The following is a 57671-nucleotide window of genomic DNA, read 5'->3' as shown; positions in this document are numbered from 1 at the left end:
CCGTATGCCTATTTGCGGATTGCAGAAATTCACATGGAATCAAAAGACTGGACGCAGGCAGAAAGGGTCATCCGCAGCGGCATCGAAAATTGCGCAACAACCGATGTGCTGCACCAGTATTTGGGGCATATTGCCATGGAGCAGGAACAGTACAAAGAGGCGGAAACCCAATACCGCACGTCGCTCGAGCTGGATCAATCTGATTTATTTACGGTGACGCATATTGCCCATTCGCTACTTAAGCAGAAGCGGGTCGAAGAAACGGGCAAGTTAATCAGGCAGTACGCAGAATCGGGCGATACGGATTACTTTATTCGGACCGCCATGATGCTGTGGCAGGAGTCAGTGGATGACGCTGGTAAAGCGCTGGCAATCGATTTGCTGGAAAACGGCATGAACCGGGAAGCGTTAAATCTTCACGAGATGGCTGAACAGTACGCGGAGTTTGGCGAAGCACCGCAGTTCCGCGGACGTTTGCTGGATTTCTTCAAAAAATTGCGGACCAAGGCGGCAGATCCGTTATTGCTGTGTTACGAAGCGGGCCTTTACGAACTGGAAGACCATCACCGCTTTGCGCGGAGTTTGTATACGAAAGCAGTGGACATGGCCGATTTGCAGGTGGCTCATTACCAGTTAGGGCTGCTAGCTGAACAAACCGAAAAATGGGACGAAGCACTTGTTCATTACACGAAAAGTGCGGAGAGGGACGCCGGATTTACAGCTGCTCACGAGGGGCTGATGCGAACCTATTTGGCATTAGAAAACAAACACAAAGCGGTTACAGCAGCGTTGCACGTTTTGGAAAACGAACCGCTGCCGCTCGATTTGGTGGAGCTGTTCGAGCTGGTGGACAACGAAACACAAATGGCTGCAGTGGAAAGTGTTCTGCAGAAAGTATCGGTGCACGTGCCGGAAGAGTGGCTCTTGTCCGCGCAGGCTCATATGGCAGAGAAAAAAGGCGATGTGGCAGAAGCCGAGTCGTTATTCTTGCGGGCGGAAGCAGTTAATGGCGCGCTGCCTTCCCGTTATCAGCATATGCAGTTTTGTGTGCGGCAAGGCGACAAAAAGCGGGCACTCGGCATACTGGAAGCATTGATTGCCGAGCATCCGGACGAAGAAGGATTTTACGGAGAATACGTCCGGTTGTTGGCGGAGATGCGCAAAACCAACGATCTCCACAAACGTTTGAAAAAACGGCTGACAGGTGAACAGCTGGCAATGGCGGAAACCTACAGTGCCGACCACTTAGTCGAATGGGCAGACGCGGAAGACGAACAACCAAAAGGCTTTTTTGGCAGGCTGCGCGACAAATCGCGGAGCATCATCATGTTCTCCAACACCATTGCCCTGTACCGGGATGCAGCCAAAAACTTCAAAGACAGTGAAGTGCCGGTGCTGCACCTAGCGGAATTTTACATGAACCGCGGAATGGCGGAAGAAGCCGCTCGGGCATTAACGCCATTCGTTAAAGAGACAGGGAATGTGGGTGCGGCCAAACTGTTGCTGCAAGCGACCATGCAAAGCGCCAACACCAAACAATCTGAAAAACTGCTCCAAAAAGCTTGGTCCATGGCTCAAGATTTCCAAAAACAGCAGCCTCTTGATTTTGAAATTCAGTTGTGGCAAGGCGACATGGCCGCAATTTTCGAAGACATCGAGCAAGCGGAAGCGTATTACGAGCAGGCGATTGCGTCCAATCCCTACCATAGCGAAAGCTACGTTCACCTGATGCACTTGCTGGCGGAGCACCGGCCGGAAAAAGCCAAGCGCTTTGAAAGCCGCTTGCCGGAAGAATTGCTCGTCAACGAATGGATCCTGCTGTCGCTCGCGATGATGGACATTACAATGGGCGACAGCGCTGCTGCGACCACGCGTTTGCTTGCGCTGCAAGCCGAAGAACCCCGTTACTTGCCGGCTGATTACGAACTTGCTCGCGCCGCCATGAAATCCGGTCAATCCCGGCGTGCCAAAGAACTTCTCAGCCAACTGTTCCATAAAGAAGGTGGCGAGTTGTTTATTGAATCGGCAGTGGAAGAAGAACTATTTGAAGAGATTTTGGAAGAAGTTTTGGCTGTAGGTGTTTAGGTTGCCTTTAGTAAAAGAACGCCCTCAATGAATTTCAATGAGGGCGTTCTTTTAGTTTGCGCAGCCGGTTTTCGTTGATTCTGGTAAAAAGGTTGAAACTTGTCCGGTGTTTCTTCATAATTGGATGGGTATAAATTCATAAACGGATGAAAAAGCAGTATGTCAGGAGTTGCAGGAAAATGAAATTATTAGTAAAAACAATTGGAATTACCTTTGGGATATTGGTTTTGCTGGCAGCAGCCGGCTATTATTTTGTCACACAGCATTCATCAACAGATGGTGAAATAACCGAAGTGGCAGAAGAAATCAAAGGCCGTGATAAACAAAAAGTCGTGGCAGAAAAAAGTGAAACAAACAATGTAGATGTTGATATGGAAGAAGGGCAGCTGCAAATCTACCTTCATCAAATGACGCATCAAAAAGTTGCCGCTGCTAAAAAAATAGGTGCGGTCGAGATGACGCCTGAGAACATCGATAATTTGCTGACGATTGTCAGTGCCAACAAAGAGTACTACGAACACGGTGAGTTTTACGAAACTGCGTTAACGGCCTGGAAGCAAGGTGATTTCTCCAATGCCGTTGATGTTCACAACACCATCTGGGATTGGCAAAATGGCACGGTCGGCCGGGCAACTGGATTGATGAGTGCTGAACAGGAACGTGTTTTTGTGCAGGAGAATTTCAGGTGAGAATGTTTTCATAAGAAAGAGGGGTTTCCTATTGCTGCAACAGGGAATCCCTCTTTCTTAGATTTTTTATCTTTTAGCCGGTTTGTAATTATTGTACTCAGGTACCACCGAACGATCGACATACAGATGGAAAAACCATTCACCGCCTGAAATAACCAATGCAGAAAGCAGTGCTGGTGTGGCCATTTCGAAATTCTGGCCCGTCAATAGCCAGCCAATCAGCCAGATGGTTAGGAATGCCGTCACAAAATCAACTAGGGTCGCAATGGTATTGCGCGAGGACTGATTTTCAGGACGTCCAGCGTTCAAAAAAATCATAATGTCGCCCATTGCATAGGACAATGCGGTCAGCGCGAGGCTGATCAGCAGCGTATCGGTAAACGCTACATCAAAGCCTAGGGTCAAGACAACTAAAAGAACAGCGGTGACCATTACAAATTTAATGCCAAGTGCAAGTATATGTCTCAATGGCTTTCCTCCTTCAATTAAGTTCTGTTACGTGGAACTTACCCGTTTATCGGCAGGAGTATGCCAGAAGTTGAAAATAACAGAAAAAGCCGCCTCTTCAAGATAGAAGAGGCGGCTCTATACTAATTAGCGTACATTCATTTCATTTGGGTGAGCGCCTTTTCGGCGGTCTTTGTTTAAGCCATCGATGTCATTCATTTCAGCCTCTGTCAGTTCGAAATCAAACACATCAAAATTTTCTTCGATGCGTGACGGCGTGACAGATTTCGGGATGACAATCGTGTCGTTCTGCAAATGCCAGCGCAATACAACTTGAGCCGGTGACTTGCCTTTAGCATCCGCGATTTTCTGGATGGTTTCATCCTTCAATACTTCGCCGCCCTGGTCAAGAGGGCTCCATGCTTCCACAAAAATATCATGCTTCGCGCAGAATTCTTTTAATTCGTTTTGTGCCAAGTAGGGATGGCATTCCACTTGGTTTAAAACGGGTGGTATTTCACATTCAGCGAGCAAACGCTCTAAATGCTCAACTTCAAAGTTGCAAACACCGATCGATTTTACACGGCCGTCTTTGTATAATTTTTCTAATGCTTTATAGGTATCGACATAGTTATCAAATTCTGGAGTTGGCCAGTGAATCAAGTACAAGTCAACATAATCGAGGCCAAGGCGCTCGAGGCTCTCGTCAAATGCACGCAAGGTATTTTCATAGCCTTGGTCAGCATTCCAAACTTTCGTTGTGATAAACAAGTCTTCGCGCGGCACGGAAGTTTCTTTCAGCGCTTTGCCGACGCCTTTTTCATTCTTGTAAATCATTGCAGTATCAATAGACGTGTAGCCCGTTTCGAGTGCTTTCGCAACTGCTTTAGTCGCCTCATCGTCTTCGACCTGCCATACACCAAAGCCTAATTGCGGCATTTTTTTCCCACTATTTAATGTAACAAAATCCATTTAGCATTTCTCCTTTTGTTGAAAATTTGGTTAGGTTAAGTGTTTACCCATTAGTTCGGAACTCTAAGCATTTATTTTAAGAAGATATTGAGCTTGAAGTGGAACTAATTATCGAAATATAATTCGCTAAGCTAAACTGCGATCCACTACAGCAGAAATGCGATTCACTACGTACAAACTACGATCCACAGCAGCAGAAACACGATCCACAACCTCAAAAATACGCTTCACAAGCGGCCAAGCGCAGTCTAGCGCTTGCCGGCTTTGGGTAACCAAGTGCTCTTCAGCCTCATCGAACTGAAAAAACTATTTTTTAGAACGTGCGTTCCTATATTGAGTGTGTTAAGCTTTTCGTGAATACAATTAATAGAATATTATAATTTTTATTGAAAAATTTAGTTGATTCTTCGGAAGGGGTTGGAAAAGGATGTTCAAAAATATGAAGCAAATCGAACAGCAGGCTATGCAGCGGTATTTGCAATTCGAAAAAGAGCACCGAACAGAGACGACTACAGAAAAGATGCTGACGCGCTCGAGCCTCATCAATCACCACGACAATTTGGCAATGGAGCGCATCATCAACAAAAGCGATTTGTTTCCGATTGCGCATTTGCAGGCGGGGCTAAATGTCAACAAAGCGGTGTGCCGCATTTCGATCCGCAGCCGTTCGGGGCAACTCGAAAGCTACGGCACCGGATTTCTCGTAGCGCCCAATTTGCTGTTGACGAACAACCATGTACTGGAAACAAAAGAAGCGGCGATGTACGCGGTAGCGGAGTTTAATTACGAGGACGATGTCCAGTTCAAACCGCTTGAAATTATCAGCTTCCGGCTGGATCCCGAAGCCCTTTTCCTGACCGATGAGGCGCTTGACTTTACGCTCGTAGCAGTAGAGGAAGATAATCTCCACGCGATTCCGCTCACCGGTTTTGGTTATTTGCCGCTGCTGCCAAAGCCGGGGAAAGTTCTCGAAGGCGAATACGTGACCATCATCCAACATCCAAATGGCGGTCCAAAAGCCATCACCATTCGCGAAAATGAAGTCAAGTTTATCTCTTCCGATTTTGTTCAATACCTTAGTGACACCGAACCAGGTTCCTCCGGATCACCCGTGTTCAATGATCAATGGGTGGTCGTTGCGCTGCATCATGCGGGTGTGCCGGATCCAGAAGACAATGCCCGCTGGATTGCCAATCAAGGCATTCGCATCAGCTCGATTATTCATCACCTCAGCGAAAAGCGCAGCAGTCTAGAAGGTGTTCGCTCGCGCAGGCTGCTGGATGGGCTGCTGGATGTGGCCATGCCGGGATCGGCCAAGGAACCGATGAAAGTGGGCGCATTGGAAGCTGATTGGTACGCAGGAGTTTCCGGCTACGATCCGGCATTTCTCGGTGCTGGATTTGGAGTGGAACTGCCTCTTTTAAGTGAGGTACAGCTGGAAGATGCAGCCAAAACTTCTGAAGGCAAGGCGGTTCTGGATTATAGCCATTTTTCCATTGCCATGAGCAAGTCACGCCGCCTTGCTTTTTTCACGGCTGTCAATATCGATGGCTCGCAACTCGTTGACGTCAAACGGGGCAATGACCGCTGGTATTTTGATCCGCGCATTGACGAAGACTATCAAATCGGACCGGAATTTTATCAATCAAATGATATCGACCGGGGACATTTGGTGCGCCGGCGTGATCCAAACTGGGGAATTGATGCGGTAAAAGCCAATGAACACACATTTCATTTTACCAATTGCGCACCGCAGCATAAAGATTTTAACCAGAAAGCGTGGCTCGATTTGGAGGATTATTTGCTGGACAATGCGCGCGAATCCGGCATGAAAGTTTCGGTGTTCACGGGCCCCGTTTTTCGGGAGGACGATGTCGCTTACCGCGACGCACAGATTCCGGATCAATTCTGGAAAGTGGCGGTGATGATCAAGGACGGCATATCGCTGTCAGCAACTGCCTATTTGCAGACACAGGAGAATTTAATCGGTGGAAATCTGGAATTTATCTACGGGCAGTTTGAAACGTATCAGGTTCCCATCGCACAAATTGAACAATTGACCGGTCTCGATTTTGGCAAGATTCGGGAAGCCGATCCCCTGGCGATGGGAACTGTGGCTCATGTTCGGCGCCGGGAGGACATTCGTTTATGAAAAGGATTGTGGAACTCGAAGGCGTGTCTCGGAGAAGAGATGACAAGTTGGTGTTAGATAGCGTCGACTGGCAGATTCAACCAGGCGAGCATTGGGTGCTGTACGGATTGAATGGCGCCGGCAAAACCTCGCTGCTGGATTTAATCAACGCCTATTTTTTCCCGACGGAAGGAAAGGTGACGGTGCTGGGATTGGAGTTTGGCAAAACCTATTTGGCAGAAAAACTGCGCAGCCAAATTGGGTTTGTCTCAGCATCTGTGCAGCAAAAGCTGCCGATTTATGACAATGCTTACGAAGTTGTATTGAGCGGAGCATTTGCTTCTCTCGGCCTCTATCAGGAAACGACCGAAGCCATCGACCAAAAAGGGATCGATATTCTGCGGGAACTCGGCTGCCTGGACTACGCCAACCGGGATTACCATACGCTGTCGCAAGGCGAAAAACAGCGCGTGCTGATTGGGCGCGCATTGATGGCCGATCCGGAGCTGCTCATCCTCGACGAGCCGACAGCTGGCCTCGACTTTATCGCCCGCGAAGAATTGCTCGAGTCGATTGCGGCTATTGCCAAAAACCCAGAGGGGCCGACCATCATTTACGTTACCCATCATATAGAAGAAATTATGCCGGAATTTACTAAAACCCTGCTGCTGAAAGCGGGCAAAGTTTTCGCTTCCGGCGACACCGTTGACCTGATTACCAGCGAGCGGCTATCTGACTTTTTTGATGTTCCGGTAAATGTTTTCTGGAGCAACGAACGTCCGTCGCTGTCAAAAGTCCGAAAGCCAGTAGATGGCTAAGGGCGGGGTCCCAAGAGAACCTGGCTTGGGACCGAAAGTTCGTAGTGGAAAGCGCAGGCTAGCGCTTTCCTAGGGATTGGGCATTCAAGCGGTTTTTCGGGCTTTGGAAAGTATTTTCCTCGCTATAGAAAGTGTACTAATTTAAATGGAAAAATATCCTCCAAAAAAGACATAACCCTTAAGTGCCAAGACAAAATCTTGTGCTTGAGGGTTTATTTTGATAAAAATCCCATCTAAATAGTCAGAACTATCTGCGAACTGTGATAAACTGTCGATAGACATCCCAGATTCTCACATGCTTTAAAATCATCCAAATGGGAGGACTTGTTATGGCACAAGGCATTCACAAGATTTTAGAGGAACGAGGAATTCAGGTACCAGAGGCACATCAGGAAATGCTCGCGCAGCAAATGCAAGCGGTGCAACAATTGCGCAACACCGTGGACAATTCACAGCTGAAGGATTTTGACATGGCGCTGACGCACGTACCAGGAGGTGAGCGGCCATGAATGAAGAACTAGCAGCTCAATCTATCGGAGAATTGGCACCTAAGTTGCGCGACAAGCAGGTGTCGCCTGTTGAACTGACCGAAGCAGTGCTATCGAACATCGATGCTTATAATGGCGAGATTAATGCTTTTATTCGCGTGCAAAAGGAACAGGCGCTGGAATCGGCGAGGCAGGCGGAGCAAGAAATCCAAAGCGGCAACTACCGTGGCTTCCTGCACGGCATCCCGATGGCGCTGAAAGATATTTTGTATTTTAAGGATGAGCCAGCAACGATGGGATCGAAAATCCATGAAGGGTTTATTGCGGACTTTGACGCAACGGTAGTGTCGAAACTCAAGCTGTCAGGTGTGACGTTTCATGGCAAACTCAACATGCACGAATATGCGTGGGGCGCGACAACGACCAATCCGCATTACGGCGCCTGCAAAAATCCATGGGACCTCAGCAAAATTCCGGGCGGTTCAAGCGGCGGTTCGGGAGCAGCAGTCGCTTCAGACATGACAATTGCCTCGCTCGGCACAGACACTGGCGGGTCGATCCGGATTCCGGCATCAAGCTGCGGCATTATCGGGTTGAAGCCGACGCATGGCCGCATCAGCAAATACGGCTGTTTTCCATTGTCATGGAGCCTCGATCACATCGGCCCGATGACAAAAACCGTTTTTGACGCTGCGCTCCTGCTCGAAGTGCTCGGCGGATACGACCCGAAAGACCCGACTTCAGTCGACCGGCCGACTCAAAACTATTCGGGGCAGTTGAACGAAGACATCAAAGGCATGGTAATCGGCATCGAAGAAGATTATTTCTTCAAAAATGTCGACAGCTGTGTCAATGAAGCCGTCCAAAATGCGCTGCAGCAGTTGGAAAAGCTTGGTGCACGAATTGAGCCGGTCCGGATTCCATCCCTGGCACAAGCAGAATTTGCGGAACTCGTTACGATCACGACTGAAGCGAGCGCCATCCATCATGACAATCTCGTCAAACAGCCGGAAAAATTCGGTGAAGACGTTCGCTTCCTGTTGGAAGTTGGTGAACTCATGTCCGGTGTTGATTACGTGCAGTCCCAGCAAATCCGCCGCAAGCTGAATCTTGAATTTGCTGCGGCTTTTGAAAAAGTGGATGTTCTTATCTCGCCTACCTTGCCATTCTTGTCGCCGCCAATTGGTGCCAGCACTGTTGATATTAATGGACAAGCGCTGAGCTTCTTGGACGAAGTCATCCGCTTTACAGGACCGGGTAATCTCACCGGGTTGCCGGCGCTAAGCATTCCATGCGGTGTCCGTGATGGATTGCCGATTGGCCTTCAAATCATGGGTCCCGCTTTCCAAGAGGAAAAAGTTCTCAACGTTGCGTATGCGCTTGAAAAGCTTGAGCTGATGAAAGGCCAGACGCCGAGTTTGAAGCTTATCGGATAACTCGTTGCGGGTGGCAGACGATTCACTGGATGCGAAATACGACCCATAGCGGATAGAATACGTTCCGCAACAGGAAAATTACGATTTTAAGTGGAAAGCGCAGACTTGCGCTTTCCCGGGTTTGGATATTTAATCAGTTTTTGTTCTGTAAAGTAATTTGATCCTTATAGAAAGTATTTGGGCCCAAACAGAAAGTATTTGCAGCCATATAGAAAGTATTTTCCCGAAAACAGAAAGTATATCCATTTAACTGGAAAAAAATCGCCCATTCTACACCAAATAAAACCCGAAAGGATGAAAAAAGTGGCAAACACACATAAATTTCCGGAAGACCGCGTGCATTACACGTGGGACAAAGATCCGCAGCCGGTCCTGACGATTGACAGCGGAGACCAAGTCGATTTTTCCACACGCGAAGTGGCCGACAATCAATTCAATAAAGATTCCAAAACTGAAGATATTGCCGGGCTCGATTGGGCAAAAGTTTATCCGCTCGCGGGGCCTGTCGAAATTCGGGGAGCCGAACCGGGAGACACGCTGGAAGTGGAAATTCTGGACTTAACTCCAGGAAGCTGGGGCTGGATGGCAATTTTGCCGGGACTTGGCTTATTGCCGGAAGAATTTCCGGATGCATACTTAAGAACCTTTGATCTAAGTGATGGTGAGTTTATCCAGTTTAGCACCAACATCAAAGTGCCAATCACGCCGTTTCTTGGTACAATGGGCGTCGGTCCAGCAAACGCTGAGGGACAGGCCATTATGCCGCCCGGAACATTTGGTGGCAATATGGATACGCGGCAATTGACCATTGGCACGAAACTGTATTTGCCGGTGCAAATTGCGGGTGCCATGTTTAGCTGCGGGGATGCCCATGCAGCACAAGGCGACGGCGAAGTTTGTGTTACTGCGCTTGAATGCCCGATGCAGGCGTCGTTGAAATTCCGCATCATCAAAGGCAAGACGATTCCAGCGCCTCAGTTCCAAACCGCTGGCGCCTTGACGCCAAAAGTCGATCATAAAGGTTTTTACGGCACAACTGGAGTTGGACCCGATTTGATGGAAGCTTCGCGCGACGCCATCCGCGCTATGGTAGACCATATTTCCAAAAACTATGGACTCGAGCCTAAAGATGCTTACTTGTTATGCAGCTTATGCGTAGACCTAAAAATCTCGGAAATCGTTGACGCCGGCCAGTACATAGTCAGTGCCGTACTGCCGCTTGCAGTATTTCAAGAAGATGAATAATGGAAACAGCGCTGCCAAATCTGGCAGCTTTTTTTGTGTTCATTAATTTATTTGGTAAGTTATCTTAATTATCTGTATTATTTGCAAATAGAATGATAAAATAACAGCAAGTTCATAAGTAGCAGTATTCATGCAATAAATTCCTAAAACAATTCCACTACGAAAGAGGTCCTCTGGATGAAAGATATTTATTTTGAGAAAAATTATGGGCGGTTATACGAAAAAATTGAGAATGGTGAATGTGAGGAGTTTATTTTTCAGCATGCGCTTGGGACGGTTAAGCACTTATTCATCCGACGTGAAATTCCGATTAAGTTGGAGGGGCGGACATTTTACGATTTGGTGACTCCTTATGGATACGGTGGTCCGCGTATTGTCAGTGGCAAAGAGGGAGCCAAGGAAGAGCTGGTATTTGCTTTTCAAGAAGCGTTTGGGGAATATTGCCGTGATGAGGGCATTGTATCTGAGTCTGTCCGTTTCCATCCGATACTTAAAAATCACTTGGATTTCAGCTCCTGCTACGAGCTTAGCTTTAAGCGTAATACTATTCAAACTCGTCTGTCGGATGTAGAAGATCCAATTCTAACGGAATACTCAGCTTCGTGCAGACGGGATATCCGCCACAGCTTGAAAGCTGGTGTGGAATACCGGGTGATCGATCATCCGGATAGCCTGGAAGATTTCAAGCAACTGTATGCGTCGACGCTGCAGCGCAATGATGCCGACGCGGTTTACTATTTTGATGATGTGTATTTTCAAAACTGCATCGATTGGCTTGGTGATTACTTAGTGGTTGTCGAAGTGGTTTATAAAGGCAAGATTATTGGGATGAGCCTGAACTTTGTCTGTGGCGACTTTATTCACGTCCATCTTACCGGCACTCTTCAAGAGTTCCATCAGTTGTCGCCTGCCTATGTTTTGCAGTACGCATTGGTGCTCTGGGGGAAAGAACAAGGCAAACAATTGATCCATCACGGCGGTGGCCGGACCGGTGAACCGGATGACAAGCTTTACTTGTTTAAGAAAAAATTTGGGCGCCATAAAGAGTTTGAGTATTTTACAGGTCAAAAAATTTGGAACCTGTCAGCGTTTGAACGGTTATGCAAGTCTGTGAATGCTCCACTAGATGCAACACAGTTTCCGGCATACCGATTTCATCAAACCACTGTACCGGTAAACTGACTCTCCAAATTCTTTGATGTTTTTATTGTGTATTTTAGTGGATGCTTCGTCTTGGTGAGGGGGGTTCAAGCCTTTACTAAAGATAGTTACAAAATAGGGGGAAGTTTTGCATGAGAGAAATAGGCGGCTATTTTGGGTTGGATGATCTGGTCAGCAATGAGTTTTATGATAGCTTGATCCGGCTGAATACGGGACGGAATACCTTGCTTTACTTAATGAAAGCGCGAAAAATCACGAAATTGCACATTCCATATTATTTATGTGACTCAGTTAGTACGCTTTTAGAAGAACATGACTACAATTTTGAGTATTACAACATTGACCAGGAATTTTTACCGATTTTTGACAAGAAACTGGAGAAAGACGAATTTTTGTATATTGTCAATTTGTATGGACAGCTGACGACAGAACAATTGCTGGCACTCAAGCAGCATTTTGGCCAAGTGATCTTCGATTATAGCCATGCTTTTTTTCAGGAGCCGCTGGCGGGCGTCGATACGATTTATTCCTGCCGTAAGTTTTTTGGTGTCCCGGATGGTGCGTATTTGGCAACGGATGCCATCTTGCATGAAAATCTCGAGCAAGACATGTCATCCGATCGCTTAAAGCATATTGTGGGCCGCTACGAAGGGACGGCTTCTGATTACTATTCTGATTTTCAGCGGAATGACCACGTTCTCGACGCCACACCACTGCGGACCATGTCGAAGCTTACGCACAATCTAATGGGCGCCATTGACTACAAACGGGCGCGACAAACAAGAAACGAAAACTACATCTACTTGGAGCAGCAGCTGGGTGCTGACAATCCACTCAAGTTGACGATGCCGCAAGGGCCTTTTGCCTACCCTTTATTGGTAGAGAATGGCTTAGAAATTAGAACACGTCTGACGGACGAACAAATCTATATTCCGCTGTTGTGGCCCAATGTTATGAAAGACTGTCCGGAAGAAAGCATCGAATACCAATACGCTGCTAACATTTTACCGCTGCCATGCGATCAGCGTTATGGGCTGGAAGAAATGGCTTATTTGGTGGACTTGTTGAAAAAAGAATTAGTTTAAACTATCATCCGAACAAGTTGTTCTGAAGTTTTATAAAAAGGGAGTTTGTGCCATGACAGAAGAATATAAAATTCAGCCTGGCTCCATCATTTCAGCCGATTTGACCGTTCATCACGCAGAAGGGGTTCGTGATTTCTATAAGGAAGTTGTTGGCTGGCAGCACAGCGATTTTCGGATGGGGGATTACGCCGATTATATGATGAACACACCGGATGGCAATCCGGCAGCTGGTATTTGTCATCAAGCAGGAGTCAACGAAGGGTTGCCGCAGCTTTGGATTGTCTATTTTGCGGTAGCCGACTTGCAGCAAAGTTTGGAAATGTGCCGGAATCGCGGCGGAATTGTTCACCGCGAACCGCAAGACAGCATCACTTCTGGAAGCTACGCCATTATTGAATACCCGGCCGGCGCTTTTTGCGGATTGAGTCAGACCTAAGCAAGAAGAATGGAGTGATTCGGGCCAGCTGGCAGTGTACTCAAATAGCGGATAACTATCTGGCAGCATACATGAAACTAAATCTTTATTCAGAAAGCGCGATGGTGCGCTTTCTTTTTTTGGCATTAAGTCATTATATAAAAAATCCAATATGCCGACATAGTTATCAAAATAAATAAAACAACAAAAAAATACAAGGAAATTGAAGGTATAAGTTGCTTAGTTAGGTTTCTTAAACAAGTAAAAATGCATCTTGAGAGGAGTAACTGCTTGTATGTGAACGCTTTCTTTATTTATTTCATTTCCTTGTGTCAAAATGCTTATATTATCGCTGATCTATGGTATGATGCCAAATAGATCAGCTATACGGAAACGATATTAATATATTAACTCACTCGACAATTTATGAGGGTTGTCCGGTCGATTCTGTATGAAATGTCAATTATCAGCCGATCAGGATCCAGCAGCATTCATCAATTGGAGGTTATATTATGTACACAATCGGATTTGTTATCAGCCACAAAAACAACGAAAAAAGAAGAGCGCTTTTGCCAAAGGACATGCCAAATATTAAAAACATCGGGCAGTTGTATTTTGAAATCGGCTATGGCGATGCGCTAGGCTTTTCGGACGCTGAGTACGAAGTTTCCGGTGCGCAATTCGTATCACGTGCAGAAGTGCTGCAATGCGACGCGATCGTCGATGTGAAATTGGGCAATGCGGATTATTTCGATCAGTTGACGCCAGGCAAACTATTGGTTGGCTGGGCTCATGCAGTGCAGGACATTGCGTTTACGGATGCCGTGCTGGCAGGAGACCACACCGTAGTTGCCTGGGAAGAAATGTTTGAAGACGGCCGCTATATTTTCTATCGTAACCGCGAAGTGGCCGGGGAAGCGGCAATTCTTCAAGCCTATCAGTATTGCGGCAAAATGCCGTACGAAACAAAAGTGGCGGTTCTTGGAAATGGCCATACGACCAAAGGGGTACTCCGCATTCTCCACGGCCTCGGCGCCGATGTGGATGTATACGGCCGCAAGCTGGAATCCTTGTTCATTAAAAACATGGGCAATTACGACGTATTGGTCAACTGCGTGATGTGGGATACGACGCGCACGGACCGCATCATCTACAAAGAAGATTTGAAACGCTTGAAAAAAGGCGCGATGATTGTCGACGTCAGCTGCGATCCGAACATGGAAATTGAGACATCCCGTCCGTCGACCATCGATGATCCCGTCTACACAGTAGATGGAATTATTCATTACACGGTGGACAACACGCCGGCGATGTTTCCCCATACTGTGACAAAAGTATTGAGCGAAGGATTTTCACCGATTGTTGATAACTTTGTCGAAGGCAATTGGACCGACATGATCCGAAATTCCGTCGTGATCGAAAACGGCTGCATCATCGACCATCACATTAAAGAGTTCAGAGAAGCCAGAAACCTGTTAGTTAAATAAAACATAAATCTCGTCCTGAAATCACTGATTTCGCAGGACGAGATTTTTCTATTCACTCACAATTGCTTCGATACGTCTATTGCTAAACTTACTTTGAACTTATAGAAACGATTAGCTTGTCTTTTTCTTCCTTTAGTTTGCGAATGATCGGCACAACCATTGCAGCAAACTGAAGAATAATAGCTCGCTGAAAAACTGGTTGCTTGGGAATCATAATACCTATATTTCATTATTAGGTTGTTACATTGTTACTAATACAAAAATCTAATTTATCTAAAATTTCAGTTTTTTACTAAGCACTCAGGCTCAATTGTTAGAATACGGGCACTTTAGGGTTTTCAAAAGCTTTGTAAGGGAATAATATAGGTATTGTATAACAATCATGGATAAGAAAGGGGCGCTTAACGTGAAGCAGATCGGAGAGAAGTTAAAAGGCTTGAGAGAACAAAACGAATTAAGTGTGGATGATTTGGCCCTAGCATTGGGCTTTGCAAAAACAGTTGTTTGGGGATACGAAAGCGGCAAAAAACAGGTGAGCGTCTCTCATCTGCAATTATTGGCCGATTACTATAAAGTAACAATGGATTTTTTATTAGAACGGGATGGAGCTTCCAGCAAGCTAGATTTAATGCGGATTGCTGAGTTAGACTCTATAAACTTGATAGTGGATGACCAACCAGTAAATGATGAAGAGTTGGCAGAAGTCGCATCCTACCTGCAAGTCAAACGCCGTTTGAAAGAAGAGGCTGAACAATTGCAGAGCCGATCAGGAACGTGAGAGAATATTATTAATACAAAAAGGACAACCTATAACATTGGGTTGTCCTTTTTGTATGGTAATGAATTCTGAGCTGCCGTTTTAAAAATGAACATTCAGGGAAGAAGGACTCGTAGAAAGCTTGAACCTTGGAGGGATTTAATATGTCTGCGGCACTCGTCACCATCTTATTGTGCATCGGCTATTTGGTGTTTACAATTGATAAAAAACAAGAAAATTTTCCTGTACCCGTTGTGCTGTTATTAATTGGTATCGGATTGTCCTTTATTCCTTATTTTGATCGTGTGGAAGTGACAGAAACGTTGATTTATGACGTCTTTTTGCCCGGGCTTTTATTTGTTTCCGCTTACCAGTTTTCAACGGAGGCTTTGCGAAAGAATGCGGGTGTTATTGGATTGCTCAGTACAGTGGGACTGATTGGCTTGGTCGGACTGGCAGTCTACTGGCTTGGCGGCTTGTTCTTCTCTGTTTCGCTAATAGGGGCGTTAGTCATCGCAGCCATTTTGGCACCGACAGATCCAGCATCGGTAGTTTCGATTTTGAAAAAATCAGCACCTGACAAAAGCATCGCCGATATTGTGGACGGAGAATCCATGATTAATGATGGCACCAGTATTGTTTTGTTTACGGTCTTGTCGGGCCTGTACATGGAATCAGCATCCATTGATGGGTGGTCTATTTTAGGTGAGTTTGTTTCTGTATCAGCAGGCGGCGTGGCTCTAGGCATCACAGTTGGTTGGTTGTTGAGCAAAGCGGTGCACATCACCCACCACCGCGATTATCAGGTCATGCTTAGCATCGTCTTGGCCTATGGTGTTTTTCAATTGGCTGAAAGCTTCGGATTTTCTGGCGTCTTAGCTACGGTGTCCGCGGGCATTATGCTATCATGGGAGTTTTCCCATACCAACAAAGAAGACCATTACCGGGAGTCGCTGTCCGGCTTTTGGGGTGTGGTCGAACCTTCGCTCTTGTCGTTGTTGTTTTTACTGATTGGCATCAAGGCGACGCAGTATTTGGAGTGGAGCAACTGGATTTTGGCCATTCTGATTTTATTCTTCAGCATCGCTATTCGCTTTTTGATCGTCGGAGGTACGTTCAAACTGCTTGGCAGCAGTAAGCAAGATGCGGTATGGAAAAAATCGCTGCTCATTTCCTGGTCGGGCATCCGGGGTTCCATGTCAGTCTTCCTGCTGCTTCAATTAGGGGCTATGGCAAGCGGCGCAGCAGATGAGTTGATTTCGCTTAGCTTTTCCGTAGTCATCTTGTCGCTAATCATTCAAAGCTTTGGCATCCATCCGTTGTCAAAATTACTGAAAAGCAACTAAAAACAGCCCGCTTCCGGAATTCAAGCTTCCGGAAGCGGGCTGTTGTTTTAAACTTTTAGATAGAGCTCTTCAATTTTCTCAGGAAGCAATGGCTTTTGGAAATAATAACCTTGGGCCTGGTTGCATTTTTTGTTTTTCAAAAAGGTTAACTGTTCCAGTGTTTCCACACCTTCCGCAATGACGTTCAGCTCCAGGTTGTGGGCCATTTGGATAATGGTATCCACTAATGCCGCATCTTTCGGATCGTTGTGAATGTTGCGCGTAAAATGCTGATCGATTTTTAGCGTATCGACAGGGAATAACTTTAAGTAGCTGAGCGACGAGTAGCCGGTACCGAAATCATCGATAGACAATTGAATGCCCATGGCTTTTAGTTCCTGCATTTTTGAAATGGCTGAGGTAGCACCTTGTATGATGCTTTCCGTCAATTCCAGTTCGAGAAATTCGGGGGCTAATCCTGCATCATCCAAAGCCGAAGTGACCACCTGTGCAATATTACCATGGGAAAACTGCTTGGCTGAAATATTGACTGCCATGCGGAATGGCGGCAATCCAGCATCTTGCCAATCTTTGTTTTGCTGGCAGGCCGTTCGGAGAACAAATTCACCGATATACAAAATCATACCGTTTTCTTCGGCAATGGGAATAAATTCAGCTGGTGAGATCGGTCCCCATTTGGTGTGCTGCCAACGCACTAAAGCCTCGACACCAATGATATGTTCAGTTGCAATATCAAATTGCGGTTGATAATGCACAGTAAATTCACCGAGTTCCAAGCCTTTTCGAATGCTTAAGGCAATTTTTGATTTGCGTGACACCAATTCATTCATTTCGGAAGTGAAAAACTGGAAATGGTTTTTGCCTTCCTCTTTCACCCGGTACATGGCGATATCCGCACTTTTTACCAGCGCTTCCGGATCCTTTCCATCTGCAGGGAACAGGCTGACCCCGATAGATGGTGTGGTGAAGATTGCCTCATTGTTGACGATAAATGGTTTGTTCAGGGCGTCGAGAATTTTTAACGAAGTTAGTTCTGCTTTAGAGTAATCCGCATTTGGCAGCAGCATAATAAATTCATCACCGCCAAGTCTGGCCAGTGTGTCGGTTTTGGAAATACATGACGTAATGCGTTCTGCAACATCGAGCAGCAGGCGGTCGCCTGTTTGATGGCCGTACGTATCGTTGACGAGCTTGAATTGGTCGAGGTCCAAATAGAGTACAGAAAGCACCGTTTCGTTTTCAATAGCCTGAGCAATTGTCGAATCCAGACGGTCGGTGAATAATCGGCGGTTTGGCAAGCCGGTAAGTGAATCCAGGTAAACCAAGTTACTGATTTTTTCTTCAGCAGCTTTTCGATCGGTAATATCCCGAATAATCAGGCTGTAGTATACTCCTTTTGCTGTTTCCCAAGTACCGGTAGAAAGCTCGACAGAAAGATGGGTGCCATCTTTGGTAACGCCGATCAGTTCAAAGGTTTTTCCGAGAAGTTGAGCAGGATCCATCGGTGTTTCTTTGCGTTGATGAGATTTTGGGAAAATCAGCCGGACATCCTGGCTGATGATTTCTTCTTTGGCATAGCCGAAAAGACATTGTGCACCGTAATTCCATTGTGTGACCAACCCTTGTGCATCTGTAACAATAATGCCATCAGTAGCCGATTCAATGACCGACAAGAACTGGCGGTCGTATTCATCAGACAAGGATTTTACTTTGGTTTCGCTGCGGATGCTCAGGACCGCACTTGCCAGAATCAATGCCAGGCCAATACCTACATTAAAAGCCGTATAGTTGCTATCTGAGTTTCCAGCAGAAGTTTGGAAATAGCCAGCTTCGAACTTTATTGCAGCCATGCTAGTATAATGCATGGCCGAGACACTGAGAGTAATCATGGTAGCGTTTGCCACTCTGAGCCAGAAAAAGTCTGGTCGGCTGCGTGAATAAAACAGCAGAAATATCAGCAGGAGAGAAGAGGCCAAGGCTGCCAACACCGACAGACTAAACAATAGTGAATCATATCGCATAGCAGCATCAAGTTGAATCGATGCCATCCCGATATGGTGCATCGCCAGGAGACCGGAGGTAATTAAAAAAGCACCCACCATTACCTCGAATTTTCGGATCGCAGGCCTGTTGGCAATAGTAAAGGCGATGCCGCTAGCAAGCACCGCGGGAAAGATGGACACAACGATAAGCGGTGTATTGTAAATGGCTTCTGCAGAAAAATGACTGGCAAGAATTCCGATGAAATGCATGGCCCAGATGCCGACGCCCAAAACAATCGAGCCGATCAGGAACCATTTTGTCTTTGTTTTGCCAACTGCAGCAAATAAGATGCTGTTTATATTCAAAGCGACAAACGCCGATATAAAGATGACAAAAATAGACAATAAGATCAAAGGCGGGTAATAAGAGATAGGCTGAAAATTCAATTAGTCCACACTTTCTTTGATATGGCTTTGTAACTATATACAACCTATTATAAATAGGAAATATTGAACATAATTATAGACGTATGATTCATTTACATTCTATCACCTTACTAGAAGTTTGCTTATAATTTTAAATTTCTGTCAATAAAGTCGTTCTATTAGACCATTTCCTTCACTGGAAGATATTTAGCGCTTTAAATTTCTGAAATAACACTTCCAAAGTTTCTTTATTGCAAATAAATGTTAGTATTAATTCATACATATGAAAAGAAGGTGTAGAGATGCAAGTCAAAAAAGCAATCATCCCGGCTGCAGGATTAGGAACACGATTCTTGCCAGCTACTAAAGCAATGCCAAAAGAAATGCTTCCCATTGTTGATAAGCCAACAATCCAATACATAGTGGAAGAGGCCATTGCCTCTGGAATTGAAGACATCATTATTGTGACAGGAAAAGGCAAACGTGCCATCGAAGATCATTTTGATCATGCTTTTGAGTTAGAAGAGACTCTGATGAGAAAAGGCAAAATGGATATGCTGGATTCTGTGCTGGAAACCTCTAATGTGGAGATTCACTACATCCGCCAAAAAGAGCCGCTTGGTCTTGGACACGCCATTTGGTCTGCACGCCGTTTTATTGGCAACGAACCGTTTGCTGTGCTGCTCGGAGATGACATCGTGGAAAACGAAGACCCGTGTCTGGCTCAGTTGATGCGACAAAACGAATTGACTGGAAAAAGCGTCATCGGTGTTCAGCAGGTTCCAGAAGCTGAAACCCATCGTTACGGAATTATCGATCCGGTTTCCATTGATGGCAAGCTGATCAAAGTTAATAAGTTTGTTGAAAAGCCGGAGGCAGGAACAGCACCTTCTAACTATGCCATTATGGGCCGTTATGTGTTGACCCCGGAAATTTTCGAATTTCTGGGTCAGCATCAACTTGGTGCAGGTGGGGAAATTCAATTAACCGATGCCATCCAAATGTTAAACGAAGTACAATCCGTTTATGCCTATGAATTTGAGGGACATCGCTTTGATGTAGGGGAGAAGTTCGGATTTATCGAAACAACCATTGAATTTGCATTAAAACGCCCTGAGTTGAGAACTCAGCTGTTGCAGCTGTTCGAAGAAAAACTGAAAGAATCTTATATCAAAGAAAAGTAAAGTTCATTCGTTGTATATCGTAAAGATTCTTTTGTTATAAGCCTAAACCGCTCTCGCCATTCTGGCGAGAGCGGTTTTTCAATTGGTGAAGTTTTTGAAACTATGCAGTGATAAATTTTAGTCAGTTAGCGAGAGGAGAAAAGACGTAGACACTTGCTCATTCAATTAAAGAAAAGGATGTATTTTTTAATTGTAGGCAATTGTAAACAGTTTTTTGTTTTTTCTGATTCTTTTAGTCTACTCTCTGTGATATACTCTCTATAAAAAGATGGCGCTTTCACAAAAGACTCTTTTCCTTGGGAGGGAATTTGGAATGGTTAACGTACCGGATATTTATTTTTTGCCTGAATGGGGAAAGTATTTCGAAGCACAAGAGCAGCAAGGAAAATGGACTTCATTCGAATTCAAAAATAGTTTAGGCCACGTCAGCTATCAATTTATCTCCAGACCGGTTCCGGTGGATACAGGAGATGCAGTTTATTATGACATCATCACACCTTATGGATTCAGTGGACCCATCATATTGGAATGCCTTGAAGGGCAACGCCAAGAACTGGTAGCACAATACGATCGAGCGTTTCAACAGTATTGTGAGGAGCAAGGCATTGTCACGGAATATGTCAGGTTCAATCCCTGGATTCACAACGTCCTCGATTTTGAACATCTATACAGTTTCCGCAATAATGGCGATATGATTTATATCGATTTGACGGTGACCGATTTCTTTATGGACGAATTTTCACCGAAAACCCGTACTCAAGTGAGAAAAGCACAGAAAAATAATGTTGAAATCGAATTTGATTTCACAGGAGAAACTGCTGATGAGTTTCATCGCTTATACAACATTACGGCAAAAAGGAATAACATCACTAACGATTATTATTTGTTTTCAGAGGAGTTTCTGAGAGATTCGTTTGAGGTTTTCAAAGGAAAGCAATTTTTGCTGAATGCTAAATACGAGGGGAAATACATTTCTTCTTCGCTTATACTTCACTATGGAGATTATATGCATTCTCATCTAACTGGAAATGATCCTGACTATTTTCATCTAGCGGGCAATAGTCTAATTCAATACGAAGCGTGCCATTGGGGAATAAACAACAGCAAGAAAGAATTTCAATTGGGCGGAACGGCTCCATACGAAAATATTCATCGTTTTAAAAAAGGGTTTACCAAAACAAAAGCGTTGGATTTAGTGATCGGAAAAAAAATTCGCCTTCAAGAAACCTATGATGAATTGGTAGAGATAAAAAAGAACAGCGACGGCATAAAAATGATGGAATACTTTCCGCTTTACCGAGGATGAATCAATGCAGCCATTTGCTTTTAAGGTTGTCTTCGAAACCGTATGACAGGAAGCAGTTTTTCAGGAAGAAGCATCAAATTTTAATCCAAATAATCCGAATATTAAATATTTTAATTGAGTAAATTATAACGATGTAATAATATGTAAAATATAGAACAATATTTGAGTAGCTGCCTCTACTTTTAAAGGATTTGGCATAAGGAGGAAGATTCAGGGTGGATGATATTTATTTTGAACCAAATTATGGGCGGTTGTATGAACCAATTGAAAAAGGCGTATGTGAGGTGTTTGAGCTTAACCATCCGTTGGGACGAGTCACCCATCTTTTTATCAAACGTCTTATCCCGATGTCCATCGATGGTGTTTGCTATTTTGATATCAGCACACCTTACGGCTATGGGGGCCCGCGCATCATTAATTGCCAAGCAGCAGACAAATGCCAGTTGGTGCAGGCATTTCACGATGCATTTGAAGAATACTGCCAAAAAGAACATATTGTCTATGAATTTGTGCGATTTCATCCTTTGCATAACAATGCTCAGGATTTCAGAAGTTGCTATGAATTGACGTTCCGTCGTTTTACGACAGGCACCAACTTAAAAGATTACGACAACCCTGTGAAATCGGAGTTTTCGAAGTCAAAGCAAAAAAGCATCCGCAAAGCTTTAGAAGCTGGTGTAGAATATCGGGTAGTTGAAAAACCTTCCAGTTTAGAGGAATTCAAGCGTATTTACTATTCAACCATGAACCGAAAAAACGCAGCTTCTGTCTATTATTTTAATGACGAATATTTTGAATCACTTTTGGATTCCTTCGGGGAGCGTATTTTATTAGTGGAAGTCCTTTATGAAGGACAAGTCATCGGAATGGGATTAAACCTTCTTTATGGAAAGACCATTCATATTCACTTGTCTGGAACTTTGGCTGAATACCATCATTTATCGGCATCTTTCGTCATGCGCTACGCACTTGTAGAGTGGGGTAAAGCACACGGAGTGGATTTGATTCATGAAGGGGGGGGCGTGACAGGAAAGATAGATGATCCGTTGTATCTTTTTAAAAAGCAGTTCGGCAGAAATACAGAATTTGAGTTTTATGTGAGCCGCAAAATTTGGAATCGAAAAGTTTACAATAGTTTGTCTCAGGCGGCTGGTATTGAAGAAGAACTTAGTCCTTTGCCTTCTTATCGGACAAAAGCTGCAGCCCGAGAATAAATAAACTCCAATAATTGCAAACTCTAGAGCCAGTCTGCAGATCTATGCAGGCTTTTTGTTTTGAATGCTTGAGGCTTGCTGTCAAGAGAAGGTCAAATAACGGCTTTCGCTTTTGGGGCTGGATGCTATAATGGGGTTTATGAATAAAACCTGATTCCAACTGTAAAGGATTTGAAAAATGACCGTATACAAAAGTATTTCATGGGGAGCAGCTATTGCTTGGATGGCTGTTATTTTTTATCTTTCCCATCAACCAGGCTCTGATTCAAGCAGCTTGAGTTCGGGTGTTGTAGCGGCACTATTAAATCTGATTGACCAAGTAGCGCCGACTCTTGAATTGAATGTAGAAAATTTTCATACCTTCGTTCGAAAAAATGCTCACTTTATGGCTTATTTTCTATTAAGTTTGTTAAGTTTGAACGCCTGGAGGAGCAGCGGTTTCCATGGTTTACGGCTGCTGCTTTTGGGCTTTGGGATGTGTGTGTTATTTGCTGTAACCGATGAAGTTCATCAATTGTTTATAGAAGGGCGCAGCGGTGAAGTTCGAGATGTTTTAATTGATAGTGCAGGCGCAGGTTTAGGAGTTGGGTTGTATGCTGCAGGTGATAAAATGCGGGAGCTGCGCAGGAAAAATACAGAAAAGACGATGAACAAGCGCAATAGTAATAAAAACAGGTTTTAATATGAATCTAAAGGCTTAAGGTTTTTCAATTTTCTGGTCAACTTGAAGCTGGTAAATAACCATCATATGGCGTAAAATAGCATAAATAAGAATACTGGAACTGTTAGGAGTAGAATGATAATGGCGATCGCAAGTGTGCATAAAAAGAGGTGTACTGTATGTGGGCATTAATTGCAGGTGGTTTTGTATTTTTTACGGCCGCTATTGTTTCTTTGGGTAGAGCAAGTTCAAAAAGAGAAGAAGCTGCCAGTGGCCATCGTGAAGAATTACTGGCGCGTGCTAAAGACCAGCCGGCAGATGAATCCACTCCTGAAACACCGCAAACCGAACCAATAGATGAGCCGGAACCACATAGTGAACGAAAAGCATCACATCCAACAGAGCAACTCTGATGGATGTGATGCTTTTTAGTTCATATTTCCCTATTAACGTATGATATTTGAATTTTCAGTTATCAAACTGTTATTTTTGGCCTGCATTCTGTATGATAGGAATTAGGCAAGAGCATTTCGTGCCATAGGAGGTGATCGGGATGAAAGGTAAAAATATTGGTACTGCGCTGTTGATACTTTTTGGGATTGCTGGATTTGGCTATTTCTTTTTTATGGTTGAAAAAATGACACAGGGAGACGATACGGAAAGCGCTGTTGAAAGTTATAGTGCTGATCTCGATGATGCTGAAGACAAAACTGAGGAAATTCAAGCAGCGATTGACGAAACGCCAGCTGGAGGAACTTTGGAAATACCGCCAGGCGTTTACAATCTTAGTAAAAATCCAGAACATAAAGCAACTACTGGATATGGAGATAGCTATTTTGCCTTGAAAATTTCAAAACCGATTACAATTTTGATGGAGGAAGTTGTATTCCAAACAGATACAGACGATGATTATGGCGTGTTTTGGGTCAATGAAACAGAAGATGTCCATCTGAAAGGTGGCGTATTGATGGGCGAACGATTGCCGGAGGGCGGGTACTTGACTTCCCATATTGCAATTCTGTTTTTGTATACAGACAATAGCTCCATTGAAGGAACCTATATGAAAAATTATTCGCAAGGTGTCCATCTTAATCATTCCGACTACAATCTTGTTCACAAAGTAACTTCGGAATTCAATTTTGGATCGGGCATTATTAATTTCGATTCTAGCCATAACGTCATTGATTCGTGTGTGGTGCGAAATTCTGGTGATGGTCATTTATCTCTGTATGGAGGTGGCGGAGATAACCATGTGGTTAATTGCATAGTTACTGAAGACCGCCCAGACGAGACTCACCAACAAGGAATCACAGTGGAAAGTGAAAAAGGCAGCTTAATCGAAAATAACACAGTTAGTGGATTTTATTATGGCATTGATGTAAAAAATGCGTCAGAATCGAATATTATCGAATCCAACATTGCGTTCAACAACGAATACAATATAGCCGTTCGAGGCGGCGACGGCGGTGAAAATTTGGAACTGCCAAGCTATGACACGCAAATTCTTAACAATATGGTCATCGATCCACGCGGTTCCTCTTCCTACGGGATTTACGTGGGAGCAGGGGATGGCCACGTTGTCATCGGCAACACCTTAAATAATGGCAATTTGATCATTCCGGAAGAAGACCTGGAAACATATGAAAGCCAAAATTATTTCGTACCCGAATAAAAAGGATAAATGCGTTTCTCCTGGAGCTTGCTCCAGGGAGACGTTTTTTTGTGGGAGGTGCGGAAAAGTGACTTTGAGGTGCGGACATTGGTTGTTAAGGTGCGGTTAGCCAGTTTGGCAAAATACCTGTAAGAACATTTAGCGCTAGTGCTATAATTGTCAGTAGTAGTACCTTTATCAGACAGAGGAGGACAACATGTTATGGCTATTTTAGTTTGCGGCGGTTCGGGATATATCGGCAGCCACACGGTAAAAGATTTAGTGGATACATACGAAGTTGTAGTACTGGATAATTTGACGACTGGTTTTGAGCATTTGATCGATAGTCGGGCAATATTTGTCCAAGGAGATTTAGGTGACGCGGCAGTACTGGATAAAATTTTTACCACACACAATATCGACGCAGTCTTCCATTTTGCGGCCAATAGTTTAGTGGGCGAATCAGTGGAACAGCCACTGAAGTATTATCGAAATAACGTGAGCGCCACTTTAATATTGCTTGAAAAAATGGTTGAGCATGGAGTTAAGCGTTTTATCTTTTCTTCAACAGCTGCAACATACGGGATTCCAGACACTAAAGTGATTACAGAAGAAACAGCAACAACTCCAATCAATCCTTATGGCCGTTCAAAACTTATGGTTGAACAGGTACTGGCAGATATTGCGCATGCCTATGATTTCCAATATGTTGTGCTGCGCTATTTTAATGCGGCGGGAGCACACCAATCAGGAGAAATTGGTGAAAACCACGATCCTGAATCGCATTTGATTCCCATCGTTTTGCAGCATCTTCTTGGGCAACGCGAAAAGATTTCAGTATTCGGCAAGGATTACGATACAGCAGATGGCACCTGCGTGAGGGATTATATCCACGTTACGGATTTAGCGCGTGCACATATTCTGTCTTACGAAGGAATGGCCAGTGGGAGCATCGCCAACGAAACATACAACTTAGGCAATGGTGCAGGCTATTCGGTAAATGAAATCATTGAAGCTTGCGAACGGATATCTGGAAAGCAGGCAACGGTTGAATATGCACCAAGACGTGCAGGAGATCCGGCTACTTTAGTTGCATCATCTGAAAAAATCGAAAAAGCATTAGGCTGGAAACCTGTTTATGATTTAAATGCGATTATCTCCAGTGCTTGGGCATGGCATTCAAAATAGCAGCAAGTTGAAAACCCTTGAGCAAAAGAACTGCTCAAGGGGATTTTTTATTGAAATTTGGATAATTTTATAAAAATATCTGATTTAATAATTATTTTCTAAATAATACGAATTATCTATATTTTTGGTTTTATTTTGTGATAGAATGATGAAAAGCTAGAGGATGTGAGCATAAAGTAGTATTTTCAATGGACTTTATCCATTTTATTCCTTTTATAAAGCTGTGTTGGCAAGCTAATCCCCAAATTAAAAAGGAGTGAAAATTATGACAACCAAACCGATGGTTAGTATTGTCTGCACCAGTTACAATCACGGTGATTATCTTGCCGAAGCCATTGAGAGCTTCTTGATGCAGAAAACGAATTTCGATATTGAAATCTTGATTTATGACGATGCCTCAACCGATCATAGTCCCCGAGTGATCAAACAGTATGAAAACCAATTCCCCTCACTAATAAAGCCAATTTACCAAACTGAAAACCAGTATTCGAAAGGAATTCGAGTAGAATTGTTTAACCACAATCGAGCGACTGGAAAATACATAGCAGTTTGTGAAGGTGACGATTATTGGACCGATCCTTATAAACTGCAGAAACAAGTAGACTATATGGAGCAGCACCCAACATGCAGCATGACTGTCCATGCGGCAGACCGCGTTCTTTCGGATAAGAAAAAAATTCTTTCTACGGTAAGGCCAGAGCATGGCAATGCCATTTTTTCGGTCGAACGTGTCATAGAAGGTGGAGGGGATTTGATTGCAACCAATTCAATGGTTTATTCAAAAGAAAAAATCCGCACCTTGGCTCCTTTTTACTTGAATGCCACAGTAGGTGATTATCCGTTAGTCATTTTAGCCGCGCTTCATGGAACCGTAGATTATTTGGATGAGAATATGTCTGCTTACCGGGTTGGGGTCAAAGGGTCTTGGACTGAGCGTGAATTGGCAACTAGTATAAAACGGATTAATCATTATCATGACATGGAAAAGATGTTCGATGAGATTAACGAATATACCCATTTTGCACACAATGATGCCTTGAAAAAAGCAAAAAAAGGGTACCAGTTTTCACTTTTATTGGAGCAGCGAAAGTTTAAAGAAGCAAAGCACGGCGAATACCGAAAAATCTATTTAGAACTCAGCGCAAAAAAACGCATATTGATGGAAATGAAACGTTATTTCCCGAATTTGACGGAAAGCATTCGAAAAGCAAAATGGAGACTGCTGCAGTAACGGCCAAGTTGCGTGGCCTTGGGGATAGGAGGCCATTATATGGAACCACAACCATCATTGAAAAAAAAGACAATTGGCGGTTTGTTGTGGAGCTTTGGTGACTTAATCGGCAATCAAGGCATCCAGTTTCTCATCCAAATTGTGTTGGCGCGGATGCTGCTGCCGGAACATTTCGGTTTGATTGGCATGATTCTCGTCTTCATTGCATTGTCTAATTCACTGGTCGACAGTGGATTTACTCAGGCTTTGATTCGTGAACGCAATGCCAACCAAGTAGACTATTCAACCGTTTTCTATTTTAATCTGTTTATTTCTTTTCTTATTTATGGGGTTCTCTATGTCACTGCTCCAGCAGTTAGCCAGTTTTTTGATGAACCTCAGCTTGTGTCTCTTCTGCGAGTGCTGTCTATTGGAATTGTTATCAACGCATTTGCTGTGATCCCAAAAGCGATGTTTGCCAAAGAAGTAAATTTTAAAGCACAGGCTAAAATTAACTTAAGTGCAAGCATCTTGTCAGGAATTATTGCAATCGCTATGGCGATGACGGGATATGGCGTCTGGAGTCTCGTGTTCCGGCAATTGTCTATGAACACAATTCAGTCGCTGCTATTTGCTGTGTCAAAAAAATGGACTCCTTCCTTAGTGTTCAGCGTCGCCTCATTCAAGCGCCTGTTTGGCTTTGGTTGGAAGCTGCTTGTTTCGGGATTGATTGACACTTTCTATACCAATATTTATTTCCTGATCATCGGCAGGCAGTATTCTGCCGCGCAACTAGGGTATTATACAAATGCCTCTCGTTTTAGTGAAATTGTCTCACAGAATTTGGCGGCAACCATTCTGCGGGTTACTTACCCGGTGCTGAGCCACATTCAAGACGAACAGGAGCGTTTAAAGCAATCTTATAAAAATATTACGAAGTTGGCCGCTTTTCTTATTTTTCCTGTGATGGTCGGAATGGCGGCTGTAGGCGAACCGTTAGTGCTGCTGATTTTTGGTGAGAAGTGGCTGCCGATGGTTCCGTACTTTCAATTGCTGTCGATAGCAGGGATGCTTTACCCGATTTTGGCCATTGATTTGAGCATTCTTCAAGTAAAAGGCCGATCTGATTTGTATCTTCGTTTAGAAGTCATTAACAAACTCTTACTGACAATTTTACTAGCGCTCGCCCTGTGGCTAGAACTGGGAGTCATTGGGTTGATTGCAGCTGCTATCTTGAATACTTATTTGGAGTTTTTCGTAAACAGTTATTTTTCTAAACGGGTAGTGGCATACCCAGCCTCTGAAAAACTACGGGACTTGGTGCCGATTTACTTGTTGTCTTTTTTGATGGGGGCTGTGGTTTGGGCGCTTGGCGAGGTTTTGAAAATGCCAGCTTCTTTCCAGTTGCTGCCGCAAATAGCAATTGGCATTGCTTTTTACATCACAGCTTGTATGATTACAAAAATCACTGAGTTAAAAACGGTTTATGGACTGATTCTGCCTCGGCTTAAAAGATTCAAATAGAAGGAAAACGGCAAGCAGGGAGTTCTGCTCGCCGTTTAGCGGTACGCGGGGAAAAATTCTCCAGCTTCATCGGTTTTTGTGAGTTCCACCAGATGTTGATAAATTTCCTGGTTCCAAATTTTATAGCCGGTATAATACTCAAATTCCGTATTCTTTCCGAATTTTTTTTTGAATAAATAAAGCGAGTCATCGACTGCAGTAGTGACTCCACCTCCGGAATGGATCAATTCGATTCCTTGCTCTGTTGCCCACAACGTGATTGCATAGGTCATAACATAAACCGGATTCAGGTGGCTGTATTCAGCCAAGCTGCCTGATAAATGCGTATGGAGTGTGGGCCCAGAACGGAAATGAAGTTCAGCGGCAATGACTTGGGTCTTGTAAAGAGCTTCCACCAAAATCAAGTTCTCACCAAAATATTCCAAGCAATTGGAGAAGTATGTTTCGTCAAAGAAATACATAGCATCAGCACCAATTCGCTCCATTGTGTTTAAGTAGATAGCCACAAACTCATCCAAATTATTGGGATTGGTTGTTATTCGATAAGAAACACCATCCTTTAAGGCTTTACGAATCTTTTTTCGAGTGGAACTCGAGAATTCTTCTTGAATTGGATCTTCAAAGCCCTTTAAGGTCACTCCGGTGGTATATCGCCTAAAGTGAACGTCGTAACAAGCTGAGAAATCTTTTGCGTTGTCCCGGATTGGGTGGAAACGAACAAATTCGCTTACAATATTCTGTTCGACACAATAAGCTTGAAAAGCCTTTGAAAACTGAGCGACTAATTCTTCTTTATGCTCCTCGTTTGGAAGTTCTGTAATGAGAGGCCCGCCATATCCATATGGCGTTGTTAAGTCATAATATACTTTGCCTTGGTAGAGTTGGGGAATCTGTCTTTTTATGAATAAGTGGTGAATGCTTCCCAATGGACTTGTAAACTCGAAATCTCCGCAACTACCACCTTCAATTTCTTCATAAAGGCGGCAGTAGTTGTTTTCAAAATATAAGTCCTTCAAAAAAACCCTCCTCGTTATAGTTTTTGTTGTAGTAAAAAAAGAAGAAAGCGGCAATTGACCAGCTTTCTTCTTCCTGGTGAATGCCGGCAATTAACTCGATACTTTTTCCAGCATTTTGTGCCGGTAAGCAGGGAACATTTCAGCATTTTTATTTACTAAGTTTTTTTCGCATAAAGCTTCATAGATGGGCATATTCCATATTTTAAAACCGAAATAATGGACAAACTCTGTATGTTTGCCAAATTGCTTTTTAAATAAAAATAGGCTGTCACCAGGATCGCCTGTTCTGCCGCCGCCATCATGAATCAGTGACATGTGATTATCTTTTCCCCAGACAGCAAGTGCGTATTGAAGAATGTAAGCGGGCGATAAATAATGGTATTCCTTCAAGGTTCCTGAGAGGTGAGTATGAATCAAATCACCGTAGAAAAAACTCAGCCCCATCCCAATAATTTTATCTTCATAGACAACTTCAGTCAGTAGAATATGATCTCCCAAAAGACGAAGGCAATCCGAAAAATAGTCATCGTCAAAATAATAAATATCAGCTGCTTTATTGCGGTCCATGGTTGCATAATAAATTTTCTTAAAGTCTTTTAAATCCTTAGGATTGACTGTAACGGAATAAGAAACACCTTCCTTTAAAGATTTACGAATATTTCTTCGGCAGGATTTTGAAAACTCACTTTGTATGGGGTCATCGAAGGATGAAAGGGTGGTTCCGGTTGTGTTTCGCCTATAAGAAACTTTGTAACAGGATTCGAAGTCCTTGGCATTTGCCAAAACCGGATGAAAACGAACGGATTCACTGACAATTCGGTTTCTCAGGCAATAAGCTTGAAAAGACTTTTGATAAAGTTCTATAAGTTTTTCTTTTTTTCCTTCAGCGACATTTGTGATTAAAGGTCCGCCATAGCCATAAGGTGTTACCAAGTCAAAATAGGGGGCATCTTCAAGTTGGATTGGAATTTCTTTTTTGATGAATTGGTGATAAACCGAACCTAAGTCGTGAGTAAATTCAAAAACCTCACACTGGCCACCTTCAATTTTTTCATAAAGCTGTCCGTACTTTTTTTGGAAAAATATGTCCCTCAAATACAAAACCTCATTTCTTTAATAGTATAATGCTTACTTCTAAATATAACTAAATTTTCAATTAAATTATGTTCACTTAAAATTATAACGACTAAAAGAAAAAAATACTAGGAAAAATCAGCTTTTCTTGCAATAGAATCAATAATGAAATAGGCATTAGGATGTAATATTCATGTAAATGGGTAATATTATAAAATAAATAGTTATCTGAAAAGTGTGCATTTTTTGATATATTCACTTATACTAGAATTATTCTCGGCAATAGGTAAAATATTGATTTTTTAAATTGTGATTTGAATAAAGGAGCGGATGCTGATGATTCACAATAAAAATCGGTTGTACCTGTCGCTGTTAGGGGTTCTCGGTTTGACTATGGCTTTTTTCACAGCAGTAAGTTTGTATTTTAACGAAGAACAAACTGGGGAAAAATTACAATTAGGAAAAGGGGGTGATGGAGTGGAAAATGATACCCAAGCGATACAATTAGCTATTGATGAAACGCCGATTGGTGAAACTTTACATATTCCAGCGGGGATTTATAAGTTAGACAAAAATCCGGAACTGAAGGCGAGTACGGGTTATGGAGACAGTTACTTTGCGCTGAAAATATCTAAGCCCATTACAATCGAGATGGATGGAGCAATTTTTCAAACAGAAGCAGATGGCGAATACGGGGTTTTTTGGATTGCCAATACGGCGGATGTCCATTTAAACGGTGGATTTTTGATGGGGGACAAAATTCCAGAAAGTGGATCACTGGTATCCAACATCGCTATTCTCCTTCAAGACAGCCAGGAAAGTTCAGTAGAAAATGTCTACACTAAAAACTATTCACAGGGGATTCATCTTCATCATGCAAACGACAACTTGCTGCGGAATGTCACGAGTGAGTGGAATTTCGGTTCGGGCATCATTAATTTTGCTTCAGATTACAATACGATTGAATCTTGTGTAGTCCGAAATTCTGGAGATGGGCACCTTTCGTTGTTTGGGGGTGGCAGGCACAATTTGGTTACGGGTTGTGTAGTGCAGGAGGATCGGGAAGGTTTTACAGATCAGCAAGGAATTACGGTGGAAAGCGAAAGAGAAAGTGTTATTGAAAGGAATACCGTTAGTGGATTTTATTATGGGATTGATGTTAAAAACGACGCAAAATCCAACGTTATTAGGGGGAACTTGACCTATAACAACGAATTTAATATCGCTGTACGTCCAGGTGATGGAGGAAATAACTTGATGGGACCAAGCTATGATATCAGCATTATTAATAATTTAGCTATAAACCCACGCGATGGTTCTGATCGTGGCATCTATATCAATATAGGAGAAGGGCATATTGTTAAAGGCAATACCGTGCAAGAAAATCAGTTGATTTTGCGTGATGAAGGACTGAGAGTCATTTATCAAAGTGAGAACTTTTTCGTAGAAGATCCGTAACACTTATCGCCTAAAAAATGTGTAAGTTTTCTTGGCTGAAAACTTTATCAAATTAAATATCTCCATGTTTATGTGGAGAAACGATGTTTTGGCAATGAGCTTTGCACAATGCAGTTGAGGGTACCAATTAAAGTTGACGAAGAAAGAATACTTAACTGAAGAGGGGTCTGTAACCTATGGCAAACGAAATTATGGTGAGTGTGGAGTGTACCAGTTACAATCATGGAGATTTTATTGCTGAAGCCTTGGATAGCATGTTGATGCAGCGAACAAACTTTGCTTATGAAATCCTGATTCACGACGATGCTTCAACCGATAACACAGCTGAAATCATTAAACAGTATGAAGAAAAATATCCAGATATTATCAAGCCGATTTATCAAACTGAAAATCAATATTCACAAGGTGTACTAGTGGAAAAGTTTAATTTGGACCGTGCTCAAGGAAAGTATATGGCTATTTGTGAAGGGGACGATTATTGGACAGACCCTTACAAACTTCAGAAGCAAGTGGATTATATGGAGGCACATCCAGAATGCAGCATGTGTGTACATTCGGCCGTGAGAGTATCCGCAGTTACCAAGAAAACCATCTCTTCTATCCGGCCGAGCAATAAAAACAAAATTTACTCGGTGGAAGAAGTGATTGAAGGTGGAGGGGATTTGTTTGCGACCAACTCCATTTTGTACTCGTGTGAAAAAATTCCAGCAATGCCCGAGTTTTTTTTGAATTCGACAATCGGCGACTATCCATTGGTCATCTGGGGCGCGTTGTGTGGAGAGGTTCATTATATTGACCAAAACATGTCGGCGTATCGGGTGGATGTTAAAGGATCGTGGACAACGGTTCAAGTTTCTGACGTCGAAAAAAAACAAAAGCACTTGCAGGAAGTAGCGGAAATGCTCGATGAAATCAATGCCTTTACCGATTACAAATACGATCATGCTATTAATCGGACAAAAAGGCGAGATCGCTTTTATATTTTACTGAAGCAGTTGAAAATAAAAGAAACAATGAAAAGAGGTTACCGCCAGTTCTATGTACAGCCTGAGTTTTTCAAACGGGTTTTTAAGAAAATTACCATATGATCTTTCAGATCGAGGGAGAAAGCGATATCGTAGGCCGGTAGCAAAGGCTCTTCGAAATCGCTTTTTCATGTTGAAGTAAAGAGGACTTCAGTTTAACTTGTTTCATTCAAATAGCGATATATACCTATAGATGCTTGTGCAAAGAATTATTAATCGAATTCAAGAAAAACAGACAGTATCTAACAATTAAATGAGGAATCTTTCTCGGGTTTTATAAGGCAATTTATCCTTTTTGCTGTTTGAAAAAAAGATAGTGGAATAATTTGCATAATAAAAATAAAAAATAATCTAAATTATCTGTTATTTATGACTTGTAGTATGTTAGAATGATAATCAAGAAATATAAATAAGCACAAAGTAGTGTATCTGAAATGGGGGTTTAAATATTTTTATAAATTAAAGATGCATATACCTATTTTTAAAAATAAAACTACCAAGTAGTGAAATTTCTGAATTTTATTGTTGTGCTGAGAAATTTCCCATCGATAGGAGTCGGCAGATGAAACAGGAAAATTCATTGAAGAAAAAAACAATCAGCGGTCTGTTGTGGAGCTTTGGTGACATGATGGGAAATCAGGGCGTTCAGTTTATTATTCAGATCATTCTCGCGCGTTTACTTGTGCCGGAAGATTTCGGGATAATCGGAATGATTCTCGTCTTTGTGGCACTTTCGAACTCGCTTGTTGACAGTGGGTTTACACAGGCCTTAATACGTGATCAAAAAGCCAATCAAACTGATTATTCGACAGTATTCTATTTTAACTTAGCAATTTCCATTGTTATTTATAGTGTGCTGTTTTTGTCGGCGCCAGTGATCAGCCGATTTTTTGAAGAAGCTCAATTAATACCGATCATTCGTGTGTTGGCGGTGGGTGTCATCATAAATGCGTTCTCCATCATTCCAAGGGCCATGTTTACTAAAGAAGTAAACTTCAAAGTGCAAGCGAAAGTCAATATGGCCGCAAGCCTCTTGTCCGGAGGAATTGCCGTTGCGATGGCGGTAATTGGATTTGGTGTTTGGAGCTTGGTAGTCCGTATGTTGGCATTGAACCTGATACAGGCGATGCTTCTAATTTTTTATAGAAGATGGCTTCCTTCACCTGTTTTTAGTACGGATTCGTTCAAGCGATTATTCGGTTTTGGGTGGAAGCTGCTTGTTTCGGGATTGATTGACACGGCCTATAACAATATTTACTACTTGATAATTGGCAAGCAATATTCCGCGAGCTCTTTGGGTTATTACACAAACGCTGCGAAATTCAGTGATGTAGCAACGCAAACATTAACAGCGACAATTCAGCGCGTAACCTATCCGGTATTAAGTGGCATCCAGGATCAAGAAGAAAGGTTGAAACAGAGTTTCAAGAAAGTCATTCGACTCTCAGGATTTCTAATTTTTCCGATTATGGTTGGTTTAGCGGCTGTGGCAGAACCATTGATTTTTTTGATTTTTGGTGAGAAATGGATGACCATGGTCCCTTATTTTCAGTTGCTGTGCATCGCAGGCATGTTATATCCGATACATGCATTAAATTTAAACATTCTTCAAGTAAAAGGGCGATCGGATTTGTTTCTTTATCTGGAAATCGTCAAGACCATCATTCCGACCATTTTAATATTTGCTGTTATCTGGATGGATGGGAGCATCATCGTTTTAGTAGCAACCATTGTTTTGGATTCATATGTTTCCCTTTTTATCAATATTTACTTTTCAGGACGGGAGATTTCTTACAGCGTTAAAGAACAAACTCGGGACCTGTTACCGATTTATGCAATTTCCATAGGGATGGGATTGGTGGTTTATGGTATCGGAAAGCTATTGCCATTCTCAGAACTTTTAACATTAATTCTGCAGATTGGCATTGGAGCTGCAAGTTATATCGCAATAAGCAGGCTGCTGAAAATTAAGGAGTTTGAAATCGTCTATGATTTGCTGGTACCGGTCATAAAAAAGATAAGACCCGCTAAGACGGGATAAACAAGAACGATAGGGGAGGGAATCGAATGGCAAAAGCTTTTGAGCAACCGATTTATGTCACACGTCCTTTGCTGCCAGACATCAACGAAGTCACAGAGCGCTTAAAGGCGGTCTGGGATAGCAAGCAATTGACAAACTTTGGAAAGCAACACGACGAGTTGAGCTGTCAGCTTAAAGCGTACTTAGAGATAGATCATCTTTCCATGTTCTCTAACGGGACGCTGGCTTTGTTGTTGGGCTTAAAGGCATTGGAGCTGACGGGAGAAGTGATTACCACTCCGTTTACATTTCCGGCGACTGTGCAGGCTTTAGACTGGAATAATCTGACACCTGTTTTTTGCGATATCGACCCGGTAAATTTTAATATCGATGCAAACAAAATTGAGAAATTGATCACCGAAAAAACCAGTGCTATTCTCGCTGTTCACGTATTTGGCAATCCTTGTGATGTTGAAAAAATACAAAAGATTGCGGATAAGCATGGATTAAAAGTGATTTATGATGGGGCCCATGCTTTTGGTTCCAAAATAAACGGTGTGCCAATCAGTCGTTTCGGAGATATGACGATGTTCAGTTTCCATGCAACAAAACTTTTTAACACGATTGAAGGAGGAGCCCTGACTTACAGTGATTCCGCGCTCGACAAAAAGTTGGACTTGTTGAGGAACTTCGGAATTGCGGATGCAGAAACAGTAGCGCTGTCCGGGTTGAATGCCAAAATGAACGAAGTCCAAGCAGGTGTGGGCTTGGAAGTCCTGAAAGTGGTCGGCGAGGAACGCCGCAAACGCCATGCAGTTAAAAAAGCATACCAAGAGAACTTGGCAGACATTGAGGGCATCCGCGTGTTAACGACACTTGAAGACCAAGCCAGCAGCTACCAGTACTTTGTTGTTGAAATCGATGAAGCGCTCTTTGGTCAGTCGAGAGACGCTGTTCACAAAGAACTTCAAAGGCACAATGTATTTGCAAGAAAGTATTTTTATCCTTTATGCAGTGATTTTGAGTGGTACAGCGAGCTGCCATCTGCACGTCCGGAACGTTTGCCAAATGCGCAGCAGGCAGTAAAGCAGGTTTTGGCTATGCCTTATTATGGTGATTTGCCGATCAGCACAGTCGCGGAAATCTGTGGAATCATTCGGGAGCTCCATATAACGCAAAAAAGCCTATCTCAACTATAAGAAATGAGGGATTGACAATGAAAGGAATTATTTTAGCGGGCGGAACGGGCACGCGCCTTTACCCGTTGACCAAATCGATTTCAAAACAAATGTTGCCTGTATACGATAAGCCGATGATTTATTATCCATTGTCTGTTTTAATGCTCGCAGGCATTAAAGAAATTCTCATCATTTCAACACCCAGAGATATTTCTGGATTCTTGAGCTTGCTCGGCAATGGCCAAAAGCTTGGCATCAAGCTGGAATACGCGATCCAGGAAGAGCCAAACGGACTGGCAGAAGCGTTTACGATTGGCGAAAGCTTTATTGGAGACTCACCGGTCGCATTGGTGCTTGGTGACAATGTTTTTTACGGCTCAGATTTTGGGAACCGGCTGAAGGAATCAGCTGAGCTGACAAAAGGCAGCATCATTTTCGGGTGTCATGTGGCAGATCCGAGAGCGTACGGGGTTGTGGAAGTGGACGATGAATTGAATGTCATTTCCATAGAAGAAAAACCAGAGAATCCCAAGTCTTCTTATGCTATCCCGGGCCTGTATTTCTTTGATAACAGGGTTGTTGAAATTGCGAAAGGGGTGTCCCCTTCGGCACGCGGGGAAAAAGAAATCACTTCTGTTGTTGATGAGTACATGAAGCGGGGCGAGTTGCAGGTCAACATTATGGGCCGTGGGCTTGCTTGGCTGGATACCGGAACGCATGAAGCTTTATTGGAGGCATCTAATTTCGTGGAAGCCATCCAGAAACGGCAAGGATTGTATGTCGCTTGCCTCGAAGAAATTGCTTACCGAAGAGGCTATATTAATCAAACGCAGTTGATTGAACTAGCCCAACCTTTGAAAAAAACGGACTATGGTCAATATTTGCTGGACATTGCGTCTGAAAAACTTTTACTACCCAACAACTCATAAAGGGGCGTCTCTATGGAAAACTTACTTGTAACTGGTGGAGCGGGTTTTATTGGAGGCAATTTTGTTCAGTACATGGCAGCAAAGTACCCACAGTATCATATTTACAACTTGGATCTGCTGACTTATGCAGGGGATCTGACAAAACATCAAGAAATTGAAAATGATGCGAACTACAGCTTTGTCCAGATAGACATCGCCGATCGCCAAGCGGTCAATGAGCTATTTGAGCAGGTTGATTTCTCGTACATCGTCCACTTTGCGGCAGAAAGCCATGTAGACCGATCAATCACAGACCCGGAGGTTTTCGTCCGGACGAATGTACTGGGGACACAAGTGCTATTGGACGCTGCGAAGCGCTCGACTATCAAAAAGTTTGTTCATGTCTCGACTGACGAAGTGTACGGCGAACTGGATTTTGATCCAGCCACTTTCTTTACAGAAGAGACACCGTTGCAGCCCAACAGTCCGTATAGCGCCAGTAAAGCATCCTCGGATCTTTTGGTGAAAGCTTATTACGAAACATATGGCCTGCCAGTCAATATCACTCGCTGCTCCAATAACTACGGACCCTACCATTTTCCGGAAAAGTTAATTCCGCTGACGATTTCGAGAGTTTTAAATGGCCGAAAGGTTCCGGTTTACGGTGATGGCAAAAACATTCGTGACTGGCTGCATGTTCAGGACCATTGCTCAGCAATCGATTTGGTCATGCACAAGGGCGAACTTGGTGAAGTATTCAATATTGGCGGCCACAATGAACGGACCAATCTTGAGGTGGTGCAAACCATCATTCAAGCGTTAGGCAAGTCGGAAGAGCTAATCGATTTTGTCGAAGACCGTTTGGGCCATGACAAGCGCTATGCTATCGATCCGACAAAAATTGAGCGATTGGGCTGGCGGCCAGTATATGATTTCGAATCAGGCATTGCGCAGACCGTCGATTGGTTTCTTGAAAACAAGGAATGGTGGGAGCGAATCATCAGTGGCGAATACCAGCAGTATTTCGACAAGCAGTACGTGCGGAAATAAAGAGACACACTTTACTTGGCCTATCGTGTAAACTCGGTGTTGGATTGACTCAGTTGTAAAAAAGATTAATTTTATAGTTTATTAAAAAATCTAAATAATCTGTAATATTTAGACTATTTTATGGTAGAATGGAGAAAAAATAAATCGATGAGTAAATAGTCTCGGATATAAGGGCGGAATATGGTTTTATATGTATCGTATCCATAAATAAACTTAAAAAATCACCAGCATCCATATAGTAATTTATGTGGCAGAAGCTGAAGAAAAGGTGGGGGTATTTATGAACTTGGACGCGAAAATTTATATAGCTGGACATAGAGGGCTTGTAGGTTCTGCGATTTTAAGAGATTTAACAGCTAAAGGCTATTCCAATCTTGTATTTCGCACCAGTCAGCAACTTGACCTAACAAAGCGTGATCAAGTTGATTTATTTTTTAGAGAGGAACGGCCAGAATACGTATTTCTTGCTGCTGCGAAAGTAGGGGGCATTGTAGCGAATAATGAATATCCAGCAGATTTCATTCGTGATAATTTGATGATCCAAACAAATGTGATTGATGCTGCTTACCAAAATAACGTTAAAAAACTGCTATTCCTTGGAAGTACGTGCATTTATCCAAAGTTGGCCGCGCAGCCGATGAGAGAAGATTCACTCCTGACGGGCGAACTCGAACCGACTAATGAACCTTATGCTATTGCCAAGATTGCTGGAATCAAAATGTGCCAGTCTTATAATCGCCAATATGGAACAGATTTCATTTGTATTATGCCGACAAATTTATATGGCCAAAATGACAACTTTGATTTAAACAGTTCGCATGTTCTGCCGGCTTTGATCCGAAAATTTCATGAAGCTAAATTAAATCAAACCCCATCAGTAGAGGTTTGGGGGACCGGGACGCCCAAGCGTGAATTTCTGTATTCCGATGATTTGGCAGATGCTGCGATTTATTTAATGAATGTTTATAGCGGCAACGATTTGATCAATATTGGAATGGGGAAAGATATTTCGATAAAAGAACTAGCAGAAAAAGTTAGAAAAACGGTCGGATACGAGGGGGAAATTGTCTTTAATACATCAAAGCCAGATGGTGCGCCACGAAAATTGGTAGATGTCAGTAGACTCAGCAACCTCGGCTGGGAAGCTCAAACGCCATTAGATGAAGGTCTGGAGTATGCTTACAAATGGTTTTTAGAACATGTAGAGAAAAATACAATGTTGACCAATTGAGGGGGAAAAATATGAAAAAGGCATTGATTACTGGGGTTAATGGGCAGGATGGTTCGTTCCTATCAGATTTCTTATTGGATAAGGGGTATGAAGTTCACGGTATTATCAGAAGAAGTTCAAGCTTTAATACGAGCCGTATCGAGCATTTGTATATTGAGGAACTAAAATCGAGTGACAACTTTTATATCCACTATGGTGATATGACTGACACATCCAACATCATCCGGCTAATCAGCGAAATTAAGCCGGATGAAATCTATAATTTAGCAGCGATGTCTCATGTCAAAGTTTCATTTGAGACCCCGGAATACACGGCGGACGTTGATGGAATTGGCACCTTGCGCATTTTGGAGGCTGTCCGTATTTTAGGTTTAGAGAAAAAAACGCGTATCTACCAAGCTTCTACATCCGAACTTTACGGCAAAGTGCAGGAGGTTCCGCAAAGGGAAACAACGCCATTTTATCCCCGTTCTCCTTATGGTGTGGCAAAGTTATATGGTTACTGGATCACAAAAAACTACAGAGAGTCCTACGATATGTTTGCGGTGAACGGTATTTTGTTCAACCACGAATCAGAGCGCCGTGGTGAAACTTTTGTCACGCGAAAAATTACCATGGCAGTTGCCCGCATTGCTAATGGTAAACAAAAGACGATTTTACTAGGCAACCTTGATGCCAAAAGAGATTGGGGTTATGCCAAGGACTATGTGGAGTGCATGTGGTTAATTTTGCAGCATGATACACCAGAAGACTTTGTCATTGCGACAGGAGAAATGCACACAGTTCGTGAATTTGCGACACTGGCTTTCAAACATGCAGGGATTGAAGTGAAATGGCAAGGAGAAGGAATAAACGAGAAGGGCCTCAATGCGAAAACGGGGGAAGTAATAGTAGAGGTAAATCCAGAGTATTTCCGCTTAGCAGAAGTTGAGCAGTTGCTGGGTGATCCTTCGAAAGCGAAAAAGTTGCTTGGATGGAATCCAACTTCCACATCGTTTGAAGAGCTTGTGAAAATTATGGTTACACATGATTGCAATTTATTAAAAGAAGAAAAGAGTGCTGTCACAGAATATTGATTGTTCAGAATGGCTGAGAAATCGGTGAAAAGCCTTGAGTATCAAAGGCATCCAACTCAAAAAGCCGTTTTGATGTTTTTTGATAGACGGCAAGGCAGAAATTGTAGCTGCGAAATAGGTCAGGCTCTGATTATAAAGGCAAGAGGATTACAAATAAAGGAATGAGACGATGGAAAAACACATTGAGGCCGATGATCGATTTGAAAGAGTCCTGTATATCATCGTCAATCTACTAACTGGGATTTCGCTGATCTATTACCTGCTTCATGCCGGCCAGGTTTTCGATGCCGATGATCCATGGAATCTCTTCATTTTGATTATGTTTTCCTTAAAGTTTTTTATGGATATTTACGTCTTCAAAGTTGGTATTGCGGCATTTTCACTGGTCTTACTGTTTCTGCCAATCGTCAGCATACTTGGTTTTGGGCCGATTGGGGAGGTTCAGTCATTATTTAATGACCGCACGCACCTCATTGAAAAGCACTTTTATACCTTGGCGTTTGGTGCATTGTTTTTCTACTATATCTGGTCGATTTTGCTTTGGATGACCAATAAAACTTATCGCAGCTATGATACAAAAATCTTGGCTTTTTACTCAGGGACGGTCCAAAGTTTGTTGGCTACGTGGGTTTTCAGTGTTTTGGCTATCGCCTCTTCGATTATTTATTTACCGGATTTGCCAGGTCGGGCATACCACGATTTTTCGCCGAGCTTACTCCCGGGCAATGCTTGGAACTCCGTAGTTGTGATCACCTATTTCTTTGTTTTGATGGGGGTAAAAGGCAGTGCGATACGGAAATTTGCGATCTTCTTTGTTCCTTTTTGGCTGTTGTCCCATTACGCACGAGTTGATATTTTAGGCTTGTTGCTAATTTTGTATCTGCTGTTGACAGCTACCAAAAGAGCGGGAGTTATTAAATCAAAATTCTCGTTTAAAAAAGCTGCGTTGATTGCGGGAGGACTATTGGTGTTTTCTTACTTAGGATTGGTGCGGCATTCAGGCTTGATTTTTGATGTAGAAGCTATTTTGGATTCTGTATTTATTCTCATCAACTACCCGACTGTCCAGGATCTTGTGTATTCTACAGCCGCTGCCATTGAGGTAACTCATACTTACGGCAACTATTACACGCTGATCGACTATATCCCGCAATTGATTCCTTCATTTTTTGGAATTGAAGCACAAAGTCCACAAGCAGCCCATCTTGTCGCTTCGCTTATCCACACAAATTACGGGTTGTTTGTCTATGGAGAATATTATTTAAACTACGAGATTATCGGACTGATAATGGCTCCTTTTGTGACATTTGCCATTATTTTTGTACCGGCTGCTATCATGAAGAAATTGTTTGGTAATTTTGGTATGGCATTGGGTTATTACTGGATTGTCCTAACCATCGCGCGTGTGTTCTGGTATGGGTATATTTATTACATTAAACCCTTGATTATCATTTTGCCAATCTTCGTTCTCATCTATCTAGTCATTGCCTCATTTGAGAGAGAACTGGTAGACAAGCCGGCGCTAAAGTCGACTGAACCGCATTAAAGCTTCTAACCATTCTCGGCAAGTGCATATCAATAAATGAGAGGTGATCTAACGTGACTGGAGCAAAAAAAGGAAATTTGATTTTTGTTGGACCACTGCCTCCTCCGGTATTGGGAGAGAGTATTGCTTTGCAATCCTTGTATAAATCTGAAAAACTTCACCAGAAATATAAGGTGAAAAAAATTAATTTGAGCCGAAAGGATTTCGAACATCCAGGGGCTCTTTCTTTTGATAAAGTGTGGACCGATTCTTTTGCAATTTTATATTGCGGCTTTTTGTCGTTTGTCATGAAGAATCCAGTTTTGTACATTTCCATATCTCAAACAAAAATGGGTTTGCTGCGGGATTGTCTGATGATTCAGGCGTGCAAGCTGCTTGGCCGCGGCAAAATCGTTACGCATCTTCATGGCAATAATCTTGGTGGCACTATCGATGCCACTTCTGGCACTACGCAGAAGTTCATTATTAACGCATTGAAAAAAATTGATGTGGGCATTGTGCTGGGTGGGAAGTTGGCTCCTAATTACCGTGGACATGTCAAACGGATAGAAGTGGTATCCAATGGCATCCCGGCGAATTTCATTCTTAAAAGCGAAGTGGGGATAGGGAAAAAAACGGGGCCGGTTTCTCTTCTGTATTTAAGCAACTTGATGTTTGAAAAAGGTTATGTCGAGCTGATCAAAGCAACTACTGCATTGGTCAAAGAAGGACATAATTTGCGATTGGATTTAGTAGGCGGCATTCAAAACGAAAACGAGTTCTTGGAAGTTCAACAATATATCGCTGCGAATGAAATGGACCAGCGCATACTCTATCACGGCTTGAAACAGGGTGAAGAAAAAAAACGTTTTTTCCTTGAGTCGGATATTATGGCTCTTCCAACGAAATACAAGGTCGAAGGTCAGCCGATGTCCATAATTGAAGGGATGGCGGCAGGACTGCCGATTATTTCATCGGATAGAGGCATCATTGCGGAATTAATCAAGGATTGTGGTGTCATTATCGAACCGACAGTTGAAGGTGTTAAAACCGCGATTAAGGATTTGGTGGCCGATGACGCAGAACGTATGCGCCTTGGAAGGATGAGTCGGGAAAATTTTGAGGCGCATTATACCGAAGATAAATATACCGATGCCCTGATATCCATCTTTGATGAACTTTAAATGGAAGCTGTTCATTTTTTTCAGTCGCTCTCCGAGAAAGGAAGGTCCATATGCTACATAAAAAAAAGATTGTTTTTGTCATCAATTACTTTTATCCGGATCTCGCAGCTACCAGTCAGTTGATGACGGAGTTGACCTTGCGCCTTCAGGGTGATTTTGATATTACGGTTATTGCGGCACAGCCAGGGTATGCCGGTGAACATAATGAAGGCAAAAAGCTTTTTGAGGAAGATTACTTAGAAGGCATTAAAGTGGTTCGGATCAAATTGCCTGGGGTGGATAAAAACTCTAAAGTCAGTCGAATCAAATACATCTCCTCCTACTTTTTGCTGGCAAATATGGCTTTGTTAAAAGAAAAGGGGACGGACGTCATTTTCACGATTTCTCAACCTCCGGTATTGGGGGGGGTGATCGGAACCATCGGCAAACTGTTGAAACGTTCGCGGCATATTTATAGCGTCCATGACTTTAACCCTGAGCAGGCGCAAGCTGTGGCGTATACGAACAATCAAACTGTTTTCGGAATCGCGAAAGCTATCGATAAGCTGAATTGCAGTTACGCCGATCAAGTGCTTTTGGTAGGAGAAGATATGGCTGAAACTTTGAGGGGACGTTTTGTGGACAAAAAAGTGCCTGGTCATACCGTTATCAGCAACTGGACGGACGAGCATGCCATTGTTCCGCTTAAAAAAGATGAGCCTGCCATTCGTGAGTTTTTGAAGACGCATGGGCTAGAAAATAAATTTATTGTTATGTATTCAGGAAACCTTGGTCTCTACTATGATCTTGAAAATTTAGTTCAAGTGTCCGAGCAATTTACAGATCAGCCGGATCTCGTTTTTCTGTTTATTGGAGAAGGTGCCGTCAAGCAGCGAATTCAGGAGTATGCCGTCCAAAACAATCTTGAAAACGTCAAGTTCTTACCCTATCAGCCAAAAGAATTTCTGAAGTATTCGTTGAATGCGGCAGATGTCCATTTGGTCGTTAACCAAAAAGGCATTAAAGGGGTTTCTGTACCAAGCAAGATTTACGGCGTAATGGCAGCAGGTAAACCTGTATTAGGTGTATTAGAAGAAGGAAGTGAAGTACAGCGGTTAATTTTCGAAAGTGGAGCCGGTGTTGTCATTGAACCTCAGAATTATCAAGGAGTTGTTCATGCGATCAATTATCTCCGGAGTTTGGACCCTGAAGAATTGAGAGAAATGGGGCTTAAAGGCCGTGCTTACCTTGAAGAACATCTTACCCGGGATACGTCCATCAACAAATACCGGGATGTGCTTCATGCGGTTGCTGGAACTTCTCAGTTGGAGACTGCTTACCATACAGAACATTACAAAGAAGCAGTCAACAAAAAGTAAGCGTACTAAATCGAGCCACTATCGTGAAATCAATTTGATTTCACGATAGTGGCTTTTTTGTGTGATCGATTCCAATTACGCGATTTTATTAAGGGCGTCTTTAAATTGATTAAAATAAAATGACTATATTTTCTAAAAAAATTGAAAAATAAAATAACTAGAAAGTCTTTGGTGTCAGTGGGTTAAGGGTGATGAGTAGGTAAATATATCTGATATTTCTTATTTTTTAGAAAATTATATTGAATTATTAGGTATTTGTATATATAATACGGTTATACCTTTTTCAATTTACGTGTAAATTGAATTACTTATTTATAGGTGTAGATATATATTGCCTATAAAATTATGAGTGTTCTTTGGTTTATTTTATTTAATAAGTCTAAAGAACTGCGGTCTGACAAAATCGCAAATGAAGAAGGAGGCATAATTATGAGATTGGTATTGTTGTCTGGGGGATCAGGAAAGCGCCTATGGCCACTTTCGAACGATGCACGTTCAAAGCAATTCCTTAAAGTGCTGAGTGATGAGGATGGCAATAAAGTTTCCATGGTTCAGCGAGTGTGGAAACAGATCGAGGACACGGGGATGGCTGGAAATTCCATTATTGCGACCAGCAGTTCGCAAGTGGATATGATTAAAGCGCAATTAGGGCAAGGTGTCCATATAGTCACTGAACCGGAAAGAAGAGATACGTTCCCGGCAATTGCGCTGGCAGCTGTTTATCTTTATTCAGTCCAGAAATGCGATTTGAATGAGGTGGTGGGAATGCTGCCGGTAGATCCGTACGTTGAAAATCAATTTTTTGGTCGTGTCCAGGATTTGGAAAAAGTATTGCTCGAGTCAGGTGCAGAATTGGCACTGATGGGAGTGAAGCCGACTTATCCTTCCGCCAAATATGGCTATATTATTCCGGATAACCAATCAGAGAATTCTTATTTGACAGTAGATTACTTTAAAGAAAAGCCGACTGAACAGCAGGCAGAAGAATTGATAGAACAGAATGCATTATGGAACTGCGGCGTATTTGCTTTTAGGCTCAGTTATATCATTGATCTACTGAAAGAAAGAGGCATGCCGACCGAGTATTCCCAGCTGCTAAGAAACTATCACCGCCTTCCTAAAAACAGTTTTGATTATGAAGTGGTGGAGCGGGCGTCTCATATTGTTTCTTTGCCCTATGATGGATATTGGAAAGATTTGGGTACCTGGAATACGTTGACAGAAGAAATGGCGGTTCAGGTGACGGGTAAAGGAATCATCGGAAAAGGGGTGGAAAACTCCCATATTGTTAATGAACTCGATATTCCGATAACCTTGCTCGGCTTGGATAATGTAGTGGTAGCAGCTAGCCCGGATGGGATTTTGGTGACCGATAAAGATGCTAGCACAAAGGTGAAGGAATATGTGGAGGGCTTCGATAATCGTCCGATGTATGAAGAGCGCCGCTGGGGTTGGTATCGCGTGCTGGAGTATACGAGGTATGCTGAAGGCAATGAAGTTTTGATTAAGCGCTTGGGTATCAATGCAGGAAAAAACCTCAGCTATCAAATGCATTACAAGCGCAGTGAGGTATGGACTATCGTTAAAGGTGAGGGGATTTTTGTCTTCAATGACCAATTGAGTCACGTCAGAACAGGTGATATTATTCATATCCCTCTTGGTGCCAAGCATACATTGAAAGCGACAACCGATATAGAAATTATTGAAGTTCAAACCGGCAGCGAACTGATTGAAGAAGATATTTTCCGAACTTCCAATGAGTGGGAAGAAATTGAAGCGATTTGTAAAGTTAAGCTAACTGCTCGCCATGGATAGCAGCGGATGAGTAAAAATCTTCTTAATTATTAACGTGCTTGTCATTTCCATCATGGGAGGGAACTTCATGTACAAAGAACCCGTTTTTTTGAAGCCAGTTTTTCAAGAACGAATATGGGGTGGAGAAAAACTTCAGAAACTATTTAACTACGATATTCCTTCCCAAACAACAGGGGAAGCGTGGGTCATTTCTGCTCATGAAAATGGACCATCAATTGTTATGAATGGTGAACTGCAAGGAAAGAATTTGCTGGAGGTATGGAAGAATCATCCTCAATTATTTGGTTTTGAAACCACTGAGACCGATTTTCCATTGCTGGTGAAGATTCTCGATGCCAACGATCAATTGTCTGTTCAAGTCCATCCGGACGATCGCTATGCACGAGAACTGGCCCATCAACCATTCGGAAAAACAGAGTGCTGGTATATCTTGGATTGTGACGAAGATGCTGAAATTATAATTGGGCATCAAGCGCAATCGCGTGAGGAGTTTCAGCAATTGGTGAGCGAAGGGGAATGGCAAAAACTGTTTCAGAGCATCAAGGTAAGAAAAGGTGATTTTGTGTATGTACCAAGTGGAACCTTGCATTCGATCGGCAAAGGGATCGTTATTCTGGAGACGCAGCAAAGCTCTGATATTACATTCAGGCTCTATGATTATGATCGTGTGGATCCAGAAGGCAAAAAGCGTGAACTGCATTTAGAAGAAGCCATGACAGTGATGACATGTCCGCATCAGCAATTTGTTCAGGACAACTTGAAGGAACAGTTAAACAATCTTCAATCGACGCGGTTGATTGAAGGCGAGTACTTCACGGTATATCATTGGCAGCTTGGTGGGAAGGTGGAAGTTCCATTATCAACGGGATTCCTATTGGTCAGTGTCATTAATGGATCAGGTCACCTAGTCACGGAGGAAAGTGTATCGACGGTGAAAAAGGGTGACAACTTCATTGTACCTGCCACTATCGGTAATTATTTTATGGATGGAGATTTGGAAATGATTGTATCCCACACATAAATACGTTTTAAATTATCTGAATATTAGAATATATGTTAAAGATAAAAGTATAAAATTAGTGAGTATATAGAACCATTTTTATTATTAAAATTAATAATTCTTAATAATAAAACTATTTTTAAGGGACTATCGATGTTACAATGGGACAGTATTTAGGTATCTAAATGCTATAAAGAAGCTTTCTTTGTTAAAAAGTTTCCTTCCCGTTAGTGAATACAACAATCGATATTCTCGACTAATTCAAAGGCGGGTGGATTATATGGTGAAAAAGGTAAGAAAGGCAATTATTCCTGCAGCAGGTCTAGGTACCCGATTTCTTCCGGTAACCAAGGCGATGCCCAAAGAAATGTTGCCAATAGTAGACAAACCAACCATTCAATACATTGTTGAAGAAGCCATTGCTTCAGGCATCGAAGACATTATTATAGTTACAGGAAAAGGCAAGCGCGCTATTGAAGACCATTTTGATAAAAACTTTGAACTGGAAGATAATTTGTTCAAAAAGGGGAAGTTTGAACTTCTTGAAAAAGTTCAGCACACCTCCAATGTAGAAATTCACTATATACGCCAAAAAGAACCCAAGGGCTTGGGGCACGCCGTTTGGAGCGCTCGCAAGTTTATCGGAAATGAACCATTTGCGGTCCTGCTGGGAGATGACCTAGTAAAAGCAGAGAAACCTTGTTTAAAACAATTGATTGATCAATATGACAAAATGCAGTCATCTATTATTGGAGTTCAGCAAGTGCCGGACCATGAAACACATCGGTACGGCATCATTGATCCAAGTGGGGTGGATGGGCGTTGCTATCAGGTCAGCAACTATGTGGAAAAACCTAAGGCGGGTACAGCTCCTTCCAATCTGGCAATTATGGGGCGTTATATTCTAGATCCTGAAATTTTTGATTTTCTAGGTACACAGAGTGCCGGGGCAGGAGGAGAGATCCAATTGACGGACGCCATTCAAAAGCTGAACAAGGTGCAAAATGTCTATGCTTATGATTTCGAAGGCAAGCGTTACGATGTAGGCGAGAAGCTTGGTTTTATACGCACAACCATTGAATTTGCCTTGGATAGCCCTGAGTTTGGCAAAGACGTAGAAAGTATCATTAAAGAAATCATGGCTGAGAAAGCTGCTGCATCGACGTAGATGAAGAAAAAGTTGTAAAAATGAGAAAAGGCATTTTTCCTATATACGAAACTGACCTTAGTGGCTTGGTGAAAAAACATTACGGCAAGGCGCAAAAGCTTTACGACAAATCACTGGGAGGGACTTCGACAGACAAGTATTGTTTATGCTGCGGTAGAAATTCCATAAAACAAAGCCGGTTCAGCTGATTTGGGTTTTGTAGAAAAACTCGCAAAAAGCATTGCTGAAGAGGTAGAAAATAATGTTTTTGTCTGTAGGAAAAGCACCGTTTCCGATACGAGAAACTGGTTTGCATTAAAGGCCAAAGAGAAAAGTGGAATTGATTACCATTCAATCGGAAGACCGGTTTCAACCAAACTGATCGAAGCAGCGCCCATCTGATTGACAAAGGAATTTATGATGAAAGTGGTGATTCAAATGTCAGTGTCCGCTCCTGAAAAAGAAAAAATGGATGTAAATACAAGATACCGCGAAATGGTATTTGAAAGCGTTAAGACAAATACGAGCAATGGATATTTGTATACAAAACGCTTTTTGGATATTGCCGGTTCGCTAATGGGTCTGGTCATATTGATTCCCTTATTTCTGATTATCAGTTTGCTAATAAAAATGGAGGATCCTCATGGTCCAGTATTCTTTAAGCAGAAAAGGGTTGGCAAGCATGGGAAGTCTTTTGATATGTATAAGTTCCGTTCCATGGTGTGCAACGCGGAGGATCTGAAAGCCTCACTGCTAAAACAAAACGAAGCCTCTGGTCCGGTATTCAAGATTAAAAGCGATCCAAGAATTACGAAAATTGGCAAGTTTATTAGAAAAACCAGCATAGATGAACTGCCGCAGCTGGTTAATGTGCTAAGCGGAGATATGAGCATTGTAGGGCCAAGACCTGCTTTACCTGATGAGGTAGCACAGTATACAAACTATGAAAAACAGCGCATTAGTGTAACTCCGGGTTTGACCTGCTTTTGGCAGGTTAACGGAAGAAGCAATATCAGTTTTCAAGAATGGGTCGAAATGGATTTGGAGTACATCCGCAATCGAAACACAATGATGGACATTAAATTAATTTTGAAAACCATATTGGTGCTGTTCGGTTCTAAGGATGCCTATTGATGGAAAATCGGAAGGTTTATTGGAAGGCTACGTTTTATTGTCAAAGGCAATCATTCGTTCAACCATGGGACATCAATTAAGTTGATGTCCCATGGTTGATTGAAAGAGAAATAACTGGTATAAGATCCAATATCCGATGTTATTGCTTTTGAGTGTTTATACATTTCTGGTCGAAAGGAGGGATGGCGAAATGATCGAAACCATCAGCTTGCGTGAAATTTATTTGATTTTAAAAAATCGAATACGGCTCATTCTAACCATAACCATCGCATTCGTGATTGTTGCGGCATTGGTATCGTATTATATGCTTACACCTATGTATCAAACCTCCACTCAGCTTCTGGTCAGCCAGCAACAGACTGAAGCAGGGCTGGACAGCCAAAGTATCGAAACAGATTTGCAGTTAGTCGGTACATACGGGGAAATTATTAAAAGTCCGGTCATACTTGAGCAGGTAATCAGCCAATTGGGATTGGACATGTCTTATGAAGAACTCGATGATAAAGTAACTGTGGAAATTGCAGAAAGTTCGCAACTGCTTACTATTGTGGTGGTGGATGAAGACCTTGCAACGGCTGTGGAAATTGCAAACAACACAGCTGAAATTTTTGAAGTAGAGATTGTGGAATTAATGAATGCAAATAATGTTTCGATCCTGTCACCAGCAGTAGCCATGGAGAATCAGACACCTGTATCACCAAATCCTCCACTCAATATTTTGCTTGGAGCAGTTGCCGGTCTTCTGATTGGTGCAGTTATCGCTCTGATTTTACGCTATCTGGATACGACCCTCAGAGGAGAAAAGGACATACAGGATGTGTTAGGAATTCCTGTGCTTGGAGCGATCTCAGCAATGAGTGAAGAAGAAGACATTCCGGCCAATGAGCCGATTGCCTTTAAACGCAGGGAGGCATAATAAATGGTGAAGAAAAAGAACAAGCCTGAAGCGAAAAACAGGAAACTGATTGCCTTTACCAATCCAAAGTCGAGGGTATCTGAGCAGTTCAGAACCTTGCGAACAAATATTCATTTTTCTTCTCTTGATGGGGAGATTCGATCTCTGGTTATTACTTCTGCTTCTCACTCGGAGGGGAAATCGACCACCTCATCGAATCTGGCAATCGTGTTCGCCCAAGAAGGCAAACGTGTCTTATTGATTGATGCGGACATGAGAAAGCCAACGATGCACGATACGTTCAAAATTAACAATTCGCGGGGGCTGTCAAATGTATTGGCCCGTCAGATTGCGTTGAAAGTAGCAATTCACTCGGCAGAAATTGAAAATCTTGATCTTTTGCCGAGTGGGCCAATTCCGCCCAATCCAGCAGAATTGTTGAGCTCTCACAGCATGGATTTACTATTTGATCAAGCACTCGACACCTACGACCTGCTAATTTTTGATACACCGCCTGTCTTGTCTGTAACAGATAGTGTGGTTTTAGCAAATAGATGTGAAGGCGCTATTCTAGTAGTGAACTCAGGGAAAACAGAACGAGAGCATGCTCTTAAAGCAAAAGAAGCCATTACTGCCTCATCTAAAACGCGGCTGCTGGGAGTAGTGATCAATAACATCAAAGCACAAAAGAATAGTGCCTATGCACAGTATTATGGCGCAGAAAGATAAAGCTGCTGGAAAACTAAAAAAGTTCAATCAGTGCGCTGATTGAACTTTTTTTATGGTTTCATTCCAAACGTTCTTGCAGGTCGACCGGTCGAATGGTTCCCCAGTCAGAGACGTCAATGATTACTTGCAAGTCGCGTGCCGTCTCAAGTTGCAAGCCAAGTCCTTGCTCAACGTAGAATTGTTCCAGTTGTGGGGCAGTGACGTTGCCCCCGAGGACGGATCCTTCAATAGCTCCGAAAAAGGGTTCGCTATCGATTCGATCAATGACGGCATAGCCATCATTCCCTTCTTTCAACGTAAAGTAAACTGAGCTGTCATCGGTAATAGACGATGTCTGTAAATCCGGGTATTGCAACATGACGTATTCCCCGTAGAACGGGTCGAACGGATCAAAAGGTTCAGCTCTTAAAACATACTGCTCACCAAACCAGGAAGCCGCGTAATAACTTGCAAGCAGGATGATGACAACTGCTGTTTGGATGATTGGGAAGAGCCAGGATTTCATGGTTTGTCACCCTCTTTCCTGCGGTTAATCCACCAGGCTACAGCTGACAACAGGAACAACAGCAATGCACCGATCAGGAAGAAAAGCGACATGTCGAGTCGGTCCCACGCATATATAATGTAAATCACAAATTGCACAACGATGAAATAAACAAAGCCTAACCCTAAAGGTTCATTTCGCCGCTGGGCAATAATTAAGTATGCAAGTGCGGACAGTTCAGCAACCGTCGCCAGGCCGATTGCTGTTTCGTCAAAGAGCAGCAATCCAATGGATCCGGGAACCGCAATCCACATAAGGGAACGAAATTTGAAAAAGCAAAGGATGAGCACGCCAATCCCAACGACGGCTAAGGCAATAGCTTCTGTCGCATGGTTAGCATCAATCACACTAACAAAGCTTTGGCCGCGTACTGCCAAATAGACGACGACCAGCATACCGGATGCAAGCAAATAAAGTGGGCGAATCATCTGTTGCTTGTTTTCAGATGCGATAAACAGGAGCAGTACAAGCGCGAACAGCGTCCAGACCGGCCACAGTGAACTGTCATAATCCACTAATCCCCAGAGCATAAATCCGGAAGCAAACAACAAAATCCAACTGAAAGCCACAGGTGCAAAGCTATTGCTAAAGTAGAACCACGCTGCAGTAATGGCAATGAAGATCCCCCATTCCAGCCATCCAATGTTAGGGATGGACGATATCAATACCGCAGCACCAAAGATAAACCCAATGACGGAATAAATGAGCTTTCTCCAATAAAAGAAATGGGCAAGTGTTGCTAAGTACATTGCCCACGGCAAAACGGAATTAGCCAATGGGAAATGGAATGTTTGTACAGTCACCAACACAGTGGCACCAAACATCGCCAAGCCAATCACTCGAAAGAGGAGTGGTGAGCTAAAAGCTTTTTTCTCTGAAAAATGAGCAATGCTATAAAACAACCACATCAAAACCAGCATCAACAAAACCTTGGCTAAGTCTGGTATGGCTTGCCAATTGGCCGCAATAAAACTGAAAATCGCCAAAGCAAAGAAAATCAAACCAATCATTAACAGCAGCGGAAGCTTTTTAGGTGCAGGTTGCTGCTTTTCAAAAGCTAAGATTTGTTCAGCCGTTGCTTGATCTAACAAGCCTGCTCGAAGCCACTGTTTTACTTTCTGCTCCATTTCCATAGGTAGTCCCTCCTCTGGTCTTACTATGATTATAGTCCTGCTAAGTTCGAAAAAACAGCTACTTGAGTAGTGTATTTGAATGTTTATGTTGACGTGCATATTCAAGTCATTCACATGTATTTTTACTCATTAATTGCTAAAAAAACGGATTTAAAATGATGTGAAAAGGGAAAAGAAAAGCAAGAGAGTGGAAGGGGTGGTTGAAGAAAATGATTATTGATCCATTAAACATGACTGCACAGCAGAATTACAAACTGCTAATTGGAAGTGTGGTGCCTCGACCTATTGCCTGGGTGTCCACCATGTCGTTGGACGGCGTTGCCAATTTAGCGCCTTATAGTTTTTTTACAGTGGTGTCGCGCAATCCGCCCATGCTGGCTTTTTCTGTTGGCGAAGGGGTTGAGGCTCGTGCCGGCACAGTCAAAGATACCTTGCAAAATATACGTGAAAACAAAGAGTTTGTCATTAATATTGTGACTGCGCCACTAGCCAATGAAATGGCAAAAAGTGGCGAACATATTGCGAGAGAAGTCGATGAATTCGAATATACTGGATTGACAGCTGCAGAATCGATTGAAGTTTCTGTGCCACGCGTTTTGGAAGCACCCATCAATATGGAGTGTAGACTGCACGACATTATTCAGTTGGGGGACGATCACCTGGTAATTGGCAAGCTTGTGAAATTTCATGTGAAAGATGAACTCTATCAAAATGGACGCATCAATTTGGAAAAGCTGGCGCCGATTGGACGATTAGCTGGAAATTACGCACCGGTAGAAACCATTTTTTCCTTGCCCATCGACCATTTGGAAAGTATCTTAAAAACACCTATTGATCAATCAGAAAATACGTAACCTACTGCCACTGCCGCTTTTGTTTATTCAATTGAATAACCAATAGCGGTTTTCTTATTCACCAAAAGACAAGAAAGGAGTGTTTGGATGGAGTTGGATATAGGGAAAGTCAGCTTTCGGCGATTGCGGCGTGAACATTTGCCGCAGCTCTATGAATGGATTACAAGAGAGCCGCCAGCCACAAGGTTTTGGGGCTATGTGCAAGGTTCTACGTATGGCCAGTTTGTTCAGGAATTTACGGACAGCATCAAGGGCAAAGATCCGACAAGGCCCTATATCATTTATTACGAAGAAACGCCGATAGGATACATTCAAACCTATCGATGGAGCGATTATCCCGGCTGTGAAAAGTACGAGGAACTGCATAAAGCCGCTGGACTAGATGTGCTGATTGGTGCCAAGGGCTATCGAAACAAAGGACTGGGTTCCAAGGTTCTTCACAAATTTTTGAAAGAAATCATCTTTGCGGATTCGCAAATCCTATTCTGCGTCACCGATCCAGATATCCGGAATACTGTCGCGATCCGTGCCTATGAGAAAACAGGCTTCCAAAAGGCGCGGCAAGTGGATGAAGTACTGGATGAGCCGAGACCAGTGATGTTAATGCGGGTGGGACGCAAAGAGGTGAAATAACAAACCCGTTTGCCAGAAAGTTTTCTGGCAAACGGGTTTTATTGCGTGCTAGAAGCAGACAGCCTCTTTATTGAAGATTTTTCTCGCTTTCTGAAATAGCCAAGTCGATAGCATCCAGCGGTTTGGTGATCATCTTACCATGTCCAACTGCCAATAATTGCGGATCGAGCTGGCGTATTTTTTTCCCGCTCTCGAGCGCTACTCGTTTGTTCCATGTCGCAAAGGCAGGAAAGGGAAATGATGCTTTAAGTGTCCCGGAGACGGCAATGCCGCCGCGTGTCTGAAAAGCATCTCCAGCAAGCAAAAAGTGGTTGCGCGTATCCACTAAGGAAATAGAGCCCGGTGTATGGCCTGGCGTATTGATCACTTTCAGAGAGCCGACCCTGTCGCCTTCTTCGAGCAAACGGTCCGGCTGCGTCTTAACGTTTTTAGGGACACCGCCTTTGATTGGCGAATCAGGTTCCCCGGGAAGCAGGCTCGTATCTCCGGCAAGCAAACGTGCATCACGTGCCGATATGCTGACAATAGCGTCTGGCCATTCCCGCTTAATGGCATCAAGCGCGCCGATATGATCGCTATGCGCATGGGTAATAACAATTTGGGTCAGCGGCTTTTTCATGACCTTGATTGATAATAAAATCTGTTTAGCATTTAATCCTAAAGCAGCATCCACCAGTGTCAGTTCGTTTTCTTCATCAACTACATAGCAGTTTACGGGAAAGAATCGAGGCATAAACGTTAATTGATAGACAGGTCCTTTTTTTGTCATCCGCACAGCCAATCAGCTCCTTAGGGGTGATGTAAGTTAGTTCCAGTTTACCCAGTTTGGCAAGTATATTAACGGATTTGGAACGTATTTCGTAAGATTTAAAAAGTATTTATTCAACTTCGAAAAAATATCCAACTAACTGAAAAAAACGTGGCGATTAGCAAAGAATTCATGGCAATCAAAGACTTTTTGCAGCCTGCTCCTTATAATAAAGAAAAAGGGGGCGTATTCATGAAATACTTTGCAGTCATGTTGCCCATGAAAGATGTTGACAAGAGCCGGGAGTTTCGGCCGCAGCATCTGGCATTTCTAGAAGACAAACGCATTAACGGCCAAGTGGCAGCCAATGGCAAGTTTGCAGACGGCTCTGGCGGACTGGTCATTTACCGGGTTGATTCGTATGCAGCCTGCGAAGCATTGGTGAAGATGGATCCGTATGTTGCAGAAGGTGCGAGGCAATATGAGATTTTTGAATGGGAAGCGGTTTGGGCGGATAATGCTTGATAAAAGCATGGAGACAATTGAGGAGGAACCCCTGTGCATGAGTTAAATGGCGTTTTGCCAGTTTTGCGTAATATGAAAGAGTTTGAACGCTTGCTCGAGAGCGATCACGAGTACATTATCTTTTTGGAAATTCGGCTGGCGCAGCTTAAGCAACTGGTGCAGGCCGCGAAAAAAGCCAACAAAAAAGTGATTCTCCACGTGGATTTGATTCAAGGACTAAAGACAGATTCTTACGGATTTGAATATTTGATGAGGGAAGTCAAACCGGACGGCATCGTTTCCACGCGCAGCAACGTGATCGCTTTGGCAAAGAAAAACAACTTGTTGACGATTCAGCGGCTGTTTTTGCTGGACAGCCAAGCGCTTGAACACAATATAAAGCTCATCAATCAAGTTACTCCAGATTATATCGAGATTCTGCCTGGCATCATTCCATCGGTCATTAAAGAGGTTTTTGATAAGACGGGCATTCCGGTTATCGCGGGAGGATTGATCCGGACGAAAGAAGATATTCAATTGGCCTATGATGGCGGAGCTAAAGCCATTTCCACCTCTCAGCCGGAACTTTGGGAATTATAAATTGTTGACAGCGTTTTCACTAACTGGTAACTTTGTATTTACAAGTTAAGAACTGTGCTGGAGAAATGGAGACCCACACTGAAAAGAACGCTTCTTACGGAGAAGCAGTTTGATTCAGTGCGGGTCTTTTTCTATTTTCAAAGAGCGGTTCAAAGACAAAAAATAAAGGTGTGTTACAATGACGGAATTTTTAGCAGAAGTGGTTGGCACGATGATTTTGATTATTTTTGGAGCTGGCGTCGTCGCCGGTGTCGTGTTAAAAGATTCGAAAGCTGAAAACAGTGGATGGATAGTCGTCACGATTGCCTGGGGACTCGCCGTTACGATGGGGATATATGCAGTCGGCAATTTTTCCGGAGCGCATTTAAATCCAGCAGTAACACTCGGGTTTGCGGCGGTTGGAGATTTCCCATGGGCGAAAGTTCCCGTTTATATTGCGGCACAAATTTTGGGTGCAATCATTGGTGCGGCTATTGTTTTTTTCAATTACTTGCCGCATTGGAGACAGACCAAAGACGCCGAAACGAAATTGGCCGTATTTGCAACAATTCCTGCAATCCGCCGTCCATTTTCGAATTTGGTCAGTGAAATTATTGGTACAGCCGTATTGGTTATGGGCCTCTTGTTCATCGGCGCAAACGAGTTTACAGAAGGGTTGAATCCATTAATTGTCGGTGCATTGATAATGGCAATCGGAATGTCGCTTGGCGGCACGACGGGGTATGCGATCAATCCTGCGCGTGATCTTGGTCCCCGTATTGCTCATGCATTGCTGCCAATTCCGGGTAAAGGCAAATCGGATTGGTCTTATGCCTGGGTGCCGGTTGTCGGCCCGATATTCGGCGGGGTGTACGGCGCATTGTTTTACAAAGCGCTGTTCACTGGAGCTTACGGTCTGCCATTTTGGATGATGAGCATTGCCCT

The 57671-nt window shown here is 43.0% G+C and carries 53 protein-coding genes (2 of these 53 cut by a window edge); 45 read left to right on the top strand and 8 right to left on the bottom strand.

Going from position 1 to position 57671, the window contains the following annotated elements:
- Both AC4EG4_RS04435 and AC4EG4_RS04430 read left to right on the top strand, forming a co-directional pair.
- On the top strand, positions 1-2085 hold the 3' portion of the coding sequence (locus AC4EG4_RS04435; protein WP_490987018.1) for a tetratricopeptide repeat protein. Its footprint begins 2073 nt before the window's first position; only the last 2085 of its 4158 coding nucleotides appear in the window; its start codon lies beyond the left edge, outside the window; its stop codon occupies positions 2083-2085.
- A 179-nt stretch (positions 2086-2264) separates the two neighbouring features.
- A complete protein-coding gene (locus AC4EG4_RS04430; protein WP_490987017.1) occupies positions 2265-2774 on the top strand; it encodes a DUF6241 domain-containing protein in 510 nt (169 codons plus the stop codon).
- Positions 2775-2840: 66 nt separating this feature from the next.
- Here the strand turns inward: AC4EG4_RS04430 and AC4EG4_RS04425 are convergent, their stop codons facing one another.
- Together AC4EG4_RS04425 and AC4EG4_RS04420 are read right to left on the bottom strand one after the other, a co-directional pair.
- The gene (locus AC4EG4_RS04425; protein WP_490987016.1) at positions 2841-3242 is read right to left on the bottom strand and encodes a DUF2512 family protein; all 402 of its coding nucleotides are present in this window, start codon (positions 3240-3242) and stop codon (positions 2841-2843) included.
- Between the two features lie 126 nt (positions 3243-3368).
- Positions 3369-4193, bottom strand: a complete 825-nt coding sequence (locus AC4EG4_RS04420; protein ID WP_490977521.1) for an aldo/keto reductase — start codon at positions 4191-4193, stop codon at positions 3369-3371.
- Positions 4194-4632: 439 nt separating this feature from the next.
- Here AC4EG4_RS04420 and AC4EG4_RS04415 point away from each other — a divergent pair, with 439 nt between their 5' ends.
- From AC4EG4_RS04415 to AC4EG4_RS04365, 11 genes are all read left to right on the top strand, one after another.
- Complete coding sequence (locus AC4EG4_RS04415) at positions 4633-6345, top strand: DNA/RNA non-specific endonuclease (RefSeq protein ID WP_490987015.1); 1713 nt, start codon at positions 4633-4635, stop codon at positions 6343-6345.
- Positions 6342-7142, top strand: a complete 801-nt coding sequence (locus tag AC4EG4_RS04410) for an ABC transporter ATP-binding protein (protein ID WP_490987014.1) — start codon at positions 6342-6344, stop codon at positions 7140-7142. Before AC4EG4_RS04415 ends, AC4EG4_RS04410 begins: the two co-directional genes overlap by 4 nt.
- Positions 7143-7471: 329 nt before the next feature.
- Entirely contained in the window at positions 7472-7651 is a 180-nt protein-coding gene (locus AC4EG4_RS04405) for a hypothetical protein (RefSeq protein WP_490977524.1), read from the top strand.
- Positions 7648-9066: an amidase gene (locus tag AC4EG4_RS04400; protein ID WP_490987013.1), complete on the top strand. Its 1419-nt coding sequence runs from the start codon at positions 7648-7650 to the stop codon at positions 9064-9066. Before AC4EG4_RS04405 ends, AC4EG4_RS04400 begins: the two co-directional genes overlap by 4 nt.
- Positions 9067-9369: 303 nt before the next feature.
- Entirely contained in the window at positions 9370-10311 is a 942-nt protein-coding gene (locus AC4EG4_RS04395) for an acetamidase/formamidase family protein (protein ID WP_490987012.1), read from the top strand.
- A 177-nt stretch (positions 10312-10488) separates the two neighbouring features.
- Positions 10489-11493, top strand: coding sequence for a GNAT family N-acetyltransferase (locus AC4EG4_RS04390; RefSeq protein ID WP_490987011.1), 1005 nt, complete (start codon positions 10489-10491; stop codon positions 11491-11493).
- 110 nt (positions 11494-11603) lie between these two features.
- Positions 11604-12557, top strand: coding sequence for a hypothetical protein (locus AC4EG4_RS04385; protein WP_490987010.1), 954 nt, complete (start codon positions 11604-11606; stop codon positions 12555-12557).
- 52 nt (positions 12558-12609) lie between these two features.
- Entirely contained in the window at positions 12610-12993 is a 384-nt protein-coding gene (locus AC4EG4_RS04380; protein WP_490987009.1) for a VOC family protein, read from the top strand.
- A gap of 491 nt (positions 12994-13484) precedes the next feature.
- On the top strand, positions 13485-14459 hold the full coding sequence (locus AC4EG4_RS04375) for a N(5)-(carboxyethyl)ornithine synthase (RefSeq protein WP_490977530.1): 975 nt from the start codon (positions 13485-13487) through the stop codon (positions 14457-14459).
- Between the two features lie 406 nt (positions 14460-14865).
- Positions 14866-15237 (top strand): helix-turn-helix domain-containing protein, encoded by a 372-nt coding sequence (locus AC4EG4_RS04370; RefSeq protein WP_490987008.1) that lies wholly within the window; start codon positions 14866-14868, stop codon positions 15235-15237.
- A gap of 143 nt (positions 15238-15380) precedes the next feature.
- Complete coding sequence (locus AC4EG4_RS04365; RefSeq protein ID WP_490987007.1) at positions 15381-16562, top strand: cation:proton antiporter; 1182 nt, start codon at positions 15381-15383, stop codon at positions 16560-16562.
- A gap of 47 nt (positions 16563-16609) precedes the next feature.
- On the opposite strand, the gene AC4EG4_RS04360 is transcribed toward AC4EG4_RS04365, so the two are convergent.
- Positions 16610-18991, bottom strand: coding sequence for an EAL domain-containing protein (locus AC4EG4_RS04360; protein ID WP_490987006.1), 2382 nt, complete (start codon positions 18989-18991; stop codon positions 16610-16612).
- A 281-nt stretch (positions 18992-19272) separates the two neighbouring features.
- Between AC4EG4_RS04360 and galU (AC4EG4_RS04355) the strand changes: the two genes are divergently transcribed.
- The 9 genes from galU (AC4EG4_RS04355) (at position 19273) to AC4EG4_RS04315 (ending at position 28908) form a co-directional block, all read left to right on the top strand.
- Positions 19273-20154, top strand: a complete 882-nt coding sequence (gene galU / locus AC4EG4_RS04355; protein WP_490977534.1) for a UTP--glucose-1-phosphate uridylyltransferase GalU — start codon at positions 19273-19275, stop codon at positions 20152-20154.
- A 313-nt stretch (positions 20155-20467) separates the two neighbouring features.
- Positions 20468-21460 carry a GNAT family N-acetyltransferase gene (locus tag AC4EG4_RS04350; protein WP_490977535.1) on the top strand — a complete coding sequence of 331 codons (993 nt, stop codon included), beginning with the start codon at positions 20468-20470 and terminating at the stop codon, positions 21458-21460.
- Positions 21461-21675: 215 nt separating this feature from the next.
- On the top strand, positions 21676-22674 hold the full coding sequence (locus AC4EG4_RS04345; RefSeq protein WP_490987005.1) for a GNAT family N-acetyltransferase: 999 nt from the start codon (positions 21676-21678) through the stop codon (positions 22672-22674).
- Between the two features lie 178 nt (positions 22675-22852).
- Positions 22853-23356 carry a VanZ family protein gene (locus AC4EG4_RS04340; protein ID WP_490987004.1) on the top strand — a complete coding sequence of 168 codons (504 nt, stop codon included), beginning with the start codon at positions 22853-22855 and terminating at the stop codon, positions 23354-23356.
- A 158-nt stretch (positions 23357-23514) separates the two neighbouring features.
- A complete protein-coding gene (locus AC4EG4_RS04335; RefSeq protein WP_490987003.1) occupies positions 23515-23748 on the top strand; it encodes a hypothetical protein in 234 nt (77 codons plus the stop codon).
- Positions 23749-23888: 140 nt separating this feature from the next.
- Complete coding sequence (locus AC4EG4_RS04330; protein ID WP_490987002.1) at positions 23889-25007, top strand: right-handed parallel beta-helix repeat-containing protein; 1119 nt, start codon at positions 23889-23891, stop codon at positions 25005-25007.
- A gap of 201 nt (positions 25008-25208) precedes the next feature.
- Entirely contained in the window at positions 25209-26174 is a 966-nt protein-coding gene (gene galE, locus AC4EG4_RS04325) for a UDP-glucose 4-epimerase GalE (RefSeq protein ID WP_490987001.1), read from the top strand.
- Positions 26175-26439: 265 nt separating this feature from the next.
- The gene (locus tag AC4EG4_RS04320; RefSeq protein WP_490977541.1) at positions 26440-27405 is read left to right on the top strand and encodes a glycosyltransferase family 2 protein; all 966 of its coding nucleotides are present in this window, start codon (positions 26440-26442) and stop codon (positions 27403-27405) included.
- 39 nt (positions 27406-27444) lie between these two features.
- Positions 27445-28908, top strand: coding sequence for a lipopolysaccharide biosynthesis protein (locus AC4EG4_RS04315; protein WP_490987000.1), 1464 nt, complete (start codon positions 27445-27447; stop codon positions 28906-28908).
- Between the two features lie 35 nt (positions 28909-28943).
- Here the strand turns inward: AC4EG4_RS04315 and AC4EG4_RS04310 are convergent, their stop codons facing one another.
- Together AC4EG4_RS04310 and AC4EG4_RS04305 are read right to left on the bottom strand one after the other, a co-directional pair.
- On the bottom strand, positions 28944-29924 hold the full coding sequence (locus tag AC4EG4_RS04310) for a peptidoglycan bridge formation glycyltransferase FemA/FemB family protein (protein WP_490977543.1): 981 nt from the start codon (positions 29922-29924) through the stop codon (positions 28944-28946).
- Positions 29925-30014: 90 nt separating this feature from the next.
- The gene (locus tag AC4EG4_RS04305; RefSeq protein ID WP_490986999.1) at positions 30015-31019 is read right to left on the bottom strand and encodes a GNAT family N-acetyltransferase; all 1005 of its coding nucleotides are present in this window, start codon (positions 31017-31019) and stop codon (positions 30015-30017) included.
- 315 nt (positions 31020-31334) lie between these two features.
- Between AC4EG4_RS04305 and AC4EG4_RS04300 the strand changes: the two genes are divergently transcribed.
- The 18 genes from AC4EG4_RS04300 (at position 31335) to AC4EG4_RS04215 (ending at position 51731) form a co-directional block, all read left to right on the top strand.
- Positions 31335-32456 carry a right-handed parallel beta-helix repeat-containing protein gene (locus AC4EG4_RS04300; protein WP_490986998.1) on the top strand — a complete coding sequence of 374 codons (1122 nt, stop codon included), beginning with the start codon at positions 31335-31337 and terminating at the stop codon, positions 32454-32456.
- Positions 32457-32632: 176 nt separating this feature from the next.
- The gene (locus AC4EG4_RS04295) at positions 32633-33544 is read left to right on the top strand and encodes a glycosyltransferase family 2 protein (protein WP_490977546.1); all 912 of its coding nucleotides are present in this window, start codon (positions 32633-32635) and stop codon (positions 33542-33544) included.
- Between the two features lie 499 nt (positions 33545-34043).
- Positions 34044-35522: a lipopolysaccharide biosynthesis protein gene (locus AC4EG4_RS04290; protein ID WP_490986997.1), complete on the top strand. Its 1479-nt coding sequence runs from the start codon at positions 34044-34046 to the stop codon at positions 35520-35522.
- Between the two features lie 26 nt (positions 35523-35548).
- On the top strand, positions 35549-36700 hold the full coding sequence (locus AC4EG4_RS04285; protein ID WP_490986996.1) for a DegT/DnrJ/EryC1/StrS family aminotransferase: 1152 nt from the start codon (positions 35549-35551) through the stop codon (positions 36698-36700).
- 17 nt (positions 36701-36717) lie between these two features.
- Positions 36718-37608, top strand: coding sequence for a glucose-1-phosphate thymidylyltransferase RfbA (gene rfbA, locus AC4EG4_RS04280; RefSeq protein WP_490977549.1), 891 nt, complete (start codon positions 36718-36720; stop codon positions 37606-37608).
- 12 nt (positions 37609-37620) lie between these two features.
- Positions 37621-38637, top strand: a complete 1017-nt coding sequence (rfbB, locus tag AC4EG4_RS04275) for a dTDP-glucose 4,6-dehydratase (protein WP_490977550.1) — start codon at positions 37621-37623, stop codon at positions 38635-38637.
- A 280-nt stretch (positions 38638-38917) separates the two neighbouring features.
- A complete protein-coding gene (fcl, locus tag AC4EG4_RS04270) occupies positions 38918-39868 on the top strand; it encodes a GDP-L-fucose synthase (RefSeq protein ID WP_490986995.1) in 951 nt (316 codons plus the stop codon).
- An 11-nt stretch (positions 39869-39879) separates the two neighbouring features.
- Positions 39880-40944 carry a GDP-mannose 4,6-dehydratase gene (gene gmd / locus AC4EG4_RS04265; RefSeq protein ID WP_490977552.1) on the top strand — a complete coding sequence of 355 codons (1065 nt, stop codon included), beginning with the start codon at positions 39880-39882 and terminating at the stop codon, positions 40942-40944.
- Between the two features lie 169 nt (positions 40945-41113).
- The gene (locus tag AC4EG4_RS04260) at positions 41114-42490 is read left to right on the top strand and encodes a hypothetical protein (protein ID WP_490986994.1); all 1377 of its coding nucleotides are present in this window, start codon (positions 41114-41116) and stop codon (positions 42488-42490) included.
- A gap of 53 nt (positions 42491-42543) precedes the next feature.
- Positions 42544-43653 (top strand): glycosyltransferase family 4 protein, encoded by a 1110-nt coding sequence (locus tag AC4EG4_RS04255; protein WP_490986993.1) that lies wholly within the window; start codon positions 42544-42546, stop codon positions 43651-43653.
- Positions 43654-43703: 50 nt separating this feature from the next.
- The gene (locus AC4EG4_RS04250) at positions 43704-45011 is read left to right on the top strand and encodes a glycosyltransferase family 4 protein (RefSeq protein ID WP_490986992.1); all 1308 of its coding nucleotides are present in this window, start codon (positions 43704-43706) and stop codon (positions 45009-45011) included.
- 429 nt (positions 45012-45440) lie between these two features.
- On the top strand, positions 45441-46826 hold the full coding sequence (locus AC4EG4_RS04245) for a sugar phosphate nucleotidyltransferase (RefSeq protein ID WP_490977556.1): 1386 nt from the start codon (positions 45441-45443) through the stop codon (positions 46824-46826).
- A gap of 67 nt (positions 46827-46893) precedes the next feature.
- On the top strand, positions 46894-47847 hold the full coding sequence (manA, locus tag AC4EG4_RS04240; RefSeq protein WP_490977557.1) for a mannose-6-phosphate isomerase, class I: 954 nt from the start codon (positions 46894-46896) through the stop codon (positions 47845-47847).
- Positions 47848-48106: 259 nt separating this feature from the next.
- The gene (gene galU, locus AC4EG4_RS04235) at positions 48107-48994 is read left to right on the top strand and encodes a UTP--glucose-1-phosphate uridylyltransferase GalU (RefSeq protein ID WP_490977558.1); all 888 of its coding nucleotides are present in this window, start codon (positions 48107-48109) and stop codon (positions 48992-48994) included.
- Positions 48995-49014: 20 nt separating this feature from the next.
- On the top strand, positions 49015-49182 hold the full coding sequence (locus AC4EG4_RS04230; protein WP_490977559.1) for a hypothetical protein: 168 nt from the start codon (positions 49015-49017) through the stop codon (positions 49180-49182).
- Between the two features lie 211 nt (positions 49183-49393).
- Complete coding sequence (locus tag AC4EG4_RS04225) at positions 49394-50107, top strand: sugar transferase (RefSeq protein ID WP_490977928.1); 714 nt, start codon at positions 49394-49396, stop codon at positions 50105-50107.
- 190 nt (positions 50108-50297) lie between these two features.
- Positions 50298-51023 (top strand): YveK family protein, encoded by a 726-nt coding sequence (locus AC4EG4_RS04220; RefSeq protein ID WP_490986991.1) that lies wholly within the window; start codon positions 50298-50300, stop codon positions 51021-51023.
- Positions 51024-51026: 3 nt separating this feature from the next.
- Positions 51027-51731: a CpsD/CapB family tyrosine-protein kinase gene (locus AC4EG4_RS04215; RefSeq protein WP_490986990.1), complete on the top strand. Its 705-nt coding sequence runs from the start codon at positions 51027-51029 to the stop codon at positions 51729-51731.
- A gap of 58 nt (positions 51732-51789) precedes the next feature.
- On the opposite strand, the gene AC4EG4_RS04210 is transcribed toward AC4EG4_RS04215, so the two are convergent.
- Positions 51790-52236 (bottom strand): GDYXXLXY domain-containing protein, encoded by a 447-nt coding sequence (locus AC4EG4_RS04210; protein ID WP_490977562.1) that lies wholly within the window; start codon positions 52234-52236, stop codon positions 51790-51792.
- A complete protein-coding gene (locus tag AC4EG4_RS04205; protein WP_490986989.1) occupies positions 52233-53408 on the bottom strand; it encodes a DUF2157 domain-containing protein in 1176 nt (391 codons plus the stop codon). Before AC4EG4_RS04205 ends, AC4EG4_RS04210 begins: the two co-directional genes overlap by 4 nt.
- 209 nt (positions 53409-53617) lie before the next feature.
- Between AC4EG4_RS04205 and AC4EG4_RS04200 the strand changes: the two genes are divergently transcribed.
- Positions 53618-54262, top strand: a complete 645-nt coding sequence (locus AC4EG4_RS04200; protein ID WP_490977929.1) for a flavin reductase family protein — start codon at positions 53618-53620, stop codon at positions 54260-54262.
- An 87-nt stretch (positions 54263-54349) separates the two neighbouring features.
- The gene (locus AC4EG4_RS04195; RefSeq protein WP_490977564.1) at positions 54350-54895 is read left to right on the top strand and encodes a GNAT family N-acetyltransferase; all 546 of its coding nucleotides are present in this window, start codon (positions 54350-54352) and stop codon (positions 54893-54895) included.
- Positions 54896-54962: 67 nt separating this feature from the next.
- Here AC4EG4_RS04195 and AC4EG4_RS04190 read toward each other — a convergent pair whose 3' ends face one another.
- Positions 54963-55670 (bottom strand): MBL fold metallo-hydrolase, encoded by a 708-nt coding sequence (locus tag AC4EG4_RS04190; RefSeq protein WP_490977565.1) that lies wholly within the window; start codon positions 55668-55670, stop codon positions 54963-54965.
- Positions 55671-55895: 225 nt separating this feature from the next.
- Between AC4EG4_RS04190 and AC4EG4_RS04185 the strand changes: the two genes are divergently transcribed.
- The 3 genes from AC4EG4_RS04185 to AC4EG4_RS04175 all read left to right on the top strand — a co-directional run.
- Positions 55896-56168: a YciI family protein gene (locus tag AC4EG4_RS04185; RefSeq protein WP_490977566.1), complete on the top strand. Its 273-nt coding sequence runs from the start codon at positions 55896-55898 to the stop codon at positions 56166-56168.
- Positions 56169-56201: 33 nt separating this feature from the next.
- Positions 56202-56747, top strand: coding sequence for a glycerol-3-phosphate responsive antiterminator (locus AC4EG4_RS04180; RefSeq protein WP_490977567.1), 546 nt, complete (start codon positions 56202-56204; stop codon positions 56745-56747).
- 178 nt (positions 56748-56925) lie between these two features.
- Positions 56926-57671: the 5' portion of an MIP/aquaporin family protein gene (locus AC4EG4_RS04175; RefSeq protein WP_490977568.1), read on the top strand. The gene runs 88 nt beyond the window's last position; the window shows 746 of its 834 coding nt (coding positions 1-746); its start codon is at positions 56926-56928; the stop codon falls past the right edge of the window.

The sequence above is a fragment of the Planococcus sp. TJ-201 genome, from assembly GCF_058268495.1.
The sequence above is the reverse complement of the archived record's forward strand: the minus strand, read 5'-3'. Positions and strand labels throughout refer to the sequence as shown.

Excerpts from the sequence above, each read along its gene's own strand:
- AC4EG4_RS04415 (WP_490987015.1), top strand. The coding sequence starts at position 4,633 with ATGAAGCAAATCGAACAGCAGGCTATGCAGCGGTATTTGCAATTCGAA.
- AC4EG4_RS04315 (WP_490987000.1), top strand. The coding sequence starts at position 27,445 with ATGGAACCACAACCATCATTGAAAAAAAAGACAATTGGCGGTTTGTTG.
- AC4EG4_RS04410 (WP_490987014.1), top strand. The coding sequence starts at position 6,342 with ATGAAAAGGATTGTGGAACTCGAAGGCGTGTCTCGGAGAAGAGATGAC.
- fcl (WP_490986995.1), top strand. The coding sequence starts at position 38,918 with ATGAACTTGGACGCGAAAATTTATATAGCTGGACATAGAGGGCTTGTA.
- AC4EG4_RS04200 (WP_490977929.1), top strand. The coding sequence starts at position 53,618 with ATGATTATTGATCCATTAAACATGACTGCACAGCAGAATTACAAACTG.
- AC4EG4_RS04210 (WP_490977562.1), bottom strand. The coding sequence starts at position 52,236 with ATGAAATCCTGGCTCTTCCCAATCATCCAAACAGCAGTTGTCATCATC.
- AC4EG4_RS04285 (WP_490986996.1), top strand. The coding sequence starts at position 35,549 with ATGGCAAAAGCTTTTGAGCAACCGATTTATGTCACACGTCCTTTGCTG.
- AC4EG4_RS04380 (WP_490987009.1), top strand. The coding sequence starts at position 12,610 with ATGACAGAAGAATATAAAATTCAGCCTGGCTCCATCATTTCAGCCGAT.
- rfbA (WP_490977549.1), top strand. The coding sequence starts at position 36,718 with ATGAAAGGAATTATTTTAGCGGGCGGAACGGGCACGCGCCTTTACCCG.
- AC4EG4_RS04245 (WP_490977556.1), top strand. The coding sequence starts at position 45,441 with ATGAGATTGGTATTGTTGTCTGGGGGATCAGGAAAGCGCCTATGGCCA.
- AC4EG4_RS04185 (WP_490977566.1), top strand. The coding sequence starts at position 55,896 with ATGAAATACTTTGCAGTCATGTTGCCCATGAAAGATGTTGACAAGAGC.
- AC4EG4_RS04230 (WP_490977559.1), top strand. The coding sequence starts at position 49,015 with ATGAGAAAAGGCATTTTTCCTATATACGAAACTGACCTTAGTGGCTTG.
- AC4EG4_RS04385 (WP_490987010.1), top strand. The coding sequence starts at position 11,604 with ATGAGAGAAATAGGCGGCTATTTTGGGTTGGATGATCTGGTCAGCAAT.
- AC4EG4_RS04390 (WP_490987011.1), top strand. The coding sequence starts at position 10,489 with ATGAAAGATATTTATTTTGAGAAAAATTATGGGCGGTTATACGAAAAA.
- AC4EG4_RS04430 (WP_490987017.1), top strand. The coding sequence starts at position 2,265 with ATGAAATTATTAGTAAAAACAATTGGAATTACCTTTGGGATATTGGTT.
- AC4EG4_RS04250 (WP_490986992.1), top strand. The coding sequence starts at position 43,704 with ATGCTACATAAAAAAAAGATTGTTTTTGTCATCAATTACTTTTATCCG.
- AC4EG4_RS04320 (WP_490977541.1), top strand. The coding sequence starts at position 26,440 with ATGACAACCAAACCGATGGTTAGTATTGTCTGCACCAGTTACAATCAC.
- gmd (WP_490977552.1), top strand. The coding sequence starts at position 39,880 with ATGAAAAAGGCATTGATTACTGGGGTTAATGGGCAGGATGGTTCGTTC.
- AC4EG4_RS04335 (WP_490987003.1), top strand. The coding sequence starts at position 23,515 with ATGTGGGCATTAATTGCAGGTGGTTTTGTATTTTTTACGGCCGCTATT.
- AC4EG4_RS04300 (WP_490986998.1), top strand. The coding sequence starts at position 31,335 with ATGATTCACAATAAAAATCGGTTGTACCTGTCGCTGTTAGGGGTTCTC.
- AC4EG4_RS04215 (WP_490986990.1), top strand. The coding sequence starts at position 51,027 with ATGGTGAAGAAAAAGAACAAGCCTGAAGCGAAAAACAGGAAACTGATT.
- AC4EG4_RS04340 (WP_490987004.1), top strand. The coding sequence starts at position 22,853 with ATGACCGTATACAAAAGTATTTCATGGGGAGCAGCTATTGCTTGGATG.
- AC4EG4_RS04220 (WP_490986991.1), top strand. The coding sequence starts at position 50,298 with ATGATCGAAACCATCAGCTTGCGTGAAATTTATTTGATTTTAAAAAAT.
- AC4EG4_RS04295 (WP_490977546.1), top strand. The coding sequence starts at position 32,633 with ATGGCAAACGAAATTATGGTGAGTGTGGAGTGTACCAGTTACAATCAT.
- galE (WP_490987001.1), top strand. The coding sequence starts at position 25,209 with ATGGCTATTTTAGTTTGCGGCGGTTCGGGATATATCGGCAGCCACACG.
- manA (WP_490977557.1), top strand. The coding sequence starts at position 46,894 with ATGTACAAAGAACCCGTTTTTTTGAAGCCAGTTTTTCAAGAACGAATA.
- galU (WP_490977558.1), top strand. The coding sequence starts at position 48,107 with ATGGTGAAAAAGGTAAGAAAGGCAATTATTCCTGCAGCAGGTCTAGGT.
- AC4EG4_RS04225 (WP_490977928.1), top strand. The coding sequence starts at position 49,394 with ATGAAAGTGGTGATTCAAATGTCAGTGTCCGCTCCTGAAAAAGAAAAA.
- AC4EG4_RS04365 (WP_490987007.1), top strand. The coding sequence starts at position 15,381 with ATGTCTGCGGCACTCGTCACCATCTTATTGTGCATCGGCTATTTGGTG.
- rfbB (WP_490977550.1), top strand. The coding sequence starts at position 37,621 with ATGGAAAACTTACTTGTAACTGGTGGAGCGGGTTTTATTGGAGGCAAT.
- AC4EG4_RS04290 (WP_490986997.1), top strand. The coding sequence starts at position 34,044 with ATGAAACAGGAAAATTCATTGAAGAAAAAAACAATCAGCGGTCTGTTG.
- AC4EG4_RS04350 (WP_490977535.1), top strand. The coding sequence starts at position 20,468 with ATGGTTAACGTACCGGATATTTATTTTTTGCCTGAATGGGGAAAGTAT.
- AC4EG4_RS04205 (WP_490986989.1), bottom strand. The coding sequence starts at position 53,408 with ATGGAAATGGAGCAGAAAGTAAAACAGTGGCTTCGAGCAGGCTTGTTA.
- AC4EG4_RS04195 (WP_490977564.1), top strand. The coding sequence starts at position 54,350 with ATGGAGTTGGATATAGGGAAAGTCAGCTTTCGGCGATTGCGGCGTGAA.
- AC4EG4_RS04260 (WP_490986994.1), top strand. The coding sequence starts at position 41,114 with ATGGAAAAACACATTGAGGCCGATGATCGATTTGAAAGAGTCCTGTAT.
- galU (WP_490977534.1), top strand. The coding sequence starts at position 19,273 with ATGCAAGTCAAAAAAGCAATCATCCCGGCTGCAGGATTAGGAACACGA.
- AC4EG4_RS04400 (WP_490987013.1), top strand. The coding sequence starts at position 7,648 with ATGAATGAAGAACTAGCAGCTCAATCTATCGGAGAATTGGCACCTAAG.
- AC4EG4_RS04420 (WP_490977521.1), bottom strand. The coding sequence starts at position 4,193 with ATGGATTTTGTTACATTAAATAGTGGGAAAAAAATGCCGCAATTAGGC.
- AC4EG4_RS04405 (WP_490977524.1), top strand. The coding sequence starts at position 7,472 with ATGGCACAAGGCATTCACAAGATTTTAGAGGAACGAGGAATTCAGGTA.
- AC4EG4_RS04375 (WP_490977530.1), top strand. The coding sequence starts at position 13,485 with ATGTACACAATCGGATTTGTTATCAGCCACAAAAACAACGAAAAAAGA.
- AC4EG4_RS04330 (WP_490987002.1), top strand. The coding sequence starts at position 23,889 with ATGAAAGGTAAAAATATTGGTACTGCGCTGTTGATACTTTTTGGGATT.